The following is a 54,088-nucleotide window of genomic DNA, read 5'->3' as shown; positions in this document are numbered from 1 at the left end:
CACGCCGACCAGCAGGCACGCGATCGCTGCCAGTTCCAATGGCGTGGGCAGACGCATTTCCCAGGCAAAGCCGTACAGCAGTGCAAAGATGGTCTCGAACACGATCATCTGCCCGACCAGCGTCAACGGCAGCACGCGGCTGGCGCGGTTCCACAGGGCGTTGCCGATCACCGAGGCCAGGATGCCCAGCAACAGCGAGACGCCCCAGAAACCGGCCCAGTCGATCGGCGCATGCGGCGCGCTGCCAATCAGCGCAGCCGGTGCCAGCAATGCCGCCAGTGCGCCGGTGACCACGCCGGTCAGCAGCGACCAGTCGCCCCCGGACAGATCGGGGCGGCGCCGCAACCAGCGTGCATTGACGATCGAATAGGCCGACCACGAGACCAGTGCACCGACGGCACACAACAGGCCGGCAATACGAGTGAGACGGTCGCTCGCCTGCTGCCCCGAATCGTCCTGCACGGTGTCCAGCGCTACCAGCGTCACGCCGATGACGCACAGCACGCACGGGGCAGCGAGCCGCCGTAATTGCACCGCGCCCGCCGCCCGCGTGCCGATGACGGTCACCACCACCGGCAACAGGCCGATGATCAGCGCGGTGGCGGCGCTGCCGGCCCATTGCACCGCGCTGCCCAGCAGCACGTAATAGATCAGATTTCCCATCAGGCTCAGGCGCACCAGCGCCCACCACTCGGCGCGGCCCAGCCGGGCGGCGGTCTGGCGCGCGCGTGGTGCCAGCACCAACGCCGCCACTGCGCCGTACGACAGGTAGCGTGCCACCGCCAGTTGCAGGGGCGTGAACGCCGACAACAACTGCGGTGCCAGAAACACCAGCCCCCACAGCGCGCCCGCGCCGACGCCGCAGGCAACCCCCACCATCAAGCGCTCACGCATCGTGTTGCTCCTGTCAGTCGTGCAGCATGCAGGCCACGGCCGGGCGCAGCTCCCTGCGCGTGTGCATCAGCTCAGAACGCGACGCGTCTTGACAGCCCTGAGCGGGAGGCGCGGTGCCATGCGGCCCCGCCCTTTGCATCGGTAGCCACGTGTTGCGCAGTGCAAAGGCCGCACCGGCGCCTTGATCCGGTGCGGACACCCGTTACTTGGCCCAGGTATCGCGCAAGGTCACGCTGCGATTGAACACCGGTGTGGCTGCACTATGGTCACGGCGATCGGCAACGAAGTAGCCGGTGCGCTCGAACTGGAACGCCTGCTCCGGCGTTGCCTGCGCGGCGGCCGGTTCCACATACCCGCGCACGCTGCGCTTGGACTCGGGGTTCAGATAGTCGCGGTAGGTCTTGCCTTCGGATTCGTCGTCGGGCTTTTCCACCGAGAACAGACGGTCGTACAGGCGAATTTCCGCGTCCACCGCATGCACGGCGCTGACCCAATGGATGGTGCCCTTGACCTTGCGGTTGGCACCTTCCATGCCCGGGCGCGATTCCGGGTCCAGCCAGCCGCGCAGCTCGACGATGTCGCCGTCGGCGTCCTTGATCACCTCATCCACGCGCGCAATGCCGGCGCCACGCAGGCGGATCTCGCCGCCCGGTACTAGCCGTTTCCAGCCCTTGGGCGGAACCTCGGCAAAATCCTCGCGCTCGATCCACAGCTCGCGGGCGAACGGCACTTCACGCGTGCCGAAGCTCTCGTCCTTGGGGTGATTGGAAAACTGCAGCGTCTCGGTGTGGCCTTCGGGCAGGTTGGTCAGCACCAGCTTGAGCGGTTCGATCACCGCCATGCGGCGCGCCGCCGCTGCGTCCAGATCTTCGCGCAGGCAACCTTCCAGCACCGAAAAGTCGATCAGCGAGTTCTGCTTGCTGATGCCGACGCGGTCCACGAACAACCGCATCGCCGCCGGTGTATAGCCACGACGACGCAAGCCCTGCAGCGTGTACATGCGCGGATCGTCCCAGCCGTCCACCAGCTGTTCTTCCACCAGCGCGGTGAGCTTGCGCTTGCTCATCACCGTGTAATTGATGTTGAGGCGCGAAAACTCGATCTGACGCGGTTTGCCGGCTTCGCGCGGCAGGCCTGTCTCCAGCAGCGGCTGCAGCAATTCCGGGTGGCCGGCCAGGTCCACCTTGTCCACGCACCAGTCGTAGAGCGGGCGGTGGTCTTCAAATTCCAGCGTGCACAGCGAGTGGGTGATGCCTTCCACCGCATCGCCCAGCGAATGCGCAAAGTCGTACATCGGGTAGATCGGCCAGGTGTTGCCGGTGTTCTGGTGCTCCACGTGCTTGATGCGGTAGAGCGCCGGATCGCGCAGGTTGATGTTGCCGCTGGCCATGTCGATCTTGGCGCGCAGCGTGCGCGCACCATCGGGGAACTCACCGGCGCGCATGCGGCCGAACAGGTCCAGGTTTTCCTCGACGCTGCGCTCGCGAAACGGCGAATTGCGGCCGGGTTCGGTCAGCGTGCCGCGGTACTCGCGGACCTGTTCTGCGGAGAGATCGCAGACGAAGGCGTGGCCGTCGCGGATCAGCTTCTGCGCGGCCAGGTAATACACCTCGAAGTAGTCCGAGGCGTGGCGCAACTGTGCCCATTCGTAGCCCAGCCAGCGCACGTCGTCCTGGATGGCCACCACGAACTCGGGATCTTCCTTGGCCGGGTTGGTGTCGTCCAGGCGCAGGTTGCACAGCCCGCCGAACTCGGCGGCCAGGCCGAAGTCCAGGCAGATGGCCTTGGCGTGGCCGATGTGGAGGTAGCCGTTGGGCTCGGGCGGGAAGCGGGTGCGGATGACCGTGTGCTTGCCGCTGACCAGGTCCTCGCGAACGATCTGGCGGATGAAGTCTTTCTTCTCCGCCGGGGCGGTGGCGTCGGTGGCTGCAATCTCGGACATGCGGGGCATCGGCATTAGGTAAACCGCAAGTTTAGGCGGTGGCACCGGTTAGGGGTAGGCGGCGGGGCAGCGGGGCGCGTCGGGCCGGTAGTTCGGGTGTGCCGGCCAGATGGTTCGTCACCGCTGCAGGCTGTGCTGGCAATGCCTGGCGTAGCCGTGGCCCGGTTTGGCACCATGCAACCCACCGGCGCATCGTGTGGTCCGCATGCCCGGCGGCCAGTGCGCGGTTGCCGCCATCGGTGCGCCGCAACCGCATTGCGTGGCTGCGGCCATGCAATGCCTGGGCATCGGTCGCCCCGGCCCTGCCCAAAGCGCCGCCCCGTCGCTGCGCTGCGGCCGGGCGCGGCTGGCGGGCATCGGTCGCCACGCGTACGCTGCGCCAACCCCGTTGGAGCGCCCCACCCATGTCACTGCCCCGCCTGGTGATCGGCGACAAGACCCTGTCTTCCTGGTCGTTGCGGCCGTGGCTGCTGTTGCGGCACTTCCAGGTGCCGTTCGAGGAAGTCGCGCTGCCGCTGGACACGCCGGAATTCCAGGCCCGCATCGCCGGGTATTCGCCCACGCGCCAGGTGCCGGTGCTGTGGGACGACACCCTGCATGTATGGGATTCGCTGGCGATCTGCGAGTACGTCAACGAGCGCTGGCTGGATGGACGCGGCTGGCCTGCCGAGCTGGCCGTGCGTGCACAGGCGCGCGCGGCCGCGGCGGAGATGCACTCGGGCTTTGGCGCGCTGCGCACCCAATTGCCGATGGACCTGGCCCGCACGCCCGCGCCCGCGCAGTGGGACGCCGCCGTCGAGCGCGATATCACCCGTATCCAGGCGCTGTGGGCCAGTTTGCGCGCAGAGCACGGCCACGCCGGGCCGTTCCTGTGCGGCGAGTTCGGCATCGTCGATGCGATGTACGCGCCGGTGGCGTTGCGCTTTACCAGCTATGGCGTCCCGCTGTTCGAAGCCGCCGGCGATTACCTGGCTGCACTGGATGCACTGCCGGCGCTGCGCGAGTGGAAGCAGGGCGCTGAGCGCGAACGCCTGGAGCGCGGCTGACATGCAGATCGCGTATCGCGCCAGTCACATCATCGACGCGCATCTGGCCAAGCACGCGCTGGAAGATGCCGGCATCACCGCATTCGTGTTCGGCGAGTCGCTATTGGGCGGTGCCGGCGAACTGCCGGCCTTCGGCGTGTTGCAGGTCTGCGTGGCCGACCTGCACCTGAGCCAGGCGCAGGCGGTGCTGGCAGACATCGGCCTGTGCGGCGAGGTCACCCGCGCGCTGTAGCGGCCAGCCGCCTGTCGTAGGAGCGCACCCGGGCGCGACGGGGCCGTGCCGATAAACGCCCCGTCGCGCCCGGGTGCGCTCCTGCGCTGGCGTTATCGGCAAGCCCCGTCGCCCAGGTGTGCTCCTACGCTGTGCAGGCATCATCCCGGCTGGCGCCACCCGGGCGGCGCAGCCTCGGGCGCGGCCAATGCACGCAGGCGCTTGAACAGCACCGTGGTTTCGGCCACGTTCCAGACCCGCAGCGCCACTTCGAAGGTGTCCAGCGGCTTGGTCAGAAAGTCTTTTGCCCCCAGCCCCAACGCACGGTGGCGCGCGCTGCGGCTGGGGTCGGCGGTGAGCACGATCACCGGCAGGAAATGCGCCGGGTCGGACAGCCGGGCCAGCTGTTCCAGCAGGGCGTAGCCGTCCAGCTCCGGCATCTTCAGGTCGAGCAAGATCAGATCCGGTGCAAATGCCGAGACCAGGCCCATGACCCGCAGCGGATCGGTGGTGGCGATGACCTGCTGGAAGCCTTCGCGCTGCAGCAGGTCTTCCAGCAGCCGCACATTGGCCGGCTCGTCGTCGACGATGAGGATGCGGGAGCCGAGGATTTCGTCGCGTGTCATGCCAGCAACCTGTCGATCACGGTGAAGAATTCCGCCACGTCCAGTGGCTTGGTCAGATACGCACGCACGCCCTGATTGCCGACGCGCGCCAGCGTGGCGGTGGTGGCATCGGCACTGATCACCACCACCGGGACCTGCGCGGTGGCCGGCTGCGCCTGCAGCTCGCGCAGCAACTCTTCGCCGTTGCCGTCGCTCAGGTGCAGGTCCAGCAGGATCAGGTCCGGCACGCCCTGCCGCAGCAGTTCGCGCGCCTGCGCCAGGCTGGCCGCTTCCAGCAGCTGCCATTGCGGGCGGCGCTCGGTGAGCGTGCGGATCAGCGCTTGGTTGGAGGGGTTGTCCTCGATGCTCAACAGGCGGCAGACGCCGCTGCCGGTGGTGCTGGGCGGCAGCAGGGTCCGTGCGGGCTCGCTGCGTTGCGGCTCGCCCTGCGGCAGCGAGATCCAGAAGCGCGCGCCATCGCGACTGCTGTCCACCCCGATCTGCCCACCCATCGCCTCGATCAGGCGCTTGCTCAGCGCCAGCCCCAGGCCGGTGCCTTCCACGGCAGAACGCTCGGCACCCAGCCGCTCGAACGGCGTGAACAGCCGCTCGATCTGCGCCGGGGTCAGCCCCGCGCCCTGGTCGGCCACGGTGATGCGCACCTGCTCGTCGCCGGCGTGTGCGCTCACCTGCACCTGGCCACCGGGACGATTGAACTTGACCGCATTGGACAACAGGTTGAGCAGGACCTGCCGCAGCCGCTGCGCGTCGGCGCGCACCGTCCACGTCGCTTCAATGGCTGGCGGTTGCAGGGCAATGCCGTATCGGTCCGCATCCGGTGCGATCAGGCCCAGCGCCTCGTGCACGGCGGCGCGCACCGAGATCGGTTCCGGGCTCAGATCCAGCTGATCGGCCTCGATGCGCGCGATGTCCAGCAGCTCGGTGATCAGCCCCAGCAAGTGCCGGCCGGCGCCCAGGATGTGTTGCAGGTGGCGGCGGTGGCCGGGCTCGGGCAGGTCCATTTCCAGCACTTGCGCATAGCCCAGGATGGCATTGAGCGGAGTGCGCAGTTCGTGACTGCTGCGCGAGAGGAACTCGGTCTTCGCGCGGTTGGCGGTTTCTGCTTCGCGCCGCGCCAGCTGCGCTTCGGCCGCGCGCGCGGCCAGCAGTTCGCTGGCCTGCGCCAGACGCTGACCGACCTGGCCCAGCTCGTCGCCGGCACGCGGTTGCGGTGCCAGCGGCAGGCCTTCGCCCAGGCGGTCCGCATTTGCCGCCAGCGTACGCAGACGCCCGGACAGCGCCGAGGCAAACCAGGCCACGGCAAACACCGCGCCCAGGCCGCCGAGCATGGCTGCACTCAGGGTGATGATGAGATTGCGCTGGCGCAGCCCTTGCGCCTTGGCCGTGCGCACCTGCAATTGCGCGGTTTCGTAATTGCGCAGCTCGCGCAGTTCCGCGCGCAGGATGTCGAGCTTGTACTTGCCGTCCCAGAGCTGGCGAATTTCTTCCTCGCGGCTCAGATCCGGTGCCAGCAGCCGGCGCCAACCCTGCATTTTTTCGGCAAAAAGTGGCTTGATGCGCGCAAACCGCTGCGCCTGGCCCGGGTCGGTAATGCGTTGCGACAAGCGCTCGGCCACCCGTTGCAGGCGCGGCTCGGCATCGCGGTACGGGGTGAGGAATTCATCGCGCCGCACCAGCCGGTAGCCACGCACACCGGCCGCAGTTTCGGCCAGCAGCGCATGCGCTTCGTACAGATCGCTCAGCACCTCCAGCGTCTGGCGCACGTCGTTTTCGGCGGCGATGTTCTGCCGCTCCACGCTGTAGATCGCCATCAATGCGACGGCCAGCAACAACAACGGCAACGTGACGACCGCCAGGCTCTTGCGGGTGATCGGCCAATCGTTCCAACGCACTGCCAATGCATTCATAGCGCGAGTCCGGCTTGGACCGCGTACACCGCGGCCTGGGTGCGATCTTTTACCTCAAGTTTCTGCAGGATTCGCTCCACATGCACTTTCACCGTACCGGGAGAAATCCCCAGTTCAGCTGCGAGGCTCGCGTTGGTGAGTCCGCGCGGGAGCAACGACAGCACCTGTTTCTCGCGCTTGCTCAGTGCGTTCAGGCGATCGTCCTGCAGCGGTTTGCGCCGCCGCGTGGCAACCGGTTTGGCTGGTTCGGCCACCATCGCCGGCAGCAACAGGGCGAACGCCTGCAACGCCTGCACGTCATCGTTGCCGGGGGCAGGGCGGCCGTCGTTCCAGGCCACGCAGACCATGCCGTGAGTAGTGCCCAGCGCATGGATCGGCACCCTGGCCTCGCGGATGTCGGCCGGGCGCGGCGGCATCAGCCAGGCTGCGTCGTGGCTGTCGCCGGCCGCACTGGCCCCGGGCGGCAGGGCCTGCCCACGGCTGGCGAGCACCTGCGTACGCGGCCCGCGCTGTGCCAGCACCGCGCCGTGCTCCAGGCCCAGCAACAGCAGCACGCGCCCCAGCACGGCATCGCAGGCCTGCTCGGGGGTGTGTGCCTGACGCAGCGCCACGGCCGCTTCCCAGAGCGCCTGCCAGCGTGCGCCATCGGAGGCCTCGCGGCGCAAGGCAAGCCGCCAATCACCAGCACTGGTAGGGGTTTCCATGGATTCGCTCTAGGCCGATCAGCATATTTAAGTATATGCCAGTCGGCAGAATTGTTGGGACCGCTTGATTTCGATACTGAGCTCGCCCGATGAGGCACCCCACAACAACCCAACGGAGATTCCCATGCGTCGCACTCTGTCCTCTATGGTTCTGGCTCTGGCTGCCACCCCGGCGCTGGCTGGCGGCGTGATGCACTACACCGACAAGGCCAAGCTGCCGGCTGGCGGCGAAGAGCGCGAAGTCGCTGCACTGTTCGACACCTGGAACGCCGCACTGGCAACCGGTAACCCGGACAAGGTGGCCGATCTGTACGCACCGGATGGCGTGTTGCTGCCGACCGTATCCAATGAAGTGCGTGCCTCGCGCGAGCAGATCGAAAAGTACTTCGAGATGTTCCTGGCCAAAAAGCCCAAGGGCGTGGTCAATTACCGCACCGTGCGCGTGCTCGATGACGACAGCGCCGTGGACGCCGGTGTCTACACCTTCACGCTCACCGACAAGGACGGCAAGAAGAGCGATGTGCAGGCGCGCTACACCTTCGTGTACGAAAAGCGCGACGGCAAGTGGTTGATCATCAACCACCACAGCTCGGCAATGCCGGAAGTGGATACGCGCTCGGCGGTTGCCAAGACCAAGTAAGTGCCGTCCGGCGACCGTGCGCCGGCCGTGCAGGCTTGAAAGCTGCCGCGGCCGGCGCCATCCAGCAGGCAATCCTCACGATTGCGGAGTTGCACCATGCTGGGAATCGGCGCCTTCAAACAACGCATGCCACGTCCGGGCGAGGCATTGCCCGGACGCGAGCAGGCACTACCGCTGCACAACACGCACCTGATCAACGGTCATCCGTTGCGCGGTGAATTCACCGGCCTGGCCCAGGTGCAGTTCGGGCTTGGTTGCTTCTGGGGCGCGGAACGCAAGTTCTGGAACGTGCCCGGGGTGTACACCACGGCGGTGGGCTACGCCGGGGGCGAGACGCCGAATGCAACCTACTCGGAAGTGTGCTCCGGGCAGACCGGCCATACCGAGGCGGTGCTGGTGGTGTACGACGCGCAGGCGGTGTCGTTCGCCCAGTTGTTGCGCACGTTCTGGGAAAGCCACGACCCCACCCAGGGCATGCAGCAAGGCAACGATGTCGGTACGCAATACCGCTCGGCCATCTACTGCACGACGCAGGAGCAATACGACGCGGCACTGGCCAGCCGCGATGCCTACCAGCAGCAACTCACTGCAGCCGGGTATGGCGCGATCACCACGGAGATCCGTTTCCCGGCGCCCACGTTCTATTACGCCGAAGACGATCACCAGCAATATCTCGCCAAGCATCCCAACGGCTATTGCGGGCTTGGCGGAACGGGAGTGAGCTGCCCGATCGGGCTGGATGCCTGACGGAAAGGCGGGCCGGATTGAAGCGCTGTCATCCACGTGATCGTGGCAGTGCGCCGATGGCCGACAGTGACCGGCAGCGTTATCACGATCAGGCAGCGCATGGGAGTGCATGCCAGGCAACTTGAATGGCTACGTCGGAGACGACGTGGCCATCTTTTTTTGGGTGGTGTTCGCAATATGGGCTGGCGATGGCGCCGTGTGTGTGTGAACAGCGAATCGGCTGGCGAAGCTGTGCCGCAATCAGTATTGGTGAGTCGCGGCGGCGAGCGATGCAGAAGGTGGATGCACTCGCCGCAACGACTCGGTGGCCAATCACTGCTGGTGAATCGCTGCAGCCAACGGCGCGCAGACCGGGTTCAGTGCCTCGGCACGGCGCGTCGGTGCCGAGCATCAGCCGTGCGCGCCTGAATCCGCTGGATCACACGAATTCGCCGGCGAACATGCCGCGCAACTGCGCCAACGTGTCGGTGCGCTCCGGATGCAGCAAGCGCATGCACGCCAGGGCGAAGCCCACCGGGCTGGTGCCCGGTGCGGTAATGACGCCATCGGCGCTGACGACCTTTTCATGGCGGTAGTGCGCTGCGCCCGCATATGGCACGACGTGTTCCTGCAGGAACGCCAGCGCGTTGCTGGTGTGCGCGCGCTCATCGAGCAGGCCGGCATAGGCCAGGGCAATGGTGGCGCCGCAGATGGCCGCGACCGGGCGCTGTTGCTGCACGCGCTCGACCAGCAGGCCGCTCAGGCCGGGAATCTCGCCGGCTTGCCAGCGTTCGCTGCCGGGCAGAATCCACAGATCGGCCTCAAGCGGCGCCAGATCGGACAGCGCAAATTCCGGCGTGATGCGCAGGCCGCCGATGGACTGTACCGGCTGCCCGTCGATGCTGGCGATGGCGACCTGGTCGCCGAACCATTCGCGTGCCGCCGGTAGCACCACGCCGATTTCCCAATCGGCGACGCCGTCGACCATCACCACTGCAATGTTTGCCATTGTCCGTTACGCCAGTTGAGGGAATCCGGATTCTAGGCAGTGCGCGCGCGGCGGGTGTAAGCGGCGTGTGGAGAGCAATGGCGGGCCGTGCTCGGCAATCATGTGGTGCGTTACCCGCCGGGCCAGGGCATGTGCAATGGCCAAGAGCGCAAGGTCGCAGCTGTCGTGGCACTGCGGATACGGGGCTTGAGGCCTGCGCGAATGGCGCGCCGTCGAGGATGGAAGGCGCCATGGTGTCGCATCCATCGCTGTGCCTCGATGGCAGGCGATGTTGCTGCCACCTCCACAAACGACAACGCCCGCAGCCATCGGGCTGCAGGCGTCGTATCGCAGAAGCACCCTGCCGCTATCAGCCGGCGAGCTTGTCGGCGATGGTCTTGCGCAGGGCCTGCAGATCCTTGGCAAAGGTGTCGATGCCGCCGGCGAGCTTTTCGGTGGCCATCGCATCGGCGGCCAGATCGGTGGCAAAGCTGTCGCTGTCGATCGGGGTGATCTGCGCGTCGTTGGCTTTGGCCGGCGAGAGCTTGCGCGGCAGCTCGCCGTGTTCGGCGTCGAGCTTTTCCAGCAGGTCCGGCGAAATGGTCAGGCGGTCGCAACCGGCCAGCGCTTCGATCTGGGCGGTGGAGCGGAACGAGGCCCCCATCACCACGGTGGACGAGCCGCGCTGCTTGAACTCGTTGTAGACGGTGCGGACGAACACCACGCCCGGATCTTCATCGATCGTGGCCGGGGTCTGGCCCTGGGCGACGTAGTAATCCAGGATCCGGCCCACGAACGGGGAGATCAGGAACACGCCGGCCTCTGCGCAGGCCAGTGCCTGCGAGCGGTTGAAGATCAGCGTCAGGTTGCAGTCGATGCTTTCCTTCTGCAGCTGACGGGCGGCTTCGATACCTTCCCAGGTCGCGGCGATCTTGATCAGGATCTTGTCCTTGGACACGCCGCGCTCGGCGTACATCGCAATGAACTTGCGCGCCTTGGCGATGGTGGCCTGGGTGTCGTGCGCCAGATCGGCGTCGACTTCGGTGGACACGCGCCCCGGCACCAGTTCAGCCAGCTTGACGCCCACGCCGATGGTCAGGCGGTCGGCGACTTCGTTGACGGTGGCAGTGCGGTCTTCGCCACCGTGCTCGCGGCCCCAGGCCAGCTCGCGTTCGATCAGGTCGGCATAGACCGGCAGGTCCAGCGCCTTCTTGACCAGGGTGGGGTTGGTGGTGCAATCGACCGGCTTCAGGCGCTTGATGGCGTCGTAATCGCCGGTGTCGGCGACGACAACGGACAGCTCACGCAGTTGGGCAAGCTTGGAGGGGGATGCAGTCATGCGGGTTCTCTCGAATCGTGGAACGGGTCGGGGATGACGCAGCGCGCTACGTTAGCGCGCCGCGCGCTGGAAGTCGCCCGCAATGGCGGGTTGGTCGTGCACGGCGGTCACGCGCAGGCGCAGGTTGCGCCCGTCGGGCGTGCGCCAGTCGATGCTCTGGCCAACCGACAGGCCAAGCAGGGCACTGCCGACCGGCGCAAGCACCGAGATGCGGCTGTGCTGGACATCGGCCTCGTGCGGGTACACCAGGGTGAGCGTATGCCGTTCGCCATGCAGCTCATCTTCGCAGTCGATGCGGGAGTGCATGGTGACGACATCGCCGGGAATCTGATCGGGCGGCAGCACACGGGCGCGGCCCAGTTCGTCGCTCAGCGCGGTGGCGGCGGGATGCTTGTGGAAGGCGGGCGAATCGAGCAACGCCTCAAGCCGGGCGAGGTCGTGGCTGGACACAAGGATGGACGGCGGCAAGCCGCTGTGGTGTTGCGAAGTCATGGCGATCTCCTGACAGAAACGGCTCGCCGACATGGCAAGCGGCACTCACAAGATGAGGGCGCCGGCGGCTGATCGCAATGCATGGACGTGTTGCGACCCTAAGGCACCGGCACGTGCCGCCAGGCAGGCGCTGCAGGCTTGGTGCAGCGAGCAAGTGTTCCAGATGAACCAGCCGCAGGGGCAGGGCATGACGGCTGCTGTTGGACGAGCCCGCTCTGCCGACGCATGCTGCAAATGCCGCGCTCCGAGCCCCAAGCAAGCGAATCAAAACGCCGTTTGCAAATCGCGGGCGGCCTGGCCGGCCTGCCGGCTCCACCCAGCCCAGCACGCAGCGGCGAGTTGATGCGCGGCCAACTGCCAGGCAAGAGTGCTGCGCACACAGACAAACAAAAAGCGACGCTCGCGCGCCGCCCAATTCAAACCTCCACCCGGCGATAAAAGCGACCGCAACCGCGAAACGCTTTTACGATTCCCGATTCCCGATTCCCGATTCCCGAATCCCGAATCCCGCCTTCAGGCAGCCACTGCTTTCGGCCCTGTAGCAGGCTGATCCAGCGCAAACAGGGTGTCGGGCAGTTCCTTGAACAACTGAGACAGTTGCTCCAGAAACCCGGTCATGGCCGAGCTACGGCGCCATGCCATCGCAATCCGGCGGCTGGGCTGCTTGTCTTCGCGGAAGCGGATCAGACGGATGTTGTCCGAACGCGCCACCGGCGGCTTGACCGCCAGCAATGGCAGCAAGGTCACGCCGACATTGGCCGCCACCATCTGGCGCAGGGTTTCCAGACTGGTGGCCTGGAATTCGGATTTCTCCAGCGCGCCGGCCAGGTGGCAGACATCCAGTGCCTGCTCGCGCAGGCAATGGCCGTCTTCCAGCAGCAACAGGCGCTGCTCGGACAGATCGTCCAGGGTCATGCTGTCATGGCGCGACAGCGGGTGGCCTTCCGGCACGGCCAGTACGAAGGGTTCTTCGAACAGGAATTCGGCATGCAGCTGGTCGTCCTGCAACGGCAGCGCCAGCAACGCAGCGTCCAGCCGGCCTTCGCGCAGCTGATGCATCAGTTGATCGCTTTTCTCTTCGATCAACAGCAGTTCCAGACGCGGGAACCGCTCGCGGATGCGCGGCACCACATGCGGCAACAGGTACGGTGCCAGGGTGGGGAAGATGCCCAGCCGCACGGTGCCCGCTTCCGGGTCCTGGCTGCGCCGTGCGGCTTCCTTCATCTGTTCCACTTCAGCCACGATGCTGCGCGCGCGCACGGCAGCTTCGCGGCCGGCCGGGGTTAGCATGACCTTGCGCGGCGCGCGTTCCACCAGCGACACGCCGAGCTCGTCTTCGAGTTTCTTGATCTGGGTGGACAGCGTCGGCTGGCTGACGAAACATGCCGTCGCAGCACGACCGAAGTGCTTGTGGTCGGCCAGGGCTACCAGATATTTCAGGTCACGCAGATTCATGTGCAGCAGCCCTCATGGCGATGACGGTGGACGACGGACGCGTGCAGCCAGCTTAGCGCCCGGCTGGGCCGGGCGTTGGCGGTCGCTGCGCTTATGCGGCCTGCGCGACGTTCTCGGCGCTGACCGGGGCGCTGGAGCGGATCAGGTAATCGAACGCGCTCAGGGCGGCCTTGGAACCTTCGCCCATCGCGATCACGATCTGCTTGTACGGCACCGTGGTGGCGTCGCCGGCGGCGAACACGCCCGGCACGCTGGTCTGGCCACGGTCATCGACGATGATCTCGCCGCGCGGAGACAGCTCCACCGTGCCACGCAGGAACTCGGTGTTGGGCAGCAGGCCGATCTGCACGAACACGCCCTCCAGTTCCACATGCTGGCTGTCGCCGCCGGTGCGGTCGGTGTAGACCAGTCCGGTGACCTTCTGCCCGTCGCCCAGCACTTCGGTGGTCTGCGCGCTGGTGATGATGCGCACGTTGTGCAGGCTGCGCAGCTTGCGTTGCAGTACCTCGTCGGCGCGCAGCTTGTCGTCGAATTCCATCAGCGTGACATGCGCCACGATGCCGGCCAGATCGATCGCCGCTTCCACACCGGAGTTGCCGCCGCCGATCACCGCCACGCGCTTGCCCTTGAACAGCGGGCCGTCGCAATGCGGGCAATAGGCCACGCCCTTGTTCTTGTACTGGTCCTCGCCCGGCACGTTCATCTGCCTCCAGCGCGCACCGGTGGACAGGATCACGGTCTTGCTCTTGAGCGAGGCGCCATTGGCCAGCTTGATCTCGATCAGGCCATCGGCACCGGCCGGCACCAACTGCTCGGCACGCTGCAGGTTCATGATGTCCACGTCGTACTGGCGCACGTGCTGCTCCAACGCTGCAGCCATCTTCGGGCCTTCGGTCTCCGGCACGGAGATGAAGTTTTCGATCGACATGGTGTCCAGCACCTGCCCGCCGAAGCGTTCGGCAGCCACGCCGGTGCGGATGCCCTTGCGTGCGGCATACACCGCCGCCGCCGAGCCGGCCGGGCCACCGCCCACCACCAGCACGTCGAAGGCATCCTTGGCGGCGATTTTTGCGGCATCGCGCTTGGCGGCATTGGTGTCGAGCTTGGCGACGATCTGCTCCAGCGTCATGCGGCCCTGGTCGAACAGCTCGCCGTTCAAGTAGACCGTCGGCACCGACATGATCTGGCGGGTTTCGACCTCGTCTTGGAACAGCGCGCCATCGATGGCGACGTGCTTGATGCGCGGATTGAGCACGGCGGCCAGGTTCAGCGCCTGCACCACGTCCGGGCAGTTCTGGCACGACAGCGAGAAATAGGTTTCGAACTGGTAATCGCCGTCCAGGTGCTGCACCTGCTCGATCAGCTCGGCAGTGGCCTTGGACGGGTGGCCGCCCACCTGCAGCAGCGCCAGCACCAGCGAGGTGAACTCGTGGCCCATCGGCAGGCCGGCAAAGCGCAGCGAGATGTCCTGGCCCGGCGTGGTCAGCGCGAACGACGGCTTGCGCTGGTTGTCGTCGCGGTGGATGTCCAGGCTGATCTTGTCCGAGAGCAGCACCAGGTCTTCGAGCAGGTCGAGCATCTCGCGCGCAGCCGGGCTGTCGTCGATGGACGCATTGATCTGGATCGGCCGCGTGACCCGTTCCAGGTAGGCGGTCAGCTGGGTCTTGAGGTTGGCATCCAACATGGGGAACTCCTGGGAATGGGCAAGGGGAGGGCGTGGCGTCGCTGCGCTGAGGCAGGTCGCCGGGAGAGGAAGGAGGTGAACCGCAGCCGGCGCAAGGTCGGAGTGCGTGCTGGCGATGGCTGGCGGGCAGCCCGGCACCGGCTCCGGTTCACCTCCGGCCCGTGCGGGCCGGAGGTGCTCCGACCTGATCACAGGTCGGAGGTGACAGCCGGCTTAGATCTTGCCGACCAGGTCCAGCGACGGAGCCAGGGTCTTGGCGCCTTCCTTCCACTTGGCCGGGCAGACCTGGCCAGGATTGTTGGCCACGAACTGCGCTGCGGTGAGCTTGCGCAGCGTCTCGGTGACGTCGCGGGCGATGGAGTTGTCGTGGATTTCCAGGGTCTTGATCACGCCTTCCGGATTGATGATGAAGGTGCCGCGCAGAGCCAGGCCTTCTTCTTCAATGTGCACGCCGAACGCGCGGGTCAGCTTGTGGGTCGGGTCGCCGATCAACGGGAACTGCGCCTTGCCCACGGCCGGGGAGGTTTCGTGCCACACCTTGTGCGAGAAGTGCGTGTCGGTGGTGACGATGTAGACCTCGGCGCCTGCCTTCTGGAAGGCGGCATAGTTATCGGCGGCGTCTTCCACTTCGGTCGGGCAGTTGAAGGTGAACGCGGCCGGCATGAAGATCAGCACCGACCACTTGCCCTTCAGGCTGGCCTCGGTGACTTCGATGAAGTTGCCGTTGTGGTACGCATTCGCCTTGAACGGCTGGACCTGAGTGTTGATGAGAGACATTGAGTTTCCTCGTGCGATGAAAGGGGGGGCGGGGGATGGAACAGTCGCCATGGTAGGCAGGATCGATAGATTCCTCAAATCGATTGATGGAATTGGATAGATAGTTTTTGGCTATCGATTTTGCAGACGGCGTCTGGTGCTGCAGCGGCGATGCTCCATCTCCGATAATGGTCAGCCGATGTTTCGCATGAGTGAACGATCCGTATGAGCCACGATCCTGCTGCCCTGTCCGGCGAACAGCTGCTGCGGCTGGCGGCGGCGCGGATCGAGCGCGGCGATGCCGAACCCCTGCTATTGCACGCGCTGGGCCGCGACCGCGCCTGGCTCTTCGCCCATGGCCGCGACCCGGTGCCCCGCGCCGTCGCCGCTGCCTTCGACGTGCTGGTGCAGCGGCGTCAGGCCGGTGAACCGGTGGCGTATCTGACCGGCTCGCGCGGGTTCTGGACGCTGGATCTGGAGGTCTCGCCGGCGACGCTGATCCCGCGCGCCGACACCGAGACCCTGGTGGAGCTGGCGCTGGAACGGCTGGACCACGCGCCCGGCCGACGCGTCGCCGACCTGGGCACCGGCAGCGGTGCCATCGCACTGGCGATCGCCAGCGAGCGGCCGCAGACCGCGGTGGTCGCCACCGATGCCAGTGCGGCCGCGCTCGCCATCGCCCAGCGCAATGCCGACAGGCATCGCCTATCGAACGTGCACTGCCGCCACGGCAGCTGGTTTGCGCCGCTGGCCGGCGAGCAGTTCGACCTGATCGCCAGCAACCCGCCGTACATCGCGGCCGGCGACCCGCATCTGGAACAGGGCGACCTGCGCCATGAACCGGCCAGCGCACTGGCCTCCGGCAAGGACGGGCTGGATGACATCCGGTTGATCGTGGCGCAGGCGCCCGGCCATCTGCGTACCGGCGGCTGGCTGCTGCTCGAGCATGGCTGGGACCAGGGCGCGGCGGTGGCCGAGCTGCTGCGCGCGCAGGGGTTTGCGCAGGTGGCCACGCATCAGGACCTGGAACAGCGCGACCGGGTGACCCTTGGCCGCTGGGAGGCAGCGGCCACGCGCTGAGCCGCGTTGCCGCCACAGGTACTCAACACCGGCCGCTCTGCGCCGACATGCGCAGCGGCGCTGCGCTACAGGAAGGGGCAGGCGGCAGCGGTGTCGCCGGTCGATACACTATGCGTTTTCGCCCAGGACCGACGCATGCGCACGCTCTATCCCGAGATCACGCCCTACGAGCAGGGCAGCCTGAAGGTCGATGACCGCCACACGCTGTATTTCGAGCAGTGCGGCAACCCGCAGGGCAAGCCGGTGGTCATGCTGCACGGCGGCCCGGGTGGCGGCTGCAACGCCAAGATGCGGCGCTTCCATGACCCGGCCAAGTACCGCATCGTGCTGTTCGACCAGCGTGGCTCGGGGCGCTCCACCCCGCATGCAGACCTCACCGACAACACCACCTGGGATCTGGTCGCCGACATCGAGCGCCTGCGCACGCACCTGGGCATCGACCGCTGGCAGGTGTTCGGCGGCAGCTGGGGCTCGACGCTGGCGCTGGCCTATGCGCAGACCCATCCGCAGCAGGTCACCGAGCTGGTGCTGCGCGGCATCTTCCTGCTGCGCCGCTTCGAGCTGGAGTGGTTCTACCAGGAGGGCGCCAGCCGCCTGTTCCCGGATGCCTGGGAGCACTACATCGAGGCGATCCCGACCGCAGAGCGCGGCGATCTGATCGCGGCCTTCCATCGCCGCCTGACCAGCGACGACGAAGCCACGCGCCTGGCCGCGGCCAAGGCCTGGAGCGTGTGGGAAGGCGCCACCAGCTTCCTGCACGTGGACGAGGACTTCGTCACCGGGCACGAGGACGCGCACTTTGCGCTGGCGTTCGCGCGCATCGAAAACCACTACTTCGTCAACAAGGGCTTCTTCGAGGTCGAAGGCCAGCTGCTGCGCGATGCGCACCGCATCGCCGACATCCCTGGCGTGATCGTGCACGGCCGCTACGACGTGGTCTGCCCGTTGCAAAGCGCATGGGACCTGCACAAGGTGTGGCCGAAGGCGCAGCTGCAGATCAGCCCGGCCTCCGGGCATTCGGCATTCGAGCCGGAAAACGTCGATGCGCTGGTGCGTGCCACCGATGGGTTTGCCTGAGCGAAGACGTCATGTCAGCCGGGTCATGCCCTCGCATGACCCGTAGGAGCGCGCTTGCGCGCGATGGAGCGTTACCGCTAAAGCCTCAGCACCCGTAGGAGCGCGCTTGCGCGCGATGGAGCGTTACCGTTAAAGCCTCAACACCCGGTAGGAGCGCGCTTGCGCGCGATGGAGCGTTATCGGTAACGCCTCATCGCGCGCAAGCGCGCTCCTACATTAATTGCCGACAGTGATTGCCGATTTCAGGGCAGCAGCAATGCCTGTGCCAGTGGCGGCAGGATACGTGCCAGGCGCTGTGCCCATGCGTGTTGCCCGGCCGCATCGGCGATCAGGTCCTGGCGGATCTCCAACTCCACATGCGGCAGGCCGCGGCCTTCGCCATACACCGGAATCGCATAGTCGCTGGCATCGCTGACTGCATAGGGCTGGTTGTCGCCGACCACCAGATCCGGTTCGGCACGCAACGCCTGCAACAGGCGATGCGCCAGCCGGGTGTCGCGGTTGTACAGCACGCCGGCATGCCAGGGTCGCGCATGGCCGGCCATGATCGGGGTGAAGCTGTGCATCGACACCAGCAAGGTCGGTTGCTGGCGCTGCGCACGGGTCTCCAGCTCCGCCGCGATGCGTGCGTGGTACGGCGCGAAGATCTCGTCGATGCGCTGCCGCCGCGCGTTGGCCGACAGCTGCAGATTGCCGGGAATCGATGTGCCGTCGCTCACCTCGGGCATCAGGGTGGCGGACGCGTGCGGGCGGTTGCAGTCGACCACCAGCCGCGAATAGGTCTGGGCGATGGCAATGGCGTCCAGCGCATCGGCCAACAGCTGCGTGACCTGCGCAATGCCGATATCCCAGCCGATATGGCGGTCCAGCTCAAACTGCGGCAGGCCCAGATTGGCCAGCCGTGCCGGCACGCGCTGGCCGGCGTGGTCGGCGATCAACAGCCATGGCGAGGCCGCCTGCGCGTTGTGCACGGTAAACGGTGCCGGATCGTCGGGGCCAAGCAAGGGAGCGACGACAGCGTCAGCCACGCGGGGTGCCATCCAGTGCGTGATCGACCAAGTACAGGCCGGCCCACAGCTTGGGGTCCATCTGGTAGCCCTCGGCCATCTTCTGCACCAGCCAGGTGCCGACCTGCGCGCGCGGAATCTCGTGCACGGTGATGTCTTCGCTGTCGTCGCCGCCGCCGGCCCCGACCCTGCTCAGCCCGGTGGCGCGCACGAAGGCGATCTTCTCGCTGCTGGCACCGGCCGAGGTGGGGCCGATCATCAGCACTTCGGCATGCTCGGCGGTCCAGCCGGTTTCTTCTTCCAGTTCGCGGATCGCCGACAGCTCGATCGACTCGCCCGCATGCACATCGCCCACCAGCCCGGCCGGCATTTCGATCGTGCGCGCCTGCAGCGGCACGCGGAATTGTTCGACGAACAACATCGCATCGTCCGGCGTCACCGCCACGATGATCGCGGCCAGGCCGCCGGCATGCACGCGCTCGGAATATTCCCAGGTGCCACGCACGACCATGCGCTGGTACTTGCCTTCGTAGACCACGGTGGGCGGGGTGTCGTGTCGGTTCATGGGGAGATGCCTTGAGACAGGGAGGCAGGAGGAGGGGGGAGTGCGGCGCCGTCGCACACGGCCAGCAGCCGCCGGCGTGTGAGCGGGCCGAAGCGCAGGCTGTCGCACAGCCCGATCAGCATGTCCGCGTCGGCGTGCGCGCGCGTGAAACCGGCGTCGGTCAGGTCAAGCGGCGCGTCCAGCGCGATGGTGGTGAGCTGGCGCCACAGCAATGCGTGCTCGCGCTGTTCGCGCAACCGCACCGCCATCTGCGCGGCGCCGCGCAAGCGCAGGAACGGGATCTCGTCGATGCGCTCCAGCAGTGCGTCCAGGCTGCCGAAATGCGCCAGCAGCACGGCGGCCGATTTGGCGCCGATCCCGGTGATGCCGGGGATGTTGTCGATCGCGTCGCCGCACAGCGCCAGGTAGTCGGCGATCTGGTGCGCATGCACGCCATGCCGTGCCTTGACCCCGTCCATGCCCCAACGCAGGTTGCGTGCGTAATCCCACTGTTCGTCGTGTTCGAACAGCAATTGCGACAGATCCTTGTCGGCCGACACGATGACACCGCGCAGCCCCTGTGCGCGCACGCTGTGCAGGGCGCTGCCGATCAGATCGTCGGCCTCGTAGTCGCGGTGCGCCAGCACGCTCAGGCCCAGCGCGGCGCATAGCGCCTTGCAATGCGCGAACTGGCGACGCAACGCATCCGGCGCCGGCTCGCGGTTGCCCTTGTAGGCCGGGTAGATCGCATGCCGGAAGCAGCTGTCCAACGCCTCGTCGAAGGCGATGGTGATGTGGTGCGGGCGCTCGCGTTCGAGCAGGTCCAGCAAGAAACGCGCAAACCCGTGCACCGCGTTGGTCGGCCAGCCTTGTGCATCCTGAAACTCGTCCGGGATCGAGTGCCAGGCGCGAAAGACGTACAGGCTGGCATCGATCAGGTACAGCGGCTGCGGACGTGGCCCGCCCGGCAGCGCCGCGGCAATCGCACCGGGCAGGCTGCTCATGGGGTCCAGTCGCGCAGCAAGGTGCGCGGGTCCGGGCGCTCGCGCTCGGGCACCTGCATGCGTGGCGTGCCGATATGGATGAAACCGGCAACGCGTTCGTGTTCTTCCAGGCCGAGATAGCCGATGACCGCTGGGTCGTAGGCCATCCAGCCGCTCAGCCACTGTGCGCCGAAGCCGTGTGCCTGCGCAGCCTGCAGCAGCGCGAAACACACGCAGCCGGCGGTCAGCAGTTGTTCCTGCTCGGGGACCTTGTGCCCGGGACGCAGCGCGGCAATCACCACGATCACCAGCGGAGCGTCGCTGAAGCGGTTGCGGTCCTTCTCCACCACCGCCGGCGGCGCCAGCGGATCGGCAGCCTGGGTGCGCTCGGCCAGGAAGTCGCCCAGCGCATGCCGTGCCTCGCCACTGATGCGCAGGAAGCGGAACGGCACCAGCTTGCCGTGGTCGGGCACGCGCACGGCCGATGTCAGCATGCGCAGCAAGGTGTCTTCATCCGGCCCGGGCTCACCCAGCTGTTTGGACGGGACCGAGCGACGCGCGTCCAGCGCCTGTAGCGAATACGGTGCGTGCATAAGTTGCGGTTCTGGGCGACGGGCAGGCGATTATAGACGGGCCCTTCCCAACGCCCGCCGCATGCGGGCCGGCAGGGTCGATGCCCGCAGCGTGGTCACCTCATGCCCCTCTCCTGGGTGGCTCGATGACCCGGTTCGCTGCCATCGGCCCGCAGCCCAGCCGCAACCGCACCCGCTCGATCAGGTCTGCGACATCGTGCTGATCCCGCTGTCCGAGGCGTTTACCGAGGACCAAGCCTTCTACGGTGTGATGCAGGGCGTGATCGACGGTCTGGACGCGTCCGTCAAGCTGAAGCCTTAACCCCCGCAGGCGTATAACGAGTGACGGCAGGCTCCACCGCAGCGTTGCGGGCTAGGATGTCGGCTTGACACGCAAACCCTGGGCGGTCACGAGTAAAGTGAGAATAGCGTCACACTTAACAAACGAGCGAAACGCCTACCATGCGGGGGCGGAATTTGGGGCCGCGTCTGTTTTTCCTCGTTTGAATATTTTCACGCCTGCAGAGGCGGGGAGCCTTTGCGCATGACTTTTCAGCCCAGTCCGTCGGGACATCCGGGCCGTGACCAACGCTTGCTCGAACAGGCGCACGACGTATTCGTGCCCGCGCTCGTGCAGGTGTTTGCAGCTGCAGTTGCACATTTCGATGATGTCCTGTTCGATCGCGCCGAGTCTGCGGGCGCGTCACAGTTGCTGTTTCTCGATGGCATGCGCGAGCTGCGCCGCAGGCGTGAGGACGTGGCCACGCAATTCCGCCAGCAGCTGGAAGACGGCTGGCAGGCGCTGGTACTGGGCACGCCGTTGTCGGCCGAAGTGGTGCTGGCCGGCGACATGGGCACCGGTCCGCTGAGCCTGGTGCCCGAGCACGTGCTCGAATCGCGGCTGGCGGTCCGCAATCTGGCGACAGTGCTGCTGCGCGATTTCAAGCAGGTGCTGTCGCGGGTGGACCGCCGGCTGGGCTGGATCGCCGGTGGCCTGGAACTGGTGGCCGACACCAACCCGATCGGTCCCGAACACCTGGGCGTGGCGATCCACGAGGCCTTTGCCACCTGCGATCTGGCGCCGGAAGTGCGTCTGGTCCTGATCAAGCTGTGCGAACGCGACCTGGCCGAGCCGATCGGCAAGCTGTACGCCCGTCTGGACGAGACGCTGGCCAAGGCCGGCGTGATGCCGGAAATGTCCCAGCCCAAGCGCCCGCCGCCGCGCATGCCGTCACGCGGCGAGACCCCGGAAGAGCGCGCGCAGGCCGAGGCGCAGGGCGGTAACGTCGAGATGGGCGGCGACGATCAGAACGACCAGTACGCGCCCGCCTGGGCCAACCGCTTCCTGGACCGCTGGGCGCATAGCCGCGGTCGCATGCAGGCGGCCGCACAGCGTGGTCATGCCGACGGTGCCGGCGGTGGCATGGAGGGCGATGCCGATCATCCCGGCGGCAGCCAGGGCATGCTGCTGGATGCGTTGCACGAGTTGTTGCAGCAGACCCGCAACGTGCGCGACAACGCCGCCTCTGCCGCGTCGGTGGCGGTGGGCCAGCAACGGCCGTTGAGCCAGCGCGAAATGATGTCGGTGCTGTCGTTGCTGCAGGCGACGCCGAGCGCGACGTTGCAGGCAGCGATCGGCGACGACAACGAGTCGCTCGCGCAGCGGTTGAAGAACGAGGTGCTCAACAGCGCCACGCGGCTGGGCGTGGACCCGGCCACCGCAAAACTCGACCCGATGGACGAAGATGCGATCGATCTGGTCGGCATGCTGTTCGACGTGATGCTGGACGAGCGCGATCTGGAAAGCCGCTCGCGCGAAATGATCGGCCGCCTGGTGGTGCCGTTCGTCAAGGTGGCGCTGCTGGACCGCAAGATGTTCGTGCAGAAGACCCACCCGGCGCGGCGCCTGCTCAATTCGCTGGCCGAGGCCTGCGAAGGCAACAACGGCGACAGCGCCGCCGAACGCGTGCTGATGGGCAAGGTCGAAGAAATCGTCGATCGCCTGGTGGCCGAGTTCAACGAGAACCTGGCGATCTTCCTGACCCTGGAAGAAGAATTCCGCGATTTCCTGTCGCAACATCGGCGCCGTGTGGAAATTGCCGAGCGCCGCGCCACCGAGACCCAGCGCGGGCAGGAAAAACTCGAGCTGGCGCGTACCCGCGCGCTGGCGGAAATGGAGCAGCGCGTGCAGGCCGGTGCGCCGTTGCCCAAGGCACTGGAAGACTTCCTGCGCCAGCCGTGGCTGCACCATCTGACCATGGCGATCCTGCGCGACGGCGACGAAGGTCCCGGCACCGTGGAGGCGCTGGCGCTGGCCGACGGCGTGCTGGAAGAACTGGGCGAGGCGCGCCGGCACATCATCGGCAAGCCCTGGCTGCAGGTCTGGCAACCGGCCCTGCACCGCGTCTTCGCCAGCGTCGGTCTGCATGGCGATGCGGTGGTGGTGGCCATCACCGCGCTGCACGACACCTTGCAGGCAATCGCCGAAGCGCGCCCGGAGCTGGAAAAGGCCTTGCCGGAACTGCCGCAGGTCAATCTGCCGCCACCGGCGGCCGAGAGTGTCAGCGTGGTACTCGGTGCCGATGCCGTAGCGCAGAGCATCGACAGCGCCGATGCCGAGCGCTTCCGTGCGATGGATATCGGGACCTGGCTGGATTTCGTCGACAAGGACGGCAAGGTGCAGGCCGGCAAGCTGTCCTGGGTAAGCCCGATTTCGCAGCGGTTGCTGTTCGTCAACCGGCGTGGCGTGCGCTTCTGCGTTGCCTCGCCGGAAGAACTGGCGGTGATGGTGCGGCTGGGCCGCCTGCGCGAGCACATCAACGACGGCGCGTTCGACAGCGCGATGCAGGGCGTGATCGACCGGCTGGATCCGCTGCATAACAACAGCACGGTGCACTGAGCGGCGCTCTTCGCGCCGCTGCGTCAGCGTGGTGGATCAGAACGGGCGCGGGTGCGTTCCTTGTAGGGCCGGGCAGTGCGCGCAAGCGGCGTGTCATCGCGCAACAGTGGCACCGTCATGGCACCGGCGGCGCGAGCGCGTGCAGCGCAATGCCTGCGCGCTTACCGCGATGCCGGCCCGATGAACTCCAATGCCCGCGCCATCACCGAGGCATGATCGACCAGACGGTTGTGGCCCAGGCCTTCGGTACTGAACAGCTGCGCGCCCGGCCACAGGGCGGCAAAGCGCGCGCCTTCGTCCCACGGCGTTTCGCGATCGCGGCGGTCGTGGATGACCAGTGCCGGGCGATCGAACTGCGGCAGATGCAGGCTCGCGTCGAGATCGGCAAAACGCAGGCCGGTGAGCTGGCAAAGCCAGTTTTCGAACGGTGCAAATGCCGCAGGCGCGATCGAGGAGGCGCGGAACTGACGATGCGCGCTACCACCGGGTTCGACCAGCGGCGCGATCAGCACGTAGCGCTCGGGCTGCCATGCCGGCTCGTTGGCAAACACGGCCGCTGCCGCGCCGATCGAGTGCCCGATGAAGACGGCAGGGCGACCGAAGCGGCTGCCGATCTGGCGCAGCACCTGCACGAAATGCGGCATGTTGCTGATCTTGCCGCTGCTCAGCCCATGCGCGGCCTGATCGAACGCCAGCACCGCATAGCCGAGCGCGCGCAGCTGCGGCACCCATGCGGCAAAGCGCAGCCCGTAACTGGACCAGCCGTGCGACAGCAGCACATACGGCTGTTCGCTTAGGTCGCCCCACTGGTAAACCGCGATGTCGAACCCGTCGATGTGCAGCGTCTGGCGGTGCACCTCGGTCAAAGTCGCCGCAATCGCTTCCGCCTGCTGGCGCCCTGCGTTGGCAGGTGTCACGAAGCGGCGCGCCAGATAGCGCCCGGTCGGACCGGGGGCCAGGCGGCTGGCGGCAGCCAGCACACCGCGAAGCATGCGTAGACGCAGTTTGGCAATGGGCGCGCGCATGAGCGGGATCCTTGTGGAGTCGGGCGGATTGCATCTTGTCGATGCCAAGATGCAGCGAGTCTGCGGTTGTATCTTGTCAGCGTCAAGATGATCTGCTCCACTGGAATCCCGAAAAGCGAAGCCGCCATGTCGCGCCCCGACGCTCCTGCTGCCTATCACCATGGCGACCTGCCGGCTGCATTGCGCCGGGCCGGCTGGGAACTGCTGGGCGAATCCGGCGTGCGCGGGCTGACCCTGCGCGAATGCGCACGCCGCGCCGGTGTCTCGCACGCGGCCCCGGCGCATCACTTCGGTTCGCTGGACGGGTTGCTGGCGGAGCTGGCGGCCGACGGCTACGAGCGCATGCTCGCCTGCATCCTCACCGCCCAGCGGGAACTGGCCGACCCGTTGCTGGGCTGTGGGTTGGGCTATGTGCGCTTCGCGCTCGACTACCCGCAGCAGTTTCGGCTGATGCTCGGGCTGGAGGTGTGTTCGCGCAGCCTGCCGCGGCTGGTGCAGGCCAGCGACGCGGCGATGGCGAGCCTGCGCGAGACGGTGCGGACGCAGTGGATCGCCCGCCACGGCCACGCCCCGGCCACCGACGTGCTGCAGCAACGCACGCTGCTGGCCTGGAGCGCGGTGCACGGCTATGCCTCGCTGGCGATCGACCGCAAGCACACGGCGTTGCTGGCCTTTGCGCCCGAGGTGGTGTTTGCGCCGCTGCTGCACGCCGTGCTCGAACCCTGACGACGCGCTCGACTGCTCGACCGCTCGGGCGGCGTGCCCGGGCATGGCTGCATCCGCCGCTATCGGTTGGCACGGCCGGCAGCGGTGCCGCGCTCTGCTAGCATCGCCCCGACTGGGCGCAAGACCGGAGCAACCCATGGCTGTGCAGGTGCTGGTGCTGAAAGAACGGGCCGCTGGCGAACGCCGCGTGGCCGCAACGCCCGAAACGGTCAGGAAGCTGGTCGCGCTTGGCGCCGGCGTGTGGATCGAGCCGGATGCCGGCCGCGCCAGCAGCATGGACGATGCGGCGTATCTGCAGGCCGGTGCGCAGCTGGCCAACGCGCAGACGCTCGGCCAGGCGGATGTCGTGGTGTGCGTGCAGGCGCCGCTGACCGATGTCCTGCTGCAATGCAAACCGCACACGGTGCTGATCGGCATGCTCTCGCCCGATGCCGACCCCGCACGCGCGCAGGCCCTTTCCGAGCGCGAGGTGATCGCATTTCCGCTGGAACGCCTGCCGCGCACCACGCGCGCGCAATCGATGGACGTGTTGAGCTCGCAGGCCGGCATGGCCGGCTACAAGGCGGTCTTGATCGCAGCGCAACTGGCGCCGCGTTTCTTTCCGATGCTGACCACCGCGGCCGGCACCATGCGGCCGTGCAAGGTGCTGGTGATCGGTGCGGGGGTGGCCGGCTTGCAGGCGATCGCCACGGCCAAGCGGCTGGGCGCGCAGGTGGAAGGGTTCGATGTCCGCCCGGAAACCCGCGAGCAGATCGCCTCGCTGGGCGCACGCTTCCTGGATCTGGGCGTCAGCGCCGCCGGCGAGGGTGGCTATGCGCGTCAGCTCACCGACGACGAACGCGCCGAACAGCAGCGCCGTCTGGCCGAACATCTGAAGGGCGTGGACGTGGTGGTCTGCACGGCCGCCGTGCCCGGGCGCCCGGCGCCGAAAATCCTGACCATGGAGATGGCACGCGACATGCGCGCCGGTAGCGTGATCGTGGATCTGGCCGCAGAAACCGGCGGCAATTGCGCGGCCACCCGTCCGGGTGACACCTATGATCTCGACGGGGTGGTCATCGCCGGCCCGCTCGATCTGGCCAGCCAGGGCGCAGTGCATGCCAGCGAGATGTTCGCGCGCAACGTGTATGCCTTCGCCGCACTGCTGATCAAGGATGGCGCGCTGTCGTTCGATTGGGACGACGAACTGCTGGCCAGGACACGCTGGTCGGTGACATCGACTGCATAGCCCCGCCGAGTCCATGCGCCTTGTGCGTCGGCGGTTCCGGGTAGGAGCGCGCTGGCGCGCGATGGAGCGTCACCGATGAAGCTCCATCGCGCGCCAGCGCGCTCCTACGGTGGCCGCACGCACGTCCACCTGCACCAGGGATGCACCCGTGCGATGGCGTGCCGCGCTCGCCGCGGCGACGCTGCCGTCAGTCGTCGGTTGGCGGATGCTCGCGGAGCCAGGTGCTGCGTTCGGCCGGGCTCATCTTCTGCCAGCGCTGTTGCAGCGCGTCGCGTTGTTGCGGGTTGAGCGTGCGCATGCGGTCGAACAAGGCCTTGGCTTCGCGGCGTTGCTCCGGACTCATGTTGCGGAAGCGGTCCATGCCGGCCTTGGCCTGCTTGCGCTGCTCGGGCGTCATGTCCAGCCAGCGTCGGGCGTGCCGGTACATGCGCGGGCGTTCTTCGGGCACGTCGTTCCAGCGCTCGCGCAGCGCATCGATCAATACCTGGCGCTGCTGCTGGGTCAGGCGGTCCCATTCGGGCATCGGGGTCTCGTCGCGCAGGCCCTGGCCGCGGGGGCCAGGCCCGTCCATGGGCGGGCCCGGCGGTCCCGGTGGGCGGTCCTGGGCCAGCGCCAGGGCGCACGGCCCGGCGCACAGCAACAGGGTCAACAATAGGCGGGTCGTGCGGGTCATCGTGCTCATTCCATGGCCAGGGCGGTGTCGGACCCGAGCCATACGTACAGGTCGGGGTTCTGGGTCAGCAGGTCGTCGGTGTCGGTGCTAGCGGTGTTGCCGGCTACCGCCTGGGTTGGCGCCGCGCCTGCCGGGGCCGTGTCGCTGGGCCGCATCTGCAGGCCGATGCCGACAGCCAGCAAGGCCGAACAGGCGGTGGCCAGCAACCAATGGCCACGGCGCATGCGCGCGGCCGGCGCCTGGCGTGCCTGGCGCAGGCGCGCCAGGGTCTGCGGGGGCAGCTGGGCGAGCGCGGTGGCGTGCAGTTGGCGTAGCTGCGCATCCAACTGGGCCGGATCGTGGGAGCGGTTCACAGGAAATCCTCGAACTGTTTTTGCAACGCGTCGCGGGCACGCGACAGGTGGGTTTTGACCGAGCCTTCGGAGCAGCCCATGGCCTTGGCGGTGGTGGCCACGTCCAGGTCTTCCAGTACGCGCAGCGTGAACGCTTCGCGCTGGCGTGCCGGCAGCGAGCGCAGCGCATCGACCAAGCGCTGGTAGGCCTGCTGGTGTTGTTGCTCGCCGACCGGGCCGATGCCCGGGTCGGCCCAGTCGATGGGGCCTTCGTCATCGGCGCGCTCGGCCGGTGCCCAGAACTTCAGGCGGAACGTGCGGCGGCGCTGCAGGTCGATGATGCGGCTGCGCAGGATGCTCCAGAACAACGGCGTCCATTCTTCTGCGGGCCGCTCGCGGTAGCCGAGCAGCTTCACCATGGCGTCCTGCACGGCATCCAGCGCGTCTTCACGGTGACGCAAACCGGCCTCGGCAAAGCGGAACGCGCGCGGGCCGATGCCGGCCAGAAATGCATCCAGCGACACGGGGACGGCAGCGGCCGGTGCAACAGGCTGCGGATCGAAAGGGGTTCCCACCAGCACAGCGTAGCTTCCGCGAAGACGATACGACGTCAACGGCCGGGCGCCGATTCGGTTGACACGCCGATGCATGGGTATGATCGGCGGGCCGCACCGGCCAGTGGAGCGAAAGACCATGAGCGACGGGTTCGTAGCGCTGTACATCTTCATGCTGGCGGCCATCGCCGGCCACGTGATCATCGCGCGGGTGCCGGTGATCCTGCATACGCCACTGATGTCGGGGTCCAATTTCATCCACGGCATCGTGCTGATCGGGGCGATGGTGGTGCTGGGCCATGCCGATACCACGCTGGAAAAGGCGCTGGGGTTTGTCGCCGTGGTGCTGGGCGCGGGCAATGCGGCCGGCGGCTACGTGGTGACCGAGCGGATGCTGGACATGTTCAGGGCCAGCAAGAAGCCGGCGGCCAGGGAGGAGCCATGACCGTCACCACTGCCGAGCTGCTGGACTGGCTGGTCAAGTCCAGCTATCTGGTCGCCGCCACGCTGTTTCTGCTCGGCCTGCAGCGCATGGCCTCGCCAGTGACCGCGCGCGGCGGCATCCGCTGGGCCGGGCTGGGCATGCTGATCGCCACCGTGGCCACGTTCTTCCTTCCCGAACTGCACAACGTGCCGCTGATCCTGGCGGCACTGGCGATCGGCACCGGGGTGGCGTGGTGGTCGGCCAAGAAGGTGGCCATCACCGACATGCCGCAGATGGTGGCGCTGTACAACGGCATGGGCGGCGGCTCGGCGGCGGCGATCGGCGCAGTGGAGCTGCTGCGGTTTTCCTTCCTTGCCAACCGCGACACTGCGCACTGGAGCGCGCAGGCCATTGCCGAGCTGGCGGCGCGGCGGCCGGAGGCCACCACCGTGGCGCTGGCGGTAGTCGGCTCGGCGATCGGCGCGGTGTCGCTGTCCGGCTCGATCATCGCCTGGGCCAAGCTGGGCGGCCGACTCGACCGGCGGGTGACCTTCCCCGGCCAGCAGGCGTTCAATCTGCTGGTGGCAGTGGCAGTGCTGGCGCTCGGCATCTGGGCGGCGAGCAGCCTGCAGCCGCTGGCGATCATCGCCTTCTTCGTGCTGGCGCTGGCGCTGGGCGTGCTGATGACCCTGCCGATCGGCGGTGCCGACATGCCGGTGGTGATCTCGCTCTATAACGCCTTCACCGGGCTGGCGGTGGCCTTCGAGGGCTATGTACTGGGCAACGAGGCGTTGATCATCGCCGGCATGATGGTGGGTGCGGCCGGCATCCTGCTGACGCGCTTGATGGCCAAGGCGATGAACCGGCCGATCAGTGGCGTGCTGTTTTCCAACTTCGGTGGCGGCGGGCAGACGCAGGAGATCAGCGGCGCACAGAAGCCGATCGAGGCCGGCGATGTGGCCGCGATGATGGCGTTCGCCGAGCGGGTGGTGATCGTGCCCGGCTACGGCATGGCAGTGGCGCAGGCGCAGCACAAGATCTGGGAGCTGGCGCAGCGCCTGATCGCACGCGGGGTCAAGGTGAAGTTCGCGATCCATCCGGTCGCCGGGCGCATGCCCGGGCACATGAACGTGCTGCTGGCCGAAGCCGGCGTGCCGTACGACCTGATCGCCGATATGGACGACATCAATCCGGAATTCGCCAGCACCGATGTGGCGTTGGTGATCGGCGCCAACGACGTGGTCAATCCGGTCGCAAAGACCGACCCGGCCAGCCCGATCTACGGCATGCCGATCCTGGACGTGGTCAATTCGAAGAACACGGTGGTCATCAAGCGCGGCAAGGGCACGGGCTTTGCCGGTATCGAGAATGCGCTGTTCTACGCCGACAACACGCGCATGTTGTACGGCGATGGGGCAGAAGCGGCCGGCGCGCTAGTCAGCGAGTTGAAGGCGCTGGATGGCGGCGCGCATTGAGGGCGTGGGTCTTGTCAGCCTCTCTTTAACTGGTTGGTGAGGGCGGGTGTGTTCGTGCGCGATGACGAATCACTGCACCGCAGAGTTGGTTGTTTTTTTAAGAACGAAGGCATCACGTCGCTGATTGCTCTTGGAAAGCTTTACGCACCGACCACCGTCGAGGGCGCGGTGCCCTTACCGCTCGCGGGACACGCCGTTAATCCATCCCTGGAGGCTTGGTGGCGGCATCCATGCCGCCAACGGTCCCGCAATCGGCGAGGGCACTGCACCAGACAGTTGGCTGGTGGTTTTGTTGAAAAGCAAAGACACCGCGTTGCAGCTTGCTAGTCGCTGTTGAAATCCATGTAGACCGACCATCTCGACTGGTCCTTGCCTGCCCACCGTCGCGGGACCTTGAGCGGCATGGATGCCGCGCCAGAGCCTCCAGGGACGGATTCACGGCGTGTCCCGCGATGGTGGGCGGGCGAGGGCCCTGCAGCAAACACGACGACATCGAATGCGCGACGAGGACACCGCAACAGAAAGTTTGCTGGTGGTTTTATTGAAGAGCCAGGACAACGCGCCAGGGTGTTGATCGTGGGCCTTGTTGAAAACTCTGCATACCAACCATCTCTATGCCAAACACGCCCCGATTCAGCGCGCTGCCCACCACGCCACTAACAGTGCGGCGACGTAGCACAGCAGATCGAAGCCGTTGTTGGCCAGTTGCAACAGGGTCCAGGCCAGACCGGTGCCCATCTTCTGTGCCGAGGTCCATGGGTCCAGACCGAGCGGTCCGCCCAGTTGGGCCGAGGCGATCCCCCAGTTGGCGCCGACGATGATCAATGCTGTCGTGACGACGGCGACACCGATGCGCAGCCGGCCGGCACGCAAGGTGCCAAGGCGCAGCATCCAGACGATCTCCAGCGCTGCGACGACCGCCATCCAGCCGGCCTGGTTGCCGAGCGCGAGTGCGATGAGGAGCCAGGCGATGAGGGCGGTGACGCATCCCAGCAGCAGGAGCGGGGGCCAGAGCCAGTGGGCGGTTCTGGCGGACGCGGTGGTGGGCGGCATTGGAGCTCCTGACAGTGCGCACATGATAGAACGCGGGCCGGCCTCTGCGCTGCATGCCTCGCCCCCACGGTGCGGCGGATGGAATGCAGCGTCGTCGCTGACGGGCGCCGCGTGCGGCGGCGATGCCGTCGCGGTCGGCTAGAATGGCCGACTTGCGCGCGTCCGGCGCGGCCCCATATCCAGCCCATGTATTCCCGTAGCAGCGAACCCGTCCAGTTCGAACGCGATTGCGATGCCGTCATGGTGCCGCAGGGCGATTCGGTGACCCTGCCCGCAGGCAGTTACGGCTATATCACCCAGGCCCTGGGTGGCAGCTACACCGTCTTTGTCGAGGGCAATCTGTTCCGTATTGCCGGCAAGGATGGCGATGCGATCGGCAAGGAGGCTCCGCCCGGGCTGGAATTGCCCGACAACGCCAGCGACGAAGAGGTCGAAGCGCTGGTGTGGCAGCAGCTGCGCACCTGCTTCGACCCGGAAATTCCGTTCAACATCGTCGACCTGGGGCTGGTCTACGAGGCCGTTGTCAGCCATCGCGAAGAAGACGATCAGCGCCGGGTGGACGTCAAGATGACGCTCACCGCGCCCGGTTGCGGCATGGGCGAGATCCTGGTCGACGACGTGCGCAGCAAGGTCGAAATGATTCCGACCATCGCCGAGGCCGATGTCGAGCTGGTGTTCGACCCGCCATGGGGCCGGCATATGATGTCCGAAGCGGCCCGTCTCGAGACCGGCATGCTCTGATCGTCACGCGCCATGTCCACGATGTGGCGCCGCGTCCTTTCGCCCGCCATACAGGAATCTCCCGGTGTCCGTGTCCTTCGCTTCCACCCGTTCCCCGTCGCCGCGCAGCGCCGACGAACTGTCCGTGATCTTGGCCGCGCCCGGTTTCGGGCTGCATTTCACCGACCACATGGTCGCCATTTCCTGGAACAACGAGCAGGGCTGGCATGACGCGCAGGTGCGCGCGTACGGCCCGCTGCAGCTGGATCCGGCGGCGTCGGTGCTGCATTACGGCCAGGAGATCTTCGAGGGCATCAAGGCCTACCGGCATGCCGATGGCTCGATCTGGACCTTCCGCCCGCAGGCCAACGGCGAGCGTCTGCAGCGCTCTGCGCGCCGTCTGGCACTGCCGGAATTGCCGGTGGACCTGTTCGTCGAATCGCTGCGCCAGCTGGTGGCGGTGGACGCCGGCTGGGTGCCGTCGGCACCGGAAACCAGCCTGTATTTCCGCCCCTTCATGATCGCCGATGAGGCGTTTTTGGGCGTGCGTGCGGCTCACAAGGCCTCGTACTACGTGATCGCCAGCCCGGCTGGCCCGTACTTCGCCAAGGGTGTGGCGCCGGTGTCGATCTGGTTGTCCACCGACTACGCGCGTGCGGCCAAGGGCGGCACCGGCGCGGCCAAGTGCGGCGGCAACTACGCTGCCTCGCTGCTGCCGCAGCAAAAAGCCTATGCGCAGGGCTGCTCGCAGGTGCTGTTCCTTGACCCGGTGGAAGGCAAGTACATCGAAGAGCTGGGCGGCATGAACGTGTTCCTGGTCTACAAGGACGGCAGCCTGGTGACGCCGGAACTGTCCGGCAGCATCCTGGAAGGCATCACCCGCGACAGCATCCTGCAACTGGCCCGCGACCGCGGCATGCAGGTGATCGAGCGCAAGGTGGCCATCGACGAGTGGAAGCAGGGCGTGGCCTCCGGCGAGATCACCGAGGTGTTCGCTTGCGGCACCGCGGCGGTGGTAACCCCGATCGGCGAGCTCAAGGGTGACGGTTTCGCGGTAGGCGATCTGTCCGCACCGGCGGGCGAGGTCACCATGTCGCTGCGCCAGGAGTTGACCGACATTCAATACGGCCGCGTGCCGGATCGTCACGGTTGGCTGGTGCGTTTGTCATAAGCCGCCATACATCGTCAAAAAATGGCCCTCGTGTGTCAGCACGGGGGTTTTTTTTGGCCTGCCCTGCAGCAAATGCGCCGTGACCGGTCAAAAAACTGTGCGAAGCGGACTGAACAGAGCTGATCGTTGTCACAAAACTGATATTTAAGTTTCAAAAGTGTCGATCTTGTATTGTCCAGTTTGGTTGCGCTGGGGTAGGTTCGCTGAACGGATCGGCAACAGGGGATCGTTCCGGGGACTCGGTGCTGACCGATGGAAGGCGGCGCCGGATAACACCGCTCAGGCGGTTCTCTTTGATTTGGAAGGGAATTCAATGTCGAACGCGTCCTCTCGCAAGCGTCCTCGCGCACTCATCGTCATGCGCGCAACCGCGCTGACCTCGCTGTTGCTGGCAACGCCTGCGTTCGCCGGCGAGGTCTACCTGGATGGCCTTGCCACCGCCCAGACCCACCAGAAATTCATCGTCACCTACAAGGACGGCAGCAATGCCCTGGCCAGTCCAAGCGTGTTGACCAGTTCGCTGCGCGCCGCCGCCCGTGCGGTACCGGCCAAAGCGGGCAGGGCGCTGGGTCTCAATTCGGTGCGCCGCCTGGCAGTGGGGCCGGAGCTGATCCAGGCCGACCGCGCACTGGACCGTGCCGAAGCCGAGACGCTGATGCGCCAGCTGGCCGCCGACCCGAACGTGCAGAGCGTGGAAGTGGATCAGATCCTGCACGCCACGCTGACCCCGAACGACACCCGTTTGTCCGAGCAGTGGGCCTTCGGCACGACCAATGCCGGCCTCAATATCCGCTCGGCGTGGGACAAATCTACCGGTGCCGGCGTGCGCGTGGCGGTCATCGACACCGGCATCGTCAGCCACCCCGACCTCAATGCCAACGTCCTGTCGGGCTACGATTTCATCAGCGACGCGGCAACCGCGCGCGATGGCAACGGGCGCGACAGCAATCCCGCCGACGAGGGCGATTGGTACGCCGCCAACGAGTGCGGCACCGGCATTCCGGCGGCGACCTCCAGCTGGCACGGGACCCACGTCGCCGGCACGGTTGCCGCAGTGACCAACAACGCCACCGGCGTGGCCGGTACTGCCTATGGCGCCGAGGTGATCCCGGTGCGCGTGCTCGGCAAGTGCGGCGGTTCGCTGTCGGATATCTCCGATGCCATCATCTGGGCTTCGGGCGGCACCGTTTCGGGAGTGCCGACGCTGTCGTCGGCGAATGCGGCCGAGGTCATCAACATGTCGCTCGGCGGCGGCGGCGCCTGTTCGACCACCATGCAGAACGCCATCAATAGTGCGGTGTCCCGTGGTACCACCGTGGTGGTGGCTGCGGGCAACGATGCATCCAACGTGTCCGGTTCGCTGCCGGCCAACTGCGCCAACGTGATCGCGGTAGCGGCCACCACCTCGGCCGGCGCCAAGGCCAGCTATTCCAACTTCGGCACCGGCATCGACGTGTCAGCGCCGGGTTCGGCGATCCTGTCCACGCTCAATAGCGGCACTACCACGCCGGGCAGCGCCAGCTACGCGTCCTACAACGGTACCTCGATGGCGTCGCCGCATGTAGCCGGCGTGGTGGCGCTGGTGCAATCGGCGGCCCCGTCCCCGCTGACGCCTGCCGCCGTGGAAACCTTGCTGAAGAATACGGCCCGGGCATTGCCAGGCGCCTGCTCCGGTGGCTGCGGCGCCGGCATCGTCAACGCCGATGCCGCGGTCACGGCCGCGATCAGCGGCAGCAATGGGGGCGGCGGTGGCGGCGGCGGCAACACGTTGACCAATGGCACGCCGGTGACCGGCCTGGGCGCGGCCACCGGTGCAGAGCTGAACTACACCATCGCGGTGCCGGCGGGCAGCGGCACGCTCACCGTGGCGATCAGCGGCGGCAGCGGCGATGCCGACCTGTACGTGCGTGCCGGCAGTGCACCGACCGACACCACCTACACCTGCCGGCCCTACCGCAGTGGCAATGCGGAAACCTGCAGCATCACCGCGCCGTCGGGAACCTATTACGTGCGGGTCAAGGCGTACAGCACGTTCTCCGGCGTGACCCTGAGGGCCAGCTACTAGGGCCCGGTTGTTCGACGCCGCGTTGCGCTGCCGGTCACGTGCCGGCAGCCGCGCCGGCCGCGCCTCACCCCATCTGCGATGTCTCGCCCACGTCTGCCAGTTCGGCAGGCGCTGGCGGCGCATTGCCGCTCGGCCGGCAAGGACACCGGTCAGTCGTTTCGACGGGCGTCACCGCCCGTGCGTTCCGGCCCGATCCGCGGTGTGCGGCAAGGGGCCGGCCATCTCGCCGCAACCGCGGCACTTCATAAAAAACTGAGGAACGATCGATGTCCAATGTGTCGCAACGTCGTGCACCCGCACGCGCCCTGGTCGTGCTGGGTGTTTCCGCGCTGACCTGTCTGCTGGCCGTGCCGGCGTTCGCCGGTCAGGTCAATCTGTCCGGTTTGGAGTCGCAGCCCACGCTGGACCGGTTCATCGTCAAATACAAGGACGGCTCCAGCGCGGCAGTAAGCCCGACCTCGATGCGTGCATCGCTCAACTCCGTTGCCAAAGCCGTGCCGGCACGCGCCGGCCGTGCGCTGGGCCTGAACCACGTGCGCCGCACTGCGCTGGGTTCGGAAGTGCTCAAGACCGACCGTAGCCTGGACCGTGCCGAAGCCGAAACGCTGATGCGCCGCATCGCCGCCGATCCGAGTGTGGATTACGTCGAGGTCGATCAGATCATGTATCCGGTGTTGACCCCGAACGACACCCGCCTGTCCGAACAGTGGGGCTTTGGCACCAGCGCCTCCAGCATCAACGTGCGCCCGGCCTGGGATACCGCCACCGGCACCGGCGTGGTGGTTGCCGTGATCGATACCGGCATCACCAGCCACCCGGATCTCAACGCCAACGTGCTGCCGGGTTACGACTTCATCAGCGATGCGGCGCGTGCGCGCGACAACAACGGGCGTGACAGCAACCCGGCCGACCAGGGCGACTGGCGCGCGGCCAACCAGTGCGGTACCGGCATTCCCGCCGCCAACTCCAGCTGGCACGGCACCCACGTGGCCGGCACCATCGCGGCGGTGACCAACAACAACAGCGGCGTGGCCGGTACTGCGTTCAATGCGCGCGTGGTGCCGATCCGTGCGCTGGGCCTGTGTGGCGGCGCCACCTCCGACATCGTCGATGCCATCGTCTGGGCTTCGGGCGGCACCGTGTCCGGCGTGCCGGCCAATGCCAACCCGGCCGAGGTGATCAACATGTCGCTGGGCGGCAATGGCACCTGTTCGGCCACCTACCAGAACGCGATCAACAGCGCGGTGTCGCGCGGCACCACCGTGGTGGTGGCGGCCGGCAACAGCAATGCCAACGTGGCCAACTTCACCCCGGCCAGCTGCGCCAACGTGATCTCGGTGGCCTCGATCACCTCGGCCGGCGCGCGTTCGAGCTTCTCCAACTTCGGCACCACCATCGATATCTCCGGCCCCGGCTCGTCGATCCTGTCCACGCTCAACAGCGGCACCACCACCCCCGGGTCGGCCAGCTATGCCAGCTACAACGGCACTTCGATGGCGGCCCCGCATGTGGCCGGCGTGGTGGCGCTGGTGCAGTCGGCGGCCAGCCGTCCGCTGACGCCGGCGGCGGTGGAAACCCTGTTGAAGAACACCGCCCGTCCGCTGCCGGGCGCCTGCTCGGGCGGCTGCGGTGCCGGCATCGTCAACGCCGCCGGCGCGGTCAGCCAGACCCCGTAAGGCCGCGCCGACACCCTGGATGCCGGCGCTCTTGCCGGCATCGACGTCGGGCCAACCCCGACGCAGCTGTCGGTGTTTTGAAACCTGCACTGCCCCGCTTCGGCGGGGCAGTGTGCGTTCGGGCAGCGGCAATTGCCGGGCTGCCGGCGCAGGCCGGCCGTAACGGCTGAATGAAGCGCATGCGGGCGCAGCGTGGCCGCTTCAGCGCCACCTGCGGCACGCCGATAGCCACCCCACGTGAGGCATGCGCCATCTGCCTGCCCACGCATCGGGCAAGGCGCATCGCAGTGGCGTTAGCGCGTTGCCATCCGGGTTGCCAGCTCCTTGGGGAGGGATGGATTCATGTCGTATCACTCAGTTGGCGCATTGCGCCGCATTGCACTCGTCTGTGCGTTGTCATGCACGTTTCATGCCGCCGCCGGCGAGGTCAGCCTGCAAGGCTTGAACTCCAGCAGCAGCCATCAGCGCTTCATCGTCAGCTACAAGGACCGCATCGGCAGCAGCCGGGCGACCGGGTTGTCTGCGCCCTGGCGCGACATCGCGCGCGCGGTGCCGGAAGCGCGCGGACGTGCGCTGGGCTTGTCTGCAACGCGTCGGCTCAGTACCGGTCCGATGTTGTTGGTGGCCGACCGCAAGCTGGACCGTGTGGACTCGGAAAGCCTGATGCGCCGCCTCGCAGCCGACCCGGCGGTCAAGCGCGTGGAAGTGGACGTGCTGATGCGTCCGTTGCTGGTGCCTAACGACCCGGGCGTGCCGCAGCAGTGGGCGATGGGCACGACCAGCGCCGGCCTCAACATCCGCCCGGCCTGGGACCGCACCACCGGCAAGGGCATCGTGGTGGCGGTGATCGATACCGGCATCACCAACCATCCCGACCTGGCAGCGAACGTGCTGCCCGGTTACGACTTCATCATCGATCCTGCGACTGCGCGCGACGGCAGCGCGCGCGATGCCAATGCCACCGACCAGGGCGACTGGGCCGCCGCCAACGAATGCGGCCCCGGTGCGTCCGCGTCCAGCTCCAGCTGGCATGGCACCCATGTCGCCGGCATCGTGGCGGCCGTCGGCAACAACGCGACGGGTGTGGTCGGCACTGCCTTCAACGCCAAGATCCTGCCCTTGCGGGTACTGGGCCGATGCGGCGGCTACATGTCCGACATCGCCGATGCGATCGTCTGGGCGTCCGGCGGCAAGGTCAATGGCGTGCCGGCCAACCCGAACCCGGCCACGGTGATCAATCTCTCGCTCGGCGGCTACGGCAGTTGTTCGACAACCCTGAGCAACGCCATCACCGCTGCGGTGACGCGTGGCAGCGCAGTGGTGGCGGCGGCCGGCAACAGCAATATGGATGTCTCCACCAGCGTGCCGGCCAACTGCCCGAACGTGATCGCGGTGGCAGCCACCACCTCGGCCGGTGCCAAGGCCACTTTCTCCAACTTCGGCAAGGGCGTGGACATCGCAGCGCCCGGGCAGTCCATCGTATCCACGCTCAATACCGGCACCACGGTTCCTGGCAATGCCGCCTACGCGGGCTATAGCGGTACCTCGATGGCCGCGCCGCATGTGGCCGGCGTGGTGGCGCTGATGCAGTCGGTGGCCCTGAATCCGCTCACCCCGGCCACGGTGAAGGCCTTGCTCAAGAGCAGCGCGCGGCCGTTGCCAGTGGCCTGCACGCAGGGCTGCGGGGCAGGACTGGTGAATGCCGACGGCGCGGTGACGGCGGTGATCGAGTCGACCACCTTGACCAGGAATGTGGCTCGCACCGGGCTGAGCGCAGCGCTTTCCGATTCGCTGTATTACCGGGTCAACGTGCCGGCCGGCACGCGCACGCTCAAGGTCACGCTTGCCGGTGGCAGCGGCAATGCCGATCTGTCGCTACGGGCCGGCGCGTTGCCGACCGATGCCGCGTACAGCTGCCGCAGCATGTTGCCGGGCAATGGCGACAGCTGCACGCTGGCTGCGCCCGCAGCCGGCGTGTACTACGTCCGCTTGAAGGCGACGCTGGGCTTCTCTGCGGTCAGCGTCACTGCGGCGTATTGAGGAGTTCCGGCGCGGCGTTGCCGCCGCGTCTGGAGACGCTGACGAGTGCCGCGGCGTGGGCAGTCGTCAGTGGGTGCGGGGAGCCTGGCGCGACATCGATTGGAAGTTGGATACTGAAGTCGAAGTCGAAGTCGAAGTCGAAGTCGAAGTCGAAGTCGAAGTCGAAGTCTAGGTCAAGGTCAAGGTTCGACCGAGATGTCGCGTGTGAGCCAGGAATCTGAGCGAGGAACGCGCGCACCAGCGGGTGCGTGCGGCAGCGCGATGATGCGTCTATTCGCACAGCGCACAGGCGCGTGCGGCCAGTGCCTGCAACAGCTGGGCGCCGGGCAATTCCAGCAGCAAGCCACGCTGGCCAGCGTTGATCCAGAGCGCGGGTGCATCCAGTGCGCTGGTGTCGACCAGCACCGGCGCCTGCCGTTGCTGGCCGAGCGGGCTGATGCCGCCGACCTTGTAGCCGGTGCGGCGTTCGGCATCGGCCACCTCCATCATGCGTGCCGACTTGCCGCCGTACGCGCTGGCGAGTTTCTTCAGCGACACCCGGCGGTCGCAGGGAATCACCACGCAGACGGCGTTGTCATCGACCCACGCCATCAGCGTCTTCAATACGGCGTGCGGCGGTAGCCCCAGCGCCTGCGCGGCTTGTAATCCCTTCGCATCGGCATCGGCCTGATAGGCGTATGGGTGCAACACATAGCCCACGCCGGCCGCGTCCAATGCCTTGGTGGCGCGGGTGGCCTTGCTCATCGTGTCAGATCGATTCGAAACGGTTGGCCGCCACGTTCTTGCGCACCTTTTCCGGGTTCCAGATGCGGCCGTTCATGGCGATATAGACGCCCGCCGGCAACGACTGCACCGCACCCACCGCGCAGCCGATATTGAATTCCGCATCCGAGCCGCGGAAGCGCGCCGGGTTCAACGCACCGGTCATCACGATGGTCTTGTCGGCGATCGTCTGCAGCACCTTGCCGGTTTCCACCATCGAGTCGGTGCCGTGGGTGATCAGCACGTGGCGGGTGGGTTGGGCGGCGATGGTGGCGCGGATCAGTTCGCGGTCGGCCTCGGTGATGTGCAGCGAGTCCTTGCGGATGATCGGAATCACCGAGAAGCGGAAGGTCACGCCCAGTTCCTTGAGGATCTGGCCGATCTGCGGGTCGCCGATCTGGTAGTCCGATTTGTCGTCGAAGTAGATCTTGTCGATCGTGCCACCGGTGGTGACGATCAGAAGGTCTTCCATTGCTGCCAATCCTGTAGGGCCAACGCGGAGCAGGCCGCGCGAGGGCCGCCATGATACCGCCCGACTGCGGTGCTGGCTGCGGCCCGCGGGCAGGCAAGCCGGACACCCACGCTCACCTGGACAGAGGGGCGGTCCGCCACCGGGCCACCCGCGCGGTCAGTCCGCGCGCAGCTGCGCCGGTCAGCGCGCCCTGCGCTGTGCCCTGCGCTTGCTGCCGAACCGGGCCGCCACGCCAGGCCCGCTGACCAGCCCGATCACCAGCAGCGCCAGCAGCAGTTCCAGCCACGCCAGGCCGCGGGCATGCGGCTGGCTCCAGGCAGCCATCACGCCGTGGCTGAACCATCCCAGCGCGAACACGCCGGCCCAGAACCGTGCGCGGGCGCTGCGTACCGCCAGCACACCGGTCAGCGCGGCGGGCAGCACGAACACGATGAGCGCGGCGATCGGGCGCGCATCGTCGTGGAACCAGACCACGAACAGCAGCGCCAGCGCCAGTAGCGCCGCCGTCAGCAGCCAGCGCGTGGCGCGCAGGCTCACGGGGTCGCCAGCCGCCGCGCGATGTCGGCCACCCGGCGGCCGAGCGCGCGCGCCAGCAGGGTCTCGTCCTCGCTCGGTTGCGGGTCGCCGCCGGCACCGGACACATGGCTGGCGCCGTACGGCGTGCCGCCGCTGGTGGTGTGGCTAAGCGCGGGCTCGGTGAACGGAATGCCGACGATCAGGCAGCCGTGGTGCAGCAAGGGCAGATGCATCGACAGCAGCGTGGATTCCTGCCCGCCATGCATCGAGGCGGTCGAGGTGAACACACCCGCCGGCTTGCCGGCCAGGGTGCCGCTGGCCCATTCGGCGCCCAGGCTGTCCAGGAAGTGCTTCATCGGCGCAGCCATGTTGCCGAAGCGGGTGGGGCTGCCCAGCAACAGGCCGCTGCATTCGGCCAGATCGGCGCGGTCCACGTACGGGGCGCCTTCGTCCGGCACCGGCGGGGCGCTGGTCTGGGTGACCGCGGCCACCGGCGGCACCGTGCGCAGCCGCGCGCTCATGCCGGGCACTTCGCCGATGCCGCGCGCGATCTGCCGCGCCAGCCGCGCCACCGAACCGCCACGGCTGTAATACAGCACCAGAATCTCCGCCATCGCATCTACCAACTGTGTGAGTTGCCGCAGTATCGGCCAAGCGGCCGGCCCGCTGCACGCCGCAGGTGCGGCAAGGCCGCGATGACGGCGCATCGGGTACCCTTGCGCGATGTCGCGTGTGAACACCCTCCACCAATGGAAAGAGCGTCTGCGCGATCGCGCGCGGACGGTGAGCTTCGGGCGCTTTCTATGGCACCGCTTTCTGGACGACCGGCTGTTCCAGGCAGCCGCCTCGCTGGCCTACACCACGGTCTTTGCACTGGTGCCGCTGGCCATCGTGGTGTTCGGCGTGTTGTCGGCATTTCCGGCCTTCAACGAGTGGAAGGACGCGCTCACCGACTTCATCTTCAACAATTTCGTGCCCGGCGCGGCGCGTTCGGTGCAGAACTACCTCAACCGTTCGCTGGAAGACCTGGGCAAGTTCACCGTGGCCGGCATGGTGGCGCTGGTGGCTTCGCTGCTGATCACCCTGCACAGCATCGAGCAGACCTTCAACAGCATCTGGCGGGTGGCCGCTGCGCGCCCCAAGGTGACGCGGTTCCTGATCTACTGGACGGTGCTCACGCTGGGCACGATGCTGGCCGCGGCCTCGATGGCGATGGCGGCCTACGTGTTCGCGCTGCCGCTGTTCCGCACCACCGAAGGCCAGTGGCTGGCCGAATTCGCCTGGCGGCTGGCGCCGATGGCGGTGGAGTTCGTCTGCATCGTGCTGATCTACCGCGTGGTGCCGCAGCACGTGGTGCGGCTGCGGCATGCGCTGCCGGGCGCGCTGCTGGCGGTGATCCTGATGGAGATCGTCAAATGGGGCTTCGGGTTCTATCTCGGTAATTTCCAGACCTATCAGCGCATCTACGGCGCGCTGTCGGCATTGCCGATCCTGTTGTTGTGGATCTACCTGAGCTGGGTGTCGGTGCTGCTGGGCGCCTCGCTGGCCTCGTCGATGTCCGCATTCCGCTACCAGCCCGAAGCGATGCGGCTGCCGCCGGGCTTCGAGATCTACGGGCTGCTGCGGCTGCTGGGGCGTTTCCGCCAGGCGCGCATCCATGGAAACGGCCTGGACGAAGACCGCATCCTGGCGCTGGAACCCATGCTCACCGACACCCTGATGCAGGAGCTGCTGTGCGAGCTCAAACGCATCCGCCTGCTGCGTCGCGACGAGCGCGGGCAATGGCTGCTGGCGCGTGATCTGGACGTGGTGACCTTGGCCGAACTCTACGAAAACTGCCAGCTGCGCGTGCCGATCGAAGACCGCCCCTTGCCCTGTCGCGACGATGCCTATGGCCAGGCCGCCGCCGCGGCGCTGGAACAATTGCGCCAACCGTTGCGTAGCGTGCTGGCGCAACCGGTTGGCGACCTCTACACCCACCTTCCCGGAGATCCTCCATGACTGTGCGCCTTGTGCGCGGCGCATGCGCGCTGCTGTTGCCGCTGTTAGTGCTGACTGCCTGCAAGCCCACCGGCGACGGCGCGCCCGCGGCCGATCATGCGGCCGCCCCCACCGCGCCGGCGCAGCCACCAGCAGCGCCTGCCGCTCCCGATCCGGCCGGCGCCGCCAACACCTCGGTCGTGCAGCAGACCGCCGAAATGCCCAAGCTCTCGCTGCCGACCGTAACCGGCGAGACCTACGATCTGGCCGCGCATCGCGGCAAGTGGGTGGTGGTCAATTTCTGGGCCACCTGGTGCGCGCCCTGCCTGAAGGAAATGCCGGAACTGTCGGCGCTGCACACCATGCGCGATGCCGTCGAAGTGGTGGGCCTGGCCTATGAAGACATCACCGCTGCGGACATGCAGGCCTTCCTGAAGGACCATCCAGTCTCCTATCCGGTCGCCATCCTCGACCCGTACCAGCCGCCGCAGGACTTCGCCACGCCGCGCGGCCTGCCGATGACCTATCTGATCGGCCCGGACGGCAAGGTGGCCAAGCAATTCCTCGGCCCGGTCACCGCGCGCGATATCGAAGCCGCCGTGGGCATCACCGGCAAGGCCGGTTGATGCAGGCCGCACGCTTTGTCATCAGCGGCGTGGTGCAGGGCGTCTACTACCGGGCCTCCACCCGCGACCGCGCGCTGGCACTGGGCCTGTCCGGGCACGCCCGCAACCAGGCCGACGGCAGCGTTGAGGTGATCGCCGCCGGCAACGCGAATGCCCTGGATGCGCTGGAAACCTGGCTCTGGCAAGGCCCGCCGGCGGCGCGAGTGGCCGCGGTGACGCGCGCGCCCTGCCCGGTTCCGACGACTGAAGACTTTGTAACTGGCTGAGCGCCGGCCCGCACGGCGGGGCAACAGAGTTGGGGCGCCGCGCCGATAACCTTGTCAACGCGATCAGGCGTTCAGGGGAATGTAATGGCCGCTCCATCTCAGGATCACAACGACGCGCACGATCAGCCGGCACGCCGCCGTCGCCAGCTGGCGCAATCCGCGCCATGGCTGTATCTCGGCGCGCTGCTGGGCAGCGGCTGGTTGCTGTTCGTGCAGCCGTCCACGCGCGTGCTGCAGTCCGGCCAGGCGGCCACCAGCTGGCTGGTGGCCTGGACCTTCGGCGGCATCGTGATCGGTGCGTTGCTGTGGAGCCTGCGGCTGGCGCGCCGTGGCCTGGCGCAGCCCTCGGCAAGCTACCCGCTGTCGGCACGCCTGCCCGAATCCTGGGCCGATGCCTACGCCGCATTGCTGCGCCCCGCGCCGCCGGCCCCGGTTGCCGTCTCCCGGTTGGACCCGGCCCACACCCAGCGTGGTGCGGCCTGGCATCGCTTCGGCGGCGGCATGCTCAGTGCGGAAACCTTCGACCCCGACGATGCCACCCGCGCGCCGTGGGATGGGCTCGATGCCCAGACCTGCATCGCGCGGCTGGACGAAGTGCGCACCGCCTGGCAGAACGCCTCGGCCAACCGCGCGCTGCAACAGGAACGCCGCTACTGGCTGGACGTGGTGCTGTCGCTGCTCGACCACGGTGTCATGCGGCCGTTGCAGGACGGCTACCTGCCCGACACCGCCGCGCTGCGGACCGAGCGTTTCCTGCTCGGTGCCGATGCCGGCCCGGTGGTACTGGCCGAGGTGCCGGCCCTGTTCGCACGTCGCCTGGCACTGGCCATCGATGCCATGCCGCCCGCCCAACGTGGCGCGGCCGAGGCGCAGTGGCGGCTGCTGCAGCAGCTGCACGCCCTGGTGGCCGAAGGCCGCATGCTGGACGAGCGTTCGCAGGTGATCCAGGTGCTGGCCTGGAACCCGGACGTGGACCTGGACCAGGTCGAAGTGGCCTACATCCTGGCTGCCGAATACCGCGAAGGCATGCGCGACTGGCTGCGCCGCGCCGCCCTGGTGCGCCTGCCCGACAGCGCGCTGCGCCTGGACGAAGTGCTGCTGTCCTCGTGCAGCCCGCTCGGCGCGCAAGCCGATGACGTGGACTACATGGAAGCGATGCGCCCGCTGCACCGCGGTTTCATGCAGTTGTTCAGTCAGCGCCTGAGCCAACTGGTGCTGCAGGCCGAGCAGGCCGAACGTCAGGCCGGCCTGCACCCGCTGCCGCGCGCTACCGCGGCCAGCGATGAAGTCTCTCAGGACTGGCCGGCGTAATCGTCGATCGGCTCCAGCACGCCGTAATGTTCCTTGTGCGGCTTGCCGTGCAAGGGCGGCAACGCGAGTTGCGCCTCGGGCACCGACGTGTCCGGGAGCCGATCCAGTAGATCGCGGATCAGGCTCAGCCGGCCCCGTTTCTGGTCGTTGAAATCCACCAGCGTCCACGGCGCATCGGGCGTGTGGGTCGCTTCGAGCATGCGCTCGCGGGCGGCGGTGTAGTCGTCATATTTGTCGCGCGATTGCAGATCCACCGGCGACAGTTTCCAGCCCTTGAGCGGGTCTGCGTGACGCTCGGCGAAGCGTTCTTCCTGCTCTGCCTGGTCCACGCACAACCAGTACTTGAACAACAGGATGCCGTCGTCGACCAGCATCTGTTCAAAGCGCGGCGCCTGCTCCAGAAACGCGGCGTATTGCGCGTCGGTGCAATAGCCCATGACCCGTTCCACGCCCGCGCGGTTGTACCAGCTGCGATCCATCAGCACCAACTCGCCGCCCGCCGGCAGATGCGTCACATAGCGCTGGAAATACCACTGCGTGCTCTCGCGGTCGCTGGGCTTGGGCAGCGCCACCACCCGGCACTGGCGCGGATTGAGATGGCTGGCGATGGTCTGTATCACGCCGCCCTTGCCGGCGGTGTCGCGGCCTTCCACCAGCACCAGGGCGCGCTGATTGGTGTGGCGCAGCCAGCGCGCCATGCCAACCAGTTCCAATTGCAGCGGTGCCAGCAGTTTCTTGTAGGCCTTGCGTTTGAGATGCGACATGCGCGTTCCAGCCGGTGGAGAGCGCGCAGGCTATTCGCCCAGACGTGGACGCAGTGTCGCCAGATTGCATGGTTTGGTCCGCGCATCCAGCTGCGCACGCACGATCTTCTCCCATGCCGTGCGGCAGGCCGAAGTGGAACCGGGCAGGCAGAACACGAAGCTGTGGTTGGCAAGCCCGGCAAACGCGCGCGATTGCAGCGAGGAGGTGCCGATTTCGTCCACGCTGACTGCGCGGAACATCTCGCCGAAGCCGGGCATGACCTTGTCCAGCAACGGCGTGATCGCCTCCGGAGTGCTGTCGCGGCCCGTAAAGCCGGTGCCGCCGGTGATCAGGATGCCGTCGACCTGTGCGTCGGCGATCCAGCCGGACACGATCGCGCGCATGCGGTAACGGTCGTCCGGGCACAGCGCACGTTCGTGCAGCACATGACCTTCGTGGGTGAGGGCATCGGCCAGGTAATCGCCGGAACGGTCATCGGCCAGGGTGCGGCTGTCGGACACGGTCAGCACGCACAGGCGCAGCGGAATGAAGTCGAGAGTGGAAGGCATGCGCGCAGCCTAGCGAGCCGGGACGGCCGGGTACAGCGTTGTGGTGTGAAGTTGTACGAAGCGGCTGCCTATCAGGCGTTAGCTAACGCGTCGCTCTAAGCCCCTCTCCCGTCGGGATAGGGTTGGGGGTGAGGGTACGGTTAACAGTGTCACGGCCGCAGCCGCACCCTCATCCGGCGCTACGCGCCACCTTCTACCGAAGGAAGAAGGGAGCAGCATCCATGCCTGACTGTCGCTCATATGGCAGCGCCAGCAAAAGATTCCGCGCCTCAAGCACCACGCCATCTAGCATGCCAACCCGGCAGCGCAACATCCGGCAACCGACGCTAACCTCCCAACCACCCACTGCGCCGCGCAATGCCACGCAGCAGCGCAGCCAGATCATCTGCAAATCCGTCCATATCGAAAACGCCACTGCGCAGGCGTTGTTCCGCCAATCGCACGCGCACACCACGCAAGGCATCCGCATCGCTCGCCAGTTCGATCGCCTTGGCGACAAACGCAGCGTCATCGGCCACATTCATCTCATCCAGCCCCAGATGCCGATTCAGGCTGCCGGCCACGCGCGCGGCGAACGTCTCGCCGGGCGTCGTCAGCACCGGGCAGCCTGCCCATAGCGCGTCGGAGGCCGTGGTGTGGGCGTTGTACGGGTGCGTGTCCAGAAACAGATCCGCATGCCGATAGCGCGCCAGATATTGCGAATGCGGCAACTTCGGCATGAACACCAGCCGCTGCGGGTCCACGCCCTGTTCCTGCGCGACTGCGCGCAGTCGCGCATCGGCCCGGCCCGGCCCGGACAGCAGCCACAACACGCTACCGGGCACCGCGCGCAACACCGCCAGCATGCGCGCCATGCTGCGTGGAGTGAGTTTGTAGCTGTTGTTGAAGCAGCACAGCACCACAGCCCGCTCAGGCAAGCCGCACTCCGCACGCGGTGGCGGTTGCGCGACCGTGCGCGAGGTGTCCGATGGTTGAAACACGCGTGGCAGGCGCAGCACCTGTTCGCTGTAAAACGGCTCCAGCGACGGCGGCAGTGCAAACGCATCGCCCAGCACATGGTCCATCCAGGGCGCACCAGAGGTGCCCGGATACGCAAGCCAGTTGAGCTGCACCGGCGCCGGCCGCAGAGCGAACACTTCCGGGCGCCCGCCACCGCCCCAGCCGCGCAGATCGAACAGCAGATCGATGCCCTGGTCCCGGATGTGTTGCGCGGTCGCCAGGTGCCCCAGTGTGGTGACGTCATGCAGGCGCGTCGCCTGCGCCAGGCGTGCACGGATCTCGCTGCCATCGTCATGGCTAGTCGCGAACAGGTGCACCTGCATGTCCGGCTGACGTCGCTGCAGCGCTTCGAACAAGGCCACGGTCAGTAGGCCGGTGGGGTGCGCGCCAAAGCCGTTGGAAACGAAGCCGAGGCGCAGCGCACCGCGGCTGCGCACCGTCACCGCAGGCAGCGGGCGTAAAGACGAGGCAATCGCCTGCGCACGGGTGCGGGCACACGCCAGTTGCTCGGCCGCGCTGGCGTCCTCGCTCAGGAATGCGAACGGCTCCACTGCCGCCTCGCCCCGCGCCACGGCGGCACGCACGTGCGCAGCCAGTGATTCCAGTTCGCGCCAATCGCACAGGCGGCGTCGCCAATTGAGCAACTGCGCGGTGATGTAGGGTTCGTCGGGCAGCAACCGATGCGCACGCGCATACGCGTCAGCCGCCTGCTCCGGTTGGCCGGCATCTTCCAATGCGTGCCCAAGCCACAGCGCGATACCGGGATGCTGCGGTACCAGGTCCGAGGCCTGTTGCAGCAAGGTGGCGGCGTCTGCATGGCGCTGCTGCGCCCAGCGTACCCGGCCCAGCCGTGCAATCGCCTCCGGGTGACCCGGATGCATGGCCAGGGCATGTTGCACCGCCAACTCGCCGGCCGTGCTGTCGCCCATGCCCAGCTCGGCATCGGCCAACATCAACCAGGCGACAAAGTCCCCCGGTTGGCGCCGCACCGCCTCGCGCAGCTGCAGCAGCTCGCGCGGGACGTTGGCACTCACGGGCTGTCGCTCAACCGCGCCAGTTCGTCGGCCTGATGCTCGTGCAGCAAGCGCGCGATCAGGGCATCCAGATCGCCTTCAATGATGTTGGGCAGGTCGTACAGCGTCAGCCCTTCCACACGATGGTCGGTGATGCGTCCCTGCGGAAAACTGTAGGTGCGGATGCGCTGGCTACGATCGCCGCTGCCCACCTGCAGCTTGCGCGTCTGCGCTTCGGCGGCGGCGGCTTTGCTGCGTTCGGTGTCCAGCAACTGCGCCTTCAGGCGCTTCATCGCCTTGTCGCGATTGGCGTGCTGGCTGCGTTCGGTCTGGCATTCCACCACCACGCCGGTCGGCACATGGGTGATGCGGATCGCCGATTCGGTCTTGTTGACGTGCTGTCCGCCCGCACCGGACGAGCGGAAGGTATCCACTTTCAGATCGGCCGGATTGATCGCGATCTCTTCCACGTCATCGGCCTCGGGAATGATCGCCACGGTGGCAGCCGAGGTGTGGATGCGGCCCTGCGACTCGGTCGCGGGCACGCGCTGCACGCGGTGCGTGCCGGATTCGAACTTCAGCCGCGAATACGCGCCACGCCCGACCACCCGCGCCACCACTTCCTTGTAGCCGCCATGTTCGCCGGGGCTGTCGGATTCGATTTCGACCTTCCAGCCCTGGCGCTCGGCGTAGCGCGCGTACATGCGGAACAGGTCACCGGCAAAGATGGCCGCTTCGTCGCCGCCGGTACCGGCGCGCACTTCCAGGAACAGGTTGCCGTCGTCGCGCGGGTCGCGCGGCACCAGCAGCAGCGCCAATTGCGCATCCAGCTCGTCCAGGCGTGCCTGCGCGGCGGCGATTTCCTCTTCGGCCAGTTCGCGCATTTCCGGGTCGCTGCGCAGGGCCTCGGCCGCGCTCAGGTCGGCCTTGGCGCGCGCTTCGTCTTCCAGCGCCACTGCCACCGGCTCCAGCTGCGACAGTTCGCGCGACAAGCTGCGGAACTTGTCGTTGTTGCCGACCACATCCGGGTCGGACAACAGGTGCTGCAGTTCTTCGCGGCGCTCGGCCAGCGCTTCGAGCTTACGGCGCAGGGTCGGCGTCATCTGTCCTCACGATCGGGGTAGCTACAGGGGGATGTTGGTAACCAGGCTTTTCCGGAAACAGCCGGTCGGCCGCACTGGTCAGTTCCAGGTCGTTGTTCAGTGCCGCATCGCGCAGCGCAGCAGTGGGCGGATGCAGCAGACGGTTGGTCAGCGCATGCGCCAGCTGTTCCAGCACTTCGTCGGCGGACTTGCCGTTGCTCAACTGCTGGCGTGCCTTGGCCAGTAACTCGTCACGGGTGCTGTCGCCGAATGCGCGCAGGCGCTTGAGCGGCGCCTGGCGTGCGTTGGCCTGCACGGTCTCGACGTAGCGTGCCACCTGCAGGTCGATGATGGCTTCGGCCTGATCGGCGGCCTCGCGGCGGCTGCGACGGTTGTCTTCGACCGCGCGCTCCAGATCGTCCACCGTGTACAGGTACGCATCGCCCAGCTGCGCCACCGAGGCCTCGATGTCGCGCGGCACCGCCAGGTCGAACAGCAGCATCGGCTTGCGCTTGCGTGCGCGCAGCGCCTGTTCGACCTGGGCGCGCGTCACCACCGGCTCGCGCGCGGCGGTGGCCGAGAACACCACGTCGGCCTCGGCCAGGTGGCGTTCCAGATCGGTCAACGGCAGCGCATAGCCGCCATGCTGGCTGGCCAGCGTCTGCGCGTGGGCGAGGGTGCGGTTAGCGATCAGCAGGCGCCGCACGCGACCCTCGCTCAGATGCTTGGCCGCCAGCTCGATGGTCTCGCCGGCACCGACCAGCAACACGGTCGATTCGTTGAGCCGGGCGAACGATTCCTGCGCCAGCCGCACCGCCGTGGACGCCACTGACACCGGATTGGCACCGACCCGGGTATCGGTGCGCGCGCGCTTGGCCACCGAAAAGGTCTGCTGGAACAGCCGATCCAGGCCGCTGCCCAACGCACCGTGGGCCCGCGCCACCGCCCAGGCATCCTTCACCTGGCCCAGGATCTGCGGCTCGCCCAGCACCATCGAATCCAGCCCCGTGGCCACCCGGAACAGGTGACGTACCGCGTCGGCATCCTGGTGTTGGTACAGATACCCGCTCAGCCCGGGGGCGTGTGCGTCCAGCCAGCCGGCCAGCGTCTGCGCGTCGTCGGCCATCGCATACAGCTCGGTACGATTGCAGGTGGACAACAGCGCCGCCTCGCGCACCTGCGGCAACGTACGCAACGATTCGAGCGCACGCGGCAGTGCCTCACCGGCGAACGCTGCACGTTCGCGCAGGTCCACAGGAGCGGTCTGGTGATTCAGTCCGAGCACCCACAACGTCATTGTTCAGTTGCTTGCGATAAGCTGGCGGCCATTCAGGGCCCCATTTTACGGCCCGGTTGCCCCCGATGCCTGTACCGATTCGCATCCTGAGTGTTCTTTTGCTGGTCGCAGTCTCCACCAGTGCCACTGCAGCACCCAAGAAAGCACCGCCCGCGCCACCCGCCAAGGCTGCCGGCGCCACCTCGCTGGAACCCGTGCTCGCTGGCGAATTCGCCTTGCAGGCCGGGCAACTGGACGATGCCGCCCGTGCCTACCTGGACGCCGCCAAGGCCGAAGCCGGCGACGCCGGGCTGGCCGAACGCGCCGCCCGCATCGCCATGCTTGCCAACGACGACCCGCGCGCCATCGAGGCGATGGCGCTGTGGCGCGCCCGCGCGCCGTCGTCGATGTCGATGCGCAGCACCGAGGCGTCGCTGGCCTTGCGCCGCAACGACCTGCGTACCGCTCGCCGCGATCTGCTCGGCCTGCTCAAGGAACCCGACCCGCGCGGCTGGCGTTTTGCGTTGATCGCCCTGGCCAATGGCGGCCGCGAGCCTGAAGCCTCTGCCGACGTGCTCGAGGACCTGGTCAAGGCCGGCGCCATCCCCAACCAGATCGAGGCCTGGCAGGAGTTCGGCCGGCTCGCGCTGCGCATGGAGCGCCCGGCGCTGGCCAAGCGCATCGTCGATGAAGTGGTGCGCCGCTTCCCCGAAGAGCCGCGCGTGGCCTTGCTGCATGCCACCCAGCTGCAGCAGGAAGGCAAGAACGACGAGGCACTGGCCCTGCTGAAGGCCGTCGAGCCGCAGGCGGTGAAGGACTCCGAACTGCGCGGCGCGCTGGCCTTCGCCTACGACGCCATGGGCCAGACCGAAGCGGCCGCACGCGTGCTCTCCACCGGGCCGCAGGACACCCAGACCTACGGGTTGCGGGCCTCCATGCTGGCCAAGGAAAAGGACCGCAGCGCGCTCGAAGCGCTGTACGGCGAGCTCAAGAGCAATGCCACCAAGCCGGATCCGGATCGCCGCCTGCTATTGGGCAAGATCGCCGAATTCCTCAAGCGTTACGACGAAGCGGTGGAATGGTACCGCGGTGTGCCGGGCGGCCCGCAGCTGAGCGAGGCGCGGTTGCGCGCGGCCAGCGCGTTGTATGAGCTGGGTCGCAAGCCCGAGGCGCTGACCGAAGTGCGTGCCCTGCAGGGCGATGCCAGTGCCGACGACGATGCCCGTCGCGATGCGTACGTTTTGGAGGCCGAGCTGCACCAGCGCGCCGATGATGCCCCCGGCGAGCTGGACGCTTTCGAACGCGGCTTGGCCGCCTATCCGGACGACAGTGCGCTGCTGTACGCCCGTGGCCTTGCGTGGGAGCGTCGCGACGACGTGCCGCGGGCCGAGGCCGACCTGCGCAAGATCCTGGTGGCCGAGCCGGAAAACGTCGCCGCGCTCAACGCGCTGGGCTACACCCTGGCCGATCGCACCACGCGCTACAAGGAAGCGTTGGCGCTGATCGACCGCGCCCGCACCGCCGACCCGGACAACCCGGCCATCGTCGACAGCTACGGCTGGGTGCTGTACCGCATGGGGCGCAACAAGGAGGCCCTGGTACAACTTCGCCGTGCCTGGGCGCTGGTCAAGGACCCGGAAATCGCCGCCCACGTGGGCGAGGTGCTCTGGGTCAGTGGAAAGCAGGACGAGGCGCGGCGTTATTTCGATGAAGCGCGCCGGCTGGACCCGGACAATCGCGCACTGCAGCGCGCCGTGGAAAAGTTCGGCCTATGAATCGCGGGATCCGCACGCTGGCCCTGAGCGGGCTGGTGCTGGCCATGCTGTCCGGCTGCGTGAGCGTGCCGCGCGGGCAGGGCGGCGGAGCAGCAGTGGTCGAACAGGTGTCCGACCAGGCCCGCCAGGCCGAAGCCACGCGCCAGGACTGGCTGCAGGCCCACCCCGCCTGGTCGTTCCAGGGCCGGGTGGCGATCAGTAAGGGCCGTGACGGCGGCAGCGGCCGCATCGACTGGCAGCAGGATGGCCCGCAATACCGCGTGCAGCTCAGTGCGCCAGTGACCCGGCAGAGCTGGGTGCTCACCGGCGACAGCGCCACCGGCGCCGGCCGGATCGAAGGGCTGGATGGCGGCCCGCGCAGTGGGCCGGACGCAGAGCAGGTGTTGCTTGAGGCGACCGGCTGGACCATCCCGGTCAACCGGATGGCGGACTGGGTGCGCGCGCTGCGCATCGCCGACACCGCTGCGCAGCGCGTGGACCTGGATGCCGCCGGGCGCCCGCGCACCGTGCAACAGGGCGGCTGGACCATCGAGTTCCTGGCCTGGGCTCCTGCCGGTGACGGCCAGCCCGAGCTGCCGCAACGCATCGAAGCCCGCAACGGCAGCGCCAAGGTGCGCCTGCTGGTCGATCAGTGGACGGTCTCGCCCTGATGTCGGCGCCAGAAGGGTGGTCGGCATGGCCCGCGCCGGCCAAGCTGAACCTGTTTCTGCAGATCGTCGGGCGCCGCGCCGATGGCTACCACCTGCTGCAGACCGTGTTCCGGCTGCTGGACTGGGGGGACACCATTCATCTTCGTTTGCGCAGCGATGGCCTGATCCGGCGTATCGGCGAGAGTCTGCCCGGCGTTACCGAAGACGACGATCTGGTGATTCGCGCCGCGCGGCTCCTGCAATCGGCCGCCGGCACGGACGCGGGTGCCGAGATCCGGGTCGACAAACGCATCCCCGCCGGTGGCGGTTTCGGTGGCGGCTCCTCGGACGCGGCAACCGTGCTGGTGGCGCTCAATGTCTTGTGGGGCCTGGGTTTGCCGGTCGATGCGCTGGCCGGGCTGGGCCTGCAACTGGGTGCGGACGTTCCGGTGTTCGTGCGCGGGCACAACGCCTGGGCCGAGGGCGTCGGTGAGCAATTGACCCCGATCGCGCTCCCGGACGCGGCCTATGTGCTGGTCGATCCAGGTGTTCACGTGCCCACGCCGGCCTTATTTCAATCACAGGAATTGACGCGGGATGCCGCGCCCGCGAAAATAGCGGACTTCGCTTCCGGTTCTCTGCTCGACAATGCATTCGAGCCGGTCCTGCGGCGCCGTGAACCCGCTGTCGAGGCCGTGTTCCTGGCGCTGTCCAGGATCGGAACGCCGCGTTTGACCGGGTCGGGAAGTGGGTGCTTCGTCGAATTCGCCACGTGCGCTGCTGCAGAGCAGGCCATGGCGCAGTTGCCGGGCAGCCTGCGGGCGTGGGTCGTGAAGGGTGCAGCGCACTCGCCATTGCTCGACGCACTGGACGCGAGACAAGTTTGATGCAGGGGCGTCGCCAAGAGGCCCAAGGCACCAGGTTTTGATCCTGGCATTCGTAGGTTCGAATCCTACCGCCCCTGCCAATGTGTTGATGTGGGTCGCTCTGCAAGAGGTGTAGATGCAGATTCGTCTGCAGGCTCCCGCAGCTTCATATGCGCAGATCGAGGTACGGCCGGGCAACGGCGTGGCTCCTCTGCTCTTCCGCCGACCCGCACGCTCTTCGCCGCCGCCCGAGAGATCCCATGCAAGATCAACGTAACCTGCTGGTGTTCTCCGGCAATGCCAACAAGCCGCTTGCCCAGAGCATCTGCAAGGAGCTCGGCGTGCGCATGGGCAAGGCGCTGGTCACGCGCTTCTCCGATGGCGAGGTGCAGGTCGAAATCGAAGAAAGCGTGCGCCGGCAGGAAGTCTTCGTCATCCAGCCGACCTGCGCGCCGAGCGCCGAGAACC

Annotated in this window: 54 protein-coding genes and 1 tRNA gene (2 of these 55 cut by a window edge); 25 read left to right on the top strand and 30 right to left on the bottom strand. The window is 67.2% G+C overall.

The features are described 5' to 3' along the window. Positions 1-894, bottom strand: the 5' portion of a protein-coding gene (locus tag XnspCFBP7698_RS11955; protein WP_104580897.1) for a DMT family transporter. 36 nt of this gene lie to the left of the window's left edge; 894 of the gene's 930 nt are visible here — the first part of the coding sequence; it begins with the start codon at positions 892-894; its stop codon lies beyond the left edge, outside the window. 202 nt (positions 895-1,096) lie between these two features. Further along, on the bottom strand, positions 1,097-2,836 hold the full coding sequence (locus XnspCFBP7698_RS11950) for a glutamine--tRNA ligase/YqeY domain fusion protein (RefSeq protein WP_104580896.1): 1,740 nt from the start codon (positions 2,834-2,836) through the stop codon (positions 1,097-1,099). Between the two features lie 404 nt (positions 2,837-3,240). On the opposite strand from XnspCFBP7698_RS11950, the gene XnspCFBP7698_RS11945 reads away from it, so the two are divergent. Next, positions 3,241-3,882, top strand: coding sequence for a glutathione S-transferase family protein (locus tag XnspCFBP7698_RS11945; protein ID WP_047695337.1), 642 nt, complete (start codon positions 3,241-3,243; stop codon positions 3,880-3,882). A gap of 1 nt (position 3,883) precedes the next feature. Then, positions 3,884-4,114, top strand: coding sequence for a DUF2007 domain-containing protein (locus tag XnspCFBP7698_RS11940; protein ID WP_039409981.1), 231 nt, complete (start codon positions 3,884-3,886; stop codon positions 4,112-4,114). Between the two features lie 140 nt (positions 4,115-4,254). Here XnspCFBP7698_RS11940 and XnspCFBP7698_RS11935 read toward each other — a convergent pair whose 3' ends face one another. The 3 genes from XnspCFBP7698_RS11935 to XnspCFBP7698_RS11925 are packed head-to-tail and all read right to left on the bottom strand — an operon-like array spanning position 4,255 to position 7,330. Further along, on the bottom strand, positions 4,255-4,719 hold the full coding sequence (locus XnspCFBP7698_RS11935) for a response regulator (RefSeq protein WP_039409985.1): 465 nt from the start codon (positions 4,717-4,719) through the stop codon (positions 4,255-4,257). Then, entirely contained in the window at positions 4,716-6,626 is a 1,911-nt protein-coding gene (locus tag XnspCFBP7698_RS11930) for an ATP-binding protein (protein ID WP_104580895.1), read from the bottom strand. Before XnspCFBP7698_RS11930 ends, XnspCFBP7698_RS11935 begins: the two co-directional genes overlap by 4 nt. Continuing rightward, positions 6,623-7,330, bottom strand: coding sequence for a response regulator transcription factor (locus XnspCFBP7698_RS11925; protein ID WP_104580894.1), 708 nt, complete (start codon positions 7,328-7,330; stop codon positions 6,623-6,625). Before XnspCFBP7698_RS11925 ends, XnspCFBP7698_RS11930 begins: the two co-directional genes overlap by 4 nt. 124 nt (positions 7,331-7,454) lie before the next feature. Here XnspCFBP7698_RS11925 and XnspCFBP7698_RS11920 point away from each other — a divergent pair, with 124 nt between their 5' ends. After that, the gene (locus tag XnspCFBP7698_RS11920) at positions 7,455-7,970 is read left to right on the top strand and encodes an SgcJ/EcaC family oxidoreductase (RefSeq protein ID WP_047695340.1); all 516 of its coding nucleotides are present in this window, start codon (positions 7,455-7,457) and stop codon (positions 7,968-7,970) included. Positions 7,971-8,066: 96 nt separating this feature from the next. Next, a complete protein-coding gene (gene msrA, locus XnspCFBP7698_RS11915) occupies positions 8,067-8,717 on the top strand; it encodes a peptide-methionine (S)-S-oxide reductase MsrA (protein WP_104580893.1) in 651 nt (216 codons plus the stop codon). A 418-nt stretch (positions 8,718-9,135) separates the two neighbouring features. Here msrA and XnspCFBP7698_RS11910 read toward each other — a convergent pair whose 3' ends face one another. From XnspCFBP7698_RS11910 to ahpC, 6 genes are all read right to left on the bottom strand, one after another. Continuing rightward, positions 9,136-9,705 (bottom strand): type 1 glutamine amidotransferase family protein, encoded by a 570-nt coding sequence (locus XnspCFBP7698_RS11910; RefSeq protein ID WP_039409999.1) that lies wholly within the window; start codon positions 9,703-9,705, stop codon positions 9,136-9,138. A 349-nt stretch (positions 9,706-10,054) separates the two neighbouring features. Beyond that, positions 10,055-11,023: a transaldolase gene (gene tal, locus XnspCFBP7698_RS11905; RefSeq protein WP_104580892.1), complete on the bottom strand. Its 969-nt coding sequence runs from the start codon at positions 11,021-11,023 to the stop codon at positions 10,055-10,057. A gap of 51 nt (positions 11,024-11,074) precedes the next feature. Continuing rightward, complete coding sequence (gene rnk / locus XnspCFBP7698_RS11900; RefSeq protein WP_047695455.1) at positions 11,075-11,515, bottom strand: nucleoside diphosphate kinase regulator; 441 nt, start codon at positions 11,513-11,515, stop codon at positions 11,075-11,077. A 513-nt stretch (positions 11,516-12,028) separates the two neighbouring features. Next, positions 12,029-12,970, bottom strand: a complete 942-nt coding sequence (locus XnspCFBP7698_RS11885) for a LysR substrate-binding domain-containing protein (protein WP_039410005.1) — start codon at positions 12,968-12,970, stop codon at positions 12,029-12,031. A 91-nt stretch (positions 12,971-13,061) separates the two neighbouring features. Further along, positions 13,062-14,654 carry an alkyl hydroperoxide reductase subunit F gene (gene ahpF / locus XnspCFBP7698_RS11880; protein ID WP_047695343.1) on the bottom strand — a complete coding sequence of 531 codons (1,593 nt, stop codon included), beginning with the start codon at positions 14,652-14,654 and terminating at the stop codon, positions 13,062-13,064. 213 nt (positions 14,655-14,867) lie between these two features. Then, positions 14,868-15,431: an alkyl hydroperoxide reductase subunit C gene (gene ahpC, locus XnspCFBP7698_RS11875; protein ID WP_003488826.1), complete on the bottom strand. Its 564-nt coding sequence runs from the start codon at positions 15,429-15,431 to the stop codon at positions 14,868-14,870. A 204-nt stretch (positions 15,432-15,635) separates the two neighbouring features. Between ahpC and prmC the strand changes: the two genes are divergently transcribed. Next, positions 15,636-16,490: a peptide chain release factor N(5)-glutamine methyltransferase gene (gene prmC, locus XnspCFBP7698_RS11870; protein WP_104580890.1), complete on the top strand. Its 855-nt coding sequence runs from the start codon at positions 15,636-15,638 to the stop codon at positions 16,488-16,490. Between the two features lie 135 nt (positions 16,491-16,625). Continuing rightward, on the top strand, positions 16,626-17,567 hold the full coding sequence (gene pip, locus XnspCFBP7698_RS11865) for a prolyl aminopeptidase (protein WP_104580889.1): 942 nt from the start codon (positions 16,626-16,628) through the stop codon (positions 17,565-17,567). A gap of 242 nt (positions 17,568-17,809) precedes the next feature. On the opposite strand, the gene XnspCFBP7698_RS11860 is transcribed toward pip, so the two are convergent. From XnspCFBP7698_RS11860 to XnspCFBP7698_RS11845, 4 genes are read right to left on the bottom strand one after another with little or no spacing between them, the layout of a single operon-like run. Continuing rightward, positions 17,810-18,607, bottom strand: a complete 798-nt coding sequence (locus XnspCFBP7698_RS11860; RefSeq protein WP_104580888.1) for an N-formylglutamate amidohydrolase — start codon at positions 18,605-18,607, stop codon at positions 17,810-17,812. After that, positions 18,588-19,139 (bottom strand): NUDIX hydrolase, encoded by a 552-nt coding sequence (locus XnspCFBP7698_RS11855; protein WP_166743971.1) that lies wholly within the window; start codon positions 19,137-19,139, stop codon positions 18,588-18,590. Before XnspCFBP7698_RS11855 ends, XnspCFBP7698_RS11860 begins: the two co-directional genes overlap by 20 nt. After that, positions 19,136-20,122 carry a 5'-3' exonuclease H3TH domain-containing protein gene (locus XnspCFBP7698_RS11850; protein WP_039566787.1) on the bottom strand — a complete coding sequence of 329 codons (987 nt, stop codon included), beginning with the start codon at positions 20,120-20,122 and terminating at the stop codon, positions 19,136-19,138. Before XnspCFBP7698_RS11850 ends, XnspCFBP7698_RS11855 begins: the two co-directional genes overlap by 4 nt. Continuing rightward, on the bottom strand, positions 20,119-20,694 hold the full coding sequence (locus tag XnspCFBP7698_RS11845) for a nitroreductase (protein ID WP_104580886.1): 576 nt from the start codon (positions 20,692-20,694) through the stop codon (positions 20,119-20,121). The genes XnspCFBP7698_RS11850 and XnspCFBP7698_RS11845 overlap by 4 nt, the downstream gene beginning before the upstream one ends. 523 nt (positions 20,695-21,217) lie before the next feature. Here XnspCFBP7698_RS11845 and XnspCFBP7698_RS11835 point away from each other — a divergent pair. Next, positions 21,218-23,572: a DUF1631 domain-containing protein gene (locus tag XnspCFBP7698_RS11835; protein WP_104580884.1), complete on the top strand. Its 2,355-nt coding sequence runs from the start codon at positions 21,218-21,220 to the stop codon at positions 23,570-23,572. 161 nt (positions 23,573-23,733) lie between these two features. Here XnspCFBP7698_RS11835 and XnspCFBP7698_RS11830 read toward each other — a convergent pair whose 3' ends face one another. Continuing rightward, positions 23,734-24,597, bottom strand: coding sequence for an alpha/beta hydrolase (locus XnspCFBP7698_RS11830; protein WP_104580883.1), 864 nt, complete (start codon positions 24,595-24,597; stop codon positions 23,734-23,736). Positions 24,598-24,723: 126 nt separating this feature from the next. Here XnspCFBP7698_RS11830 and XnspCFBP7698_RS11825 point away from each other — a divergent pair, with 126 nt between their 5' ends. Together XnspCFBP7698_RS11825 and XnspCFBP7698_RS11820 are read left to right on the top strand one after the other, a co-directional pair. After that, positions 24,724-25,323: a TetR/AcrR family transcriptional regulator gene (locus XnspCFBP7698_RS11825; RefSeq protein WP_047695456.1), complete on the top strand. Its 600-nt coding sequence runs from the start codon at positions 24,724-24,726 to the stop codon at positions 25,321-25,323. A gap of 136 nt (positions 25,324-25,459) precedes the next feature. Continuing rightward, positions 25,460-26,551: an NAD(P) transhydrogenase subunit alpha gene (locus XnspCFBP7698_RS11820; RefSeq protein WP_104580882.1), complete on the top strand. Its 1,092-nt coding sequence runs from the start codon at positions 25,460-25,462 to the stop codon at positions 26,549-26,551. Positions 26,552-26,738: 187 nt separating this feature from the next. On the opposite strand, the gene XnspCFBP7698_RS11815 is transcribed toward XnspCFBP7698_RS11820, so the two are convergent. The 3 genes from XnspCFBP7698_RS11815 to XnspCFBP7698_RS11805 are packed head-to-tail and all read right to left on the bottom strand — an operon-like array spanning position 26,739 to position 28,137. Then, positions 26,739-27,224: a DUF3106 domain-containing protein gene (locus XnspCFBP7698_RS11815; protein WP_104580972.1), complete on the bottom strand. Its 486-nt coding sequence runs from the start codon at positions 27,222-27,224 to the stop codon at positions 26,739-26,741. Positions 27,225-27,229: 5 nt separating this feature from the next. Beyond that, complete coding sequence (locus tag XnspCFBP7698_RS11810; RefSeq protein ID WP_047695353.1) at positions 27,230-27,577, bottom strand: hypothetical protein; 348 nt, start codon at positions 27,575-27,577, stop codon at positions 27,230-27,232. Next, positions 27,574-28,137, bottom strand: a complete 564-nt coding sequence (locus tag XnspCFBP7698_RS11805; RefSeq protein WP_047695354.1) for an RNA polymerase sigma factor — start codon at positions 28,135-28,137, stop codon at positions 27,574-27,576. Before XnspCFBP7698_RS11805 ends, XnspCFBP7698_RS11810 begins: the two co-directional genes overlap by 4 nt. Positions 28,138-28,249: 112 nt before the next feature. On the opposite strand from XnspCFBP7698_RS11805, the gene XnspCFBP7698_RS11800 reads away from it, so the two are divergent. Both XnspCFBP7698_RS11800 and XnspCFBP7698_RS11795 read left to right on the top strand, forming a co-directional pair. Beyond that, complete coding sequence (locus XnspCFBP7698_RS11800; RefSeq protein ID WP_179457004.1) at positions 28,250-28,555, top strand: NAD(P) transhydrogenase subunit alpha; 306 nt, start codon at positions 28,250-28,252, stop codon at positions 28,553-28,555. Beyond that, the gene (locus XnspCFBP7698_RS11795) at positions 28,552-30,009 is read left to right on the top strand and encodes an NAD(P)(+) transhydrogenase (Re/Si-specific) subunit beta (RefSeq protein ID WP_104580881.1); all 1,458 of its coding nucleotides are present in this window, start codon (positions 28,552-28,554) and stop codon (positions 30,007-30,009) included. Before XnspCFBP7698_RS11800 ends, XnspCFBP7698_RS11795 begins: the two co-directional genes overlap by 4 nt. Positions 30,010-30,642: 633 nt before the next feature. Here the strand turns inward: XnspCFBP7698_RS11795 and XnspCFBP7698_RS11790 are convergent. Then, positions 30,643-31,062, bottom strand: a complete 420-nt coding sequence (locus XnspCFBP7698_RS11790) for a hypothetical protein (RefSeq protein ID WP_104580880.1) — start codon at positions 31,060-31,062, stop codon at positions 30,643-30,645. A 186-nt stretch (positions 31,063-31,248) separates the two neighbouring features. Between XnspCFBP7698_RS11790 and sufT the strand changes: the two genes are divergently transcribed. From sufT to XnspCFBP7698_RS11765, 5 genes are all read left to right on the top strand, one after another. Beyond that, complete coding sequence (gene sufT, locus XnspCFBP7698_RS11785; RefSeq protein WP_029219190.1) at positions 31,249-31,803, top strand: putative Fe-S cluster assembly protein SufT; 555 nt, start codon at positions 31,249-31,251, stop codon at positions 31,801-31,803. 64 nt (positions 31,804-31,867) lie between these two features. Next, positions 31,868-32,953 carry a branched-chain amino acid aminotransferase gene (locus XnspCFBP7698_RS11780; RefSeq protein WP_039410064.1) on the top strand — a complete coding sequence of 362 codons (1,086 nt, stop codon included), beginning with the start codon at positions 31,868-31,870 and terminating at the stop codon, positions 32,951-32,953. 313 nt (positions 32,954-33,266) lie between these two features. Then, a complete protein-coding gene (locus XnspCFBP7698_RS11775; protein ID WP_123137428.1) occupies positions 33,267-35,018 on the top strand; it encodes a S8 family peptidase in 1,752 nt (583 codons plus the stop codon). Positions 35,019-35,284: 266 nt separating this feature from the next. Then, entirely contained in the window at positions 35,285-36,694 is a 1,410-nt protein-coding gene (locus XnspCFBP7698_RS11770; RefSeq protein WP_047695358.1) for a S8 family peptidase, read from the top strand. A gap of 342 nt (positions 36,695-37,036) precedes the next feature. Then, positions 37,037-38,734, top strand: coding sequence for a S8 family peptidase (locus XnspCFBP7698_RS11765; protein ID WP_104580878.1), 1,698 nt, complete (start codon positions 37,037-37,039; stop codon positions 38,732-38,734). Here XnspCFBP7698_RS11765 and XnspCFBP7698_RS21560 read toward each other — a convergent pair. From XnspCFBP7698_RS21560 to wrbA, 5 genes are all read right to left on the bottom strand, one after another. Further along, a complete protein-coding gene (locus XnspCFBP7698_RS21560) occupies positions 38,718-38,972 on the bottom strand; it encodes a hypothetical protein (protein WP_158591102.1) in 255 nt (84 codons plus the stop codon). The genes XnspCFBP7698_RS11765 and XnspCFBP7698_RS21560 overlap by 17 nt on opposite strands. 32 nt (positions 38,973-39,004) lie before the next feature. Further along, on the bottom strand, positions 39,005-39,478 hold the full coding sequence (ybaK, locus tag XnspCFBP7698_RS11760; protein ID WP_047695361.1) for a Cys-tRNA(Pro) deacylase: 474 nt from the start codon (positions 39,476-39,478) through the stop codon (positions 39,005-39,007). 4 nt (positions 39,479-39,482) lie between these two features. After that, on the bottom strand, positions 39,483-39,968 hold the full coding sequence (locus XnspCFBP7698_RS11755; protein ID WP_039411242.1) for an asparaginase domain-containing protein: 486 nt from the start codon (positions 39,966-39,968) through the stop codon (positions 39,483-39,485). Positions 39,969-40,148: 180 nt separating this feature from the next. Then, positions 40,149-40,505, bottom strand: coding sequence for a DUF2069 domain-containing protein (locus XnspCFBP7698_RS11750; RefSeq protein WP_047695362.1), 357 nt, complete (start codon positions 40,503-40,505; stop codon positions 40,149-40,151). After that, positions 40,502-41,098 carry an NAD(P)H:quinone oxidoreductase gene (gene wrbA / locus XnspCFBP7698_RS11745; RefSeq protein ID WP_039411246.1) on the bottom strand — a complete coding sequence of 199 codons (597 nt, stop codon included), beginning with the start codon at positions 41,096-41,098 and terminating at the stop codon, positions 40,502-40,504. The genes XnspCFBP7698_RS11750 and wrbA overlap by 4 nt, the downstream gene beginning before the upstream one ends. Positions 41,099-41,207: 109 nt before the next feature. On the opposite strand from wrbA, the gene XnspCFBP7698_RS11740 reads away from it, so the two are divergent. The 4 genes from XnspCFBP7698_RS11740 to XnspCFBP7698_RS11725 all read left to right on the top strand — a co-directional run bounded on the left by XnspCFBP7698_RS11740 (position 41,208) and on the right by XnspCFBP7698_RS11725 (position 44,667). Next, a complete protein-coding gene (locus XnspCFBP7698_RS11740) occupies positions 41,208-42,485 on the top strand; it encodes a YihY family inner membrane protein (RefSeq protein ID WP_039411248.1) in 1,278 nt (425 codons plus the stop codon). Further along, complete coding sequence (locus XnspCFBP7698_RS11735) at positions 42,482-43,090, top strand: TlpA disulfide reductase family protein (RefSeq protein WP_104580876.1); 609 nt, start codon at positions 42,482-42,484, stop codon at positions 43,088-43,090. The genes XnspCFBP7698_RS11740 and XnspCFBP7698_RS11735 overlap by 4 nt, the downstream gene beginning before the upstream one ends. Next, a complete protein-coding gene (locus tag XnspCFBP7698_RS11730; protein WP_104580875.1) occupies positions 43,090-43,356 on the top strand; it encodes an acylphosphatase in 267 nt (88 codons plus the stop codon). The genes XnspCFBP7698_RS11735 and XnspCFBP7698_RS11730 overlap by 1 nt, the downstream gene beginning before the upstream one ends. An 84-nt stretch (positions 43,357-43,440) precedes the next feature. Then, positions 43,441-44,667: a hypothetical protein gene (locus XnspCFBP7698_RS11725; protein WP_047695366.1), complete on the top strand. Its 1,227-nt coding sequence runs from the start codon at positions 43,441-43,443 to the stop codon at positions 44,665-44,667. On the opposite strand, the gene ppk2 is transcribed toward XnspCFBP7698_RS11725, so the two are convergent. The 5 genes from ppk2 to hemA form a co-directional block, all read right to left on the bottom strand. Beyond that, positions 44,649-45,431, bottom strand: a complete 783-nt coding sequence (ppk2, locus tag XnspCFBP7698_RS11720; RefSeq protein WP_104580874.1) for a polyphosphate kinase 2 — start codon at positions 45,429-45,431, stop codon at positions 44,649-44,651. The two genes, XnspCFBP7698_RS11725 and ppk2, sit on opposite strands and share 19 nt — an antisense overlap. 30 nt (positions 45,432-45,461) lie before the next feature. Next, positions 45,462-45,980 (bottom strand): molybdenum cofactor biosynthesis protein B, encoded by a 519-nt coding sequence (gene moaB, locus XnspCFBP7698_RS11715; RefSeq protein WP_104580873.1) that lies wholly within the window; start codon positions 45,978-45,980, stop codon positions 45,462-45,464. Positions 45,981-46,306: 326 nt separating this feature from the next. After that, positions 46,307-48,013: a tetratricopeptide repeat protein gene (locus tag XnspCFBP7698_RS11710; RefSeq protein WP_104580872.1), complete on the bottom strand. Its 1,707-nt coding sequence runs from the start codon at positions 48,011-48,013 to the stop codon at positions 46,307-46,309. Continuing rightward, positions 48,010-49,095 carry a peptide chain release factor 1 gene (gene prfA / locus XnspCFBP7698_RS11705; protein WP_104580871.1) on the bottom strand — a complete coding sequence of 362 codons (1,086 nt, stop codon included), beginning with the start codon at positions 49,093-49,095 and terminating at the stop codon, positions 48,010-48,012. The genes XnspCFBP7698_RS11710 and prfA overlap by 4 nt, the downstream gene beginning before the upstream one ends. Next, positions 49,073-50,371 carry a glutamyl-tRNA reductase gene (gene hemA / locus XnspCFBP7698_RS11700; protein ID WP_123137427.1) on the bottom strand — a complete coding sequence of 433 codons (1,299 nt, stop codon included), beginning with the start codon at positions 50,369-50,371 and terminating at the stop codon, positions 49,073-49,075. The genes prfA and hemA overlap by 23 nt, the downstream gene beginning before the upstream one ends. 65 nt (positions 50,372-50,436) lie before the next feature. Between hemA and XnspCFBP7698_RS11695 the strand changes: the two genes are divergently transcribed. The 5 genes from XnspCFBP7698_RS11695 to XnspCFBP7698_RS11675 form a co-directional block, all read left to right on the top strand. Then, positions 50,437-52,125 (top strand): tetratricopeptide repeat protein, encoded by a 1,689-nt coding sequence (locus tag XnspCFBP7698_RS11695; protein WP_104580870.1) that lies wholly within the window; start codon positions 50,437-50,439, stop codon positions 52,123-52,125. Beyond that, entirely contained in the window at positions 52,122-52,775 is a 654-nt protein-coding gene (gene lolB, locus XnspCFBP7698_RS11690; protein ID WP_047695372.1) for a lipoprotein insertase outer membrane protein LolB, read from the top strand. The genes XnspCFBP7698_RS11695 and lolB overlap by 4 nt, the downstream gene beginning before the upstream one ends. After that, the gene (ispE, locus tag XnspCFBP7698_RS11685; protein ID WP_104580869.1) at positions 52,757-53,641 is read left to right on the top strand and encodes a 4-(cytidine 5'-diphospho)-2-C-methyl-D-erythritol kinase; all 885 of its coding nucleotides are present in this window, start codon (positions 52,757-52,759) and stop codon (positions 53,639-53,641) included. The genes lolB and ispE overlap by 19 nt, the downstream gene beginning before the upstream one ends. A 3-nt stretch (positions 53,642-53,644) precedes the next feature. Next, positions 53,645-53,721, top strand: a tRNA-Gln gene (locus XnspCFBP7698_RS11680). 159 nt (positions 53,722-53,880) lie between these two features. After that, positions 53,881-54,088, top strand: the start of a protein-coding gene (locus XnspCFBP7698_RS11675) for a ribose-phosphate diphosphokinase (RefSeq protein WP_104580868.1). Its footprint extends 752 nt past the window's final position; the window shows 208 of its 960 coding nt (coding positions 1-208); its start codon is at positions 53,881-53,883; the stop codon falls past the right edge of the window.

The organism is Xanthomonas sp. CFBP 7698, assembly GCF_003600855.1.
GTDB classification, from domain to species: domain Bacteria; phylum Pseudomonadota; class Gammaproteobacteria; order Xanthomonadales; family Xanthomonadaceae; genus Xanthomonas; species Xanthomonas cannabis.
The sequence above is the reverse complement of the archived record's forward strand: the minus strand, read 5'-3'. Positions and strand labels throughout refer to the sequence as shown.

Excerpts from the sequence above, each read along its gene's own strand:
- XnspCFBP7698_RS11950 (WP_104580896.1), bottom strand. The coding sequence starts at position 2,836 with ATGTCCGAGATTGCAGCCACCGACGCCACCGCCCCGGCGGAGAAGAAA.
- XnspCFBP7698_RS11945 (WP_047695337.1), top strand. The coding sequence starts at position 3,241 with ATGTCACTGCCCCGCCTGGTGATCGGCGACAAGACCCTGTCTTCCTGG.
- XnspCFBP7698_RS11940 (WP_039409981.1), top strand. The coding sequence starts at position 3,884 with ATGCAGATCGCGTATCGCGCCAGTCACATCATCGACGCGCATCTGGCC.
- XnspCFBP7698_RS11935 (WP_039409985.1), bottom strand. The coding sequence starts at position 4,719 with ATGACACGCGACGAAATCCTCGGCTCCCGCATCCTCATCGTCGACGAC.
- XnspCFBP7698_RS11930 (WP_104580895.1), bottom strand. The coding sequence starts at position 6,626 with ATGAATGCATTGGCAGTGCGTTGGAACGATTGGCCGATCACCCGCAAG.
- XnspCFBP7698_RS11925 (WP_104580894.1), bottom strand. The coding sequence starts at position 7,330 with ATGGAAACCCCTACCAGTGCTGGTGATTGGCGGCTTGCCTTGCGCCGC.
- XnspCFBP7698_RS11920 (WP_047695340.1), top strand. The coding sequence starts at position 7,455 with ATGCGTCGCACTCTGTCCTCTATGGTTCTGGCTCTGGCTGCCACCCCG.
- msrA (WP_104580893.1), top strand. The coding sequence starts at position 8,067 with ATGCTGGGAATCGGCGCCTTCAAACAACGCATGCCACGTCCGGGCGAG.
- XnspCFBP7698_RS11910 (WP_039409999.1), bottom strand. The coding sequence starts at position 9,705 with ATGGCAAACATTGCAGTGGTGATGGTCGACGGCGTCGCCGATTGGGAA.
- tal (WP_104580892.1), bottom strand. The coding sequence starts at position 11,023 with ATGACTGCATCCCCCTCCAAGCTTGCCCAACTGCGTGAGCTGTCCGTT.
- rnk (WP_047695455.1), bottom strand. The coding sequence starts at position 11,515 with ATGACTTCGCAACACCACAGCGGCTTGCCGCCGTCCATCCTTGTGTCC.
- XnspCFBP7698_RS11885 (WP_039410005.1), bottom strand. The coding sequence starts at position 12,970 with ATGAATCTGCGTGACCTGAAATATCTGGTAGCCCTGGCCGACCACAAG.
- ahpF (WP_047695343.1), bottom strand. The coding sequence starts at position 14,654 with ATGTTGGATGCCAACCTCAAGACCCAGCTGACCGCCTACCTGGAACGG.
- ahpC (WP_003488826.1), bottom strand. The coding sequence starts at position 15,431 with ATGTCTCTCATCAACACTCAGGTCCAGCCGTTCAAGGCGAATGCGTAC.
- prmC (WP_104580890.1), top strand. The coding sequence starts at position 15,636 with ATGAGCCACGATCCTGCTGCCCTGTCCGGCGAACAGCTGCTGCGGCTG.
- pip (WP_104580889.1), top strand. The coding sequence starts at position 16,626 with ATGCGCACGCTCTATCCCGAGATCACGCCCTACGAGCAGGGCAGCCTG.
- XnspCFBP7698_RS11860 (WP_104580888.1), bottom strand. The coding sequence starts at position 18,607 with ATGGCACCCCGCGTGGCTGACGCTGTCGTCGCTCCCTTGCTTGGCCCC.
- XnspCFBP7698_RS11855 (WP_166743971.1), bottom strand. The coding sequence starts at position 19,139 with ATGAACCGACACGACACCCCGCCCACCGTGGTCTACGAAGGCAAGTAC.
- XnspCFBP7698_RS11850 (WP_039566787.1), bottom strand. The coding sequence starts at position 20,122 with ATGAGCAGCCTGCCCGGTGCGATTGCCGCGGCGCTGCCGGGCGGGCCA.
- XnspCFBP7698_RS11845 (WP_104580886.1), bottom strand. The coding sequence starts at position 20,694 with ATGCACGCACCGTATTCGCTACAGGCGCTGGACGCGCGTCGCTCGGTC.
- XnspCFBP7698_RS11835 (WP_104580884.1), top strand. The coding sequence starts at position 21,218 with ATGACTTTTCAGCCCAGTCCGTCGGGACATCCGGGCCGTGACCAACGC.
- XnspCFBP7698_RS11830 (WP_104580883.1), bottom strand. The coding sequence starts at position 24,597 with ATGCGCGCGCCCATTGCCAAACTGCGTCTACGCATGCTTCGCGGTGTG.
- XnspCFBP7698_RS11825 (WP_047695456.1), top strand. The coding sequence starts at position 24,724 with ATGTCGCGCCCCGACGCTCCTGCTGCCTATCACCATGGCGACCTGCCG.
- XnspCFBP7698_RS11820 (WP_104580882.1), top strand. The coding sequence starts at position 25,460 with ATGGCTGTGCAGGTGCTGGTGCTGAAAGAACGGGCCGCTGGCGAACGC.
- XnspCFBP7698_RS11815 (WP_104580972.1), bottom strand. The coding sequence starts at position 27,224 with ATGACCCGCACGACCCGCCTATTGTTGACCCTGTTGCTGTGCGCCGGG.
- XnspCFBP7698_RS11800 (WP_179457004.1), top strand. The coding sequence starts at position 28,250 with ATGAGCGACGGGTTCGTAGCGCTGTACATCTTCATGCTGGCGGCCATC.
- XnspCFBP7698_RS11795 (WP_104580881.1), top strand. The coding sequence starts at position 28,552 with ATGACCGTCACCACTGCCGAGCTGCTGGACTGGCTGGTCAAGTCCAGC.
- XnspCFBP7698_RS11790 (WP_104580880.1), bottom strand. The coding sequence starts at position 31,062 with ATGCCGCCCACCACCGCGTCCGCCAGAACCGCCCACTGGCTCTGGCCC.
- sufT (WP_029219190.1), top strand. The coding sequence starts at position 31,249 with ATGTATTCCCGTAGCAGCGAACCCGTCCAGTTCGAACGCGATTGCGAT.
- XnspCFBP7698_RS11775 (WP_123137428.1), top strand. The coding sequence starts at position 33,267 with ATGTCGAACGCGTCCTCTCGCAAGCGTCCTCGCGCACTCATCGTCATG.
- XnspCFBP7698_RS11770 (WP_047695358.1), top strand. The coding sequence starts at position 35,285 with ATGTCCAATGTGTCGCAACGTCGTGCACCCGCACGCGCCCTGGTCGTG.
- XnspCFBP7698_RS11765 (WP_104580878.1), top strand. The coding sequence starts at position 37,037 with ATGTCGTATCACTCAGTTGGCGCATTGCGCCGCATTGCACTCGTCTGT.
- ybaK (WP_047695361.1), bottom strand. The coding sequence starts at position 39,478 with ATGAGCAAGGCCACCCGCGCCACCAAGGCATTGGACGCGGCCGGCGTG.
- XnspCFBP7698_RS11755 (WP_039411242.1), bottom strand. The coding sequence starts at position 39,968 with ATGGAAGACCTTCTGATCGTCACCACCGGTGGCACGATCGACAAGATC.
- wrbA (WP_039411246.1), bottom strand. The coding sequence starts at position 41,098 with ATGGCGGAGATTCTGGTGCTGTATTACAGCCGTGGCGGTTCGGTGGCG.
- XnspCFBP7698_RS11740 (WP_039411248.1), top strand. The coding sequence starts at position 41,208 with ATGTCGCGTGTGAACACCCTCCACCAATGGAAAGAGCGTCTGCGCGAT.
- XnspCFBP7698_RS11735 (WP_104580876.1), top strand. The coding sequence starts at position 42,482 with ATGACTGTGCGCCTTGTGCGCGGCGCATGCGCGCTGCTGTTGCCGCTG.
- XnspCFBP7698_RS11730 (WP_104580875.1), top strand. The coding sequence starts at position 43,090 with ATGCAGGCCGCACGCTTTGTCATCAGCGGCGTGGTGCAGGGCGTCTAC.
- XnspCFBP7698_RS11725 (WP_047695366.1), top strand. The coding sequence starts at position 43,441 with ATGGCCGCTCCATCTCAGGATCACAACGACGCGCACGATCAGCCGGCA.
- ppk2 (WP_104580874.1), bottom strand. The coding sequence starts at position 45,431 with ATGTCGCATCTCAAACGCAAGGCCTACAAGAAACTGCTGGCACCGCTG.
- moaB (WP_104580873.1), bottom strand. The coding sequence starts at position 45,980 with ATGCCTTCCACTCTCGACTTCATTCCGCTGCGCCTGTGCGTGCTGACC.
- prfA (WP_104580871.1), bottom strand. The coding sequence starts at position 49,095 with ATGACGCCGACCCTGCGCCGTAAGCTCGAAGCGCTGGCCGAGCGCCGC.
- hemA (WP_123137427.1), bottom strand. The coding sequence starts at position 50,371 with ATGACGTTGTGGGTGCTCGGACTGAATCACCAGACCGCTCCTGTGGAC.
- XnspCFBP7698_RS11695 (WP_104580870.1), top strand. The coding sequence starts at position 50,437 with ATGCCTGTACCGATTCGCATCCTGAGTGTTCTTTTGCTGGTCGCAGTC.
- lolB (WP_047695372.1), top strand. The coding sequence starts at position 52,122 with ATGAATCGCGGGATCCGCACGCTGGCCCTGAGCGGGCTGGTGCTGGCC.